Raw genomic sequence first — 46,022 nt, 5'->3', positions numbered from 1 at the left:
ACACCAATGGCTATATACAAGCTTCGCAAATGTCGATCACCGCCAACGGCAACTCGGTTCGGGTGCTGGCGCCGGCGGCCTTGCCGTCCACCGCCAGCCAGACCGGCGTCTTGCCCTGACGGGCCAGGGCCTCGGCCGGGGCCGGATCGGGCCGGATGCCGGCATCTTCCAGGAAGGCCCGGTTGCCGCACAGCACTGCTTGGCCGTCCACGTCGGCGCGCACGCCGCGCCCGGTTTCCGACTGGAAGGAACGGGCCTCGGGCGGGTCGACGCCGTGCGAGCGGGCGAAATCCAGAATCGCCTTGCCGAGGAAGTGCTCCGAGCCGTGTTCCGCCCCCGCCACCAGGCGCAGCAGCACCGCGTCGGCAAGGGCGGACAGGTTGGCGAAGTCGGTCACCACCGGCCGGCCCTCGGTGATGGTGCCGGTCTTGTCGAAGACCAGGGCGGTGATGCGGGACGCGATCTCCAGGCTTTCGCCGTTGCGGATGAAGACGCCGCGCCGCGCCCCCTGCCCGGTGCCGGCCATGATGGCCGTCGGCGTGGCCAGCCCCAGGGAACAGGGGCAGGCGATCAGCAGCACGGCGATGGCGTTCGATACGGCGTTCCGCCACTGGGCGCCGGCCGCCAGCCAGCCCAGCAGGGTGGCCCCCGCCACCGCCATCACGGCGGGCACGAAGACGGCCGAGATGCGGTCCGCCATCTTCTGCACCGGCAGCTTGGATGCCTGGGCATCGTCCACCATGTGCACGATGCCGGCCAGGACGGTGTCGGTACCCACGGCCGTCACCCGCATGCGGAAAGTGCCGGTGCCGTTGACGCAGCCGCCCGTCACCTCATGGCCGGCCTCCTTGATGACCGGCAGGCTTTCGCCGGTCAGCATGGACTCGTCCACCGTCGAGAGACCGGACAGGACGATGCCGTCCAGGGCGATGCGCTCGCCCGGCCGCACCACCAGCGTTTCGCCCACCGCCACGTCGTCGACCGCGACGACGGCTTCCCGGCCGTCGCGCAGCACGCAGGCGGTGGCGGGCTGCAGGTCGATCAGCTTGCGGATGGCGTCGCTGGCCTGGCCCTTGGCCTTTTCCTCCAGGTAGCGCCCCAGCAGCACGAAGGTGACGATGCCGGCGGCGGCCTCGAAATAGAGATGATGGTGATTGGCCAGGAAGGCCGGCAGGCTGTAGCCATAGGCGGCGCCGGCGCCGATGGCGATCAGGCTGTCCATGTTGGCTGTGCGCTGTTTGGCCAAGGCCCAGGCCTTGGTGAAGAACGACCGCCCGGCCCACAGGACCACCGGGGTGGTGAGGACGAATTCCACCGCCTTGAGGGCCCAGGAATGGGGCATGGCCATGCCGATGGTCATCACGGGCAAGGTAAGGGCGGCGGACACCCACAGCCGCCGCTTGGCGTCCTTCAGGCGTTCCCGTTCCCGTTCCACCACCAGGCGGCGCTGGGACAGGGTATCCATGGGGCGGGTCTGGTAGCCCAGGCGGCCGACCATCTCGGCCACGTCGTCTCGCGACAGCGCGCCCTGGATGCAGGCGGTCTCGGAAGCGAAGTTGACGGTCGCCGACGCCACCCGCGGATCGCGGTTCAACTGCAATTCGATGAGCAGCGAGCAGGACGCGCAGGTCATGCCCTCCACCGCCACCGTGACTTCGCGGATTTCCTCGCTCGTCGCCGCCGGCTTGGACTTGCCGGGCCGCTTACCCTGTCCCAGGTTGCCCAGTACTGCGTCCAGTTGGGCCAGCAGCCGGGGACGGGGCAGGGTGCGCGGGTCGAAGTGGATGGCCAAGGAGCCGATCTCCGGCACCGCGCGGACCTTCTTCACGCCCGGATTCTTGCGCAACAGGATTTCCAGCACGTAGGCCCGTTCCGCATCGTCGCGCAGCAGGGGCGAGACGATCCGGACACGGCGCTTCAAGCCATGAGCGATGGCGAAGTGGCGCGGTTCCAAGCGGTCAGCCCTTCGGTTTCGGCAAGGCCTTGGCCTGCCCGGCCTTGCGGTAGCGCACCATCAGGAAGACCAGGTAGAACACGGTCAGCCAGGCGTTGCGGAATTTGAAAGGCTGTTTCAGCCACTGCTGGGTGACCAGGTTCCAGTGGACCTTGATGAGGTAGAAAGCCACCAGGTCGTTCAGGAAGTTGATGGCCAGACCTTCCATGTTGGCCGGCATCTTCACGGGCAAACCGCCGCGTGCCGAGATCACGGCGGCGGCGACGCCGGCCTTCATCTTCAGATCCTCGACCTTGGCCTTGAGGCCATCCAGGCGCAGGAAGGATTCCACCCTCTCCTTGAGCGGGCGCGGGGGCGGTTCGGCCTGGACGGGCGTCGCCGCCACCCTGTCGATCCGGGCGTCCAGGGCGAGCACGACATCGCGCACTCCGCAGACCGTTTCCTGGTAGCGCACCGACAGCTTGCGCGCCCCCCGGTAGACGGTCACCCGGTAGACGCCCTCCACCGCGCGCAGGCCTTCCTCCAGACTGGCGGCGGCCTGGGCCGTCGCCAGTTCCGGAGGAATCTGGAAGCGCAGATGACCCTCGGAGCGGTGGCGCAGCACCACGCGGTCCTGGAGACGGGTACCCGGTTCCTTTTTCTTGCGCGGCATGGCCGGCTACTTCTTGGCCTTGGCGGCCCCCCCCTCTTCGGCTTCCCGCGTCTCCTCGACCATGTCGGAAAGCTTTTCCTTCTGTTCGAGGACGAAGTCGCGGCCCATGTCGGAGGCCTTGGCGACCGCGGCGGCGATTTCCTTGCGGTACTTGAAGCCGTAGTAGCCGACGGCGGCGCCGGCGGCGAACATCACCAAGGGATTGGTCAGTAGACGCTTGAACATGCTCTGCCCCATCATGTAGCCGGCGGTGCCGGCGGTCATCATCATCGTGCCCGTGTGCTGGACGGCCTTGCCGGCGTGTTCGGCGGCCTTCGCCAAATGTTCGGTCATCTTGTCTCTCCTTCCAGGGACGCGTTTTTGCCGTCGTCCGGCGTGCCGGGGACTTCCTCGACCTCGTTCAGCATCCGGTAGATTCCGACACACCCCTCGCAGCAGAAGCGCAGGACGCGCCCCTGAGTCCGGATTTTATACTCCGGACCTGTAATATCCAACCCACATAAATCGCATGCCGGCTCTTCCGCCATTCCTACCCCCCTTGCAGCAGATCGGCGAGCATGCGGTCGAGAACCGCTGCATCGGATTCTCCCAGGATACGCCCCTTCACGGCACCGTCGCGGCCGATCAGGAAGGTGGTCGGCAGGCCGATCACCCGATAGGACCTTGCCACGCCGGAGCCCTCGTCCACCAGGACCGGATAGCTCACGCCGATTTTCTTGGCGAACTTCTCGACGTTGTCGCGGCTCTGGCCGGCGTTGACGGCCAGCACTTCCAAACCCTGGTCCTTGCGCGCCAGGAAGATGGGCTCGATGGCCGTCATCTCCTCGCGGCAGAAGGCGCACCAGTCGGCCCAGAAGCGCACCGCCACCACCTTGCCCGCCACGTCCTGGGGAAAGCGCAAAGGGGTGCCGTCCAGGCGCGTCGCCGTGAAGGCGGGGGCCGCGTCGCCGTTCTTCAAATGCCCACCTTCCTGCTTGCAGGCGCCCAGCAGCAGGGCGAACGCCAGGCTAGCGCCGATCCCGAGAAGACGGATGAGGCTCTCGGGTCTGCCTTTGGCCGCCCGCCCTCCGGGCGGAGCGATGAGCAATTCCGTCAAAGCCGGAATTGCTCTAGCCGCGATCGGGAAACGCATCGCCGTCCTCCGCACCGAAACATCTGTCATGGTCGGAACAGTCCTCGCAGTTGGGCGATTTGCAGATCCTGATATCCTCGCGTTCGCACAGCTGCTTGTACAAGAACTTCTTCCATTTCATGTCCTTGACGTTGAGCAAGGCGAGGCCGGGAAAATGCCGCTGCAACAGGGTGGTCACATCCTTGCGGCTGGAAAACCCGAGATCCTGCCACAGGTGGTCGGAGCGCCGGCAGGCATGGGCTACCAGGGCGGCCATCCATTCCTCGATGGCGTCGCCGCGGGCGCGGTGATCGAGCAGCAGGGTCCGCAAGTCGTCTTCCTCGATGGGGATATCCTCGGGCCGGTCCGAGGTCGCGCAGAAGCCGGTCAGGTCGGCCCCGCCGAAATAGCGGCCCAGGATGGCCTTCAGATCCTCTTCGGCCAGGCCCAGGCGGGCGGCCAGGGTGCCCTGGGGCTCCTCGCAACGGGCGGCGATGGTCGAAGCCAGGCAGTGGGCGTCGAAGGCGTCCAAAGGTCCGCCGGTCACCCGCTTCATCAGCCATGTGTACAAGGAACCGCCCATCGGAAACCTCATTCGAACAGGATCAGGTTGGAAGCGAGCACGGCGTAGGTCGCCACGCCGCCGAACAGCGCCAGCAGCAGGACGGCCGTGGCGGTCAGGCGGCGGGTGACTTCGGGGACCACGGCGGCCAGGCTGGCGACGCCCCCGAAGGGAGCGACGGCGCCTACCCCCAGGCCCAGCACCGTGGCGGCGAAAAGCGGCAGGTAGAGGCCGTAGCCGATGTAGTGGTAGCCGGATTGGATGACGTCGAAGGGGCAGTGGTGGTGGGGGTGTTCGTAGATGTAAAGGGAGATGAAGGAAATCACCGCGGCCAGGGCGGCCAGGAAGTTGATCCCCGCGAGGCCGGCGAAGGCCAGGGCGCCCCGCCGCCAACGCAGGAAGGCGAGGCCGGCGGCCAGGGTGAGCGCCAGGATGGAGTAGAAGCCGGCCATCGCCGGGCCGGGCGGCAGGGCGGCCGTCTCGGCGGCCACCGACTTGGCGTCCGACGAAAACAGGCTGCCGCAGCAAGACGTGATGACGTCGGCCTTGAGGTTGAGGAAATAGGCCGCCTGCACCGACGTCTCGGCGGCAAGCGAAGGGGCGATGAACAGCAGCAGGCCGTACTTGACGCGGATCAGCGGATAGTCGTAGCCGCGGTTGTCCACGTGGTTGAGCACCAGCCAGACGCCGCCCAGCAGGAAGTTGACGATCTTCAACTCGACGGTGGGAAAGCCCCAGGCGTTGGCGTTGAGCGTCCCCACCGCGCACATGGCGCCGACGAACTGGCTGTGCATGCGATCGGCGTTGAAGACGAAGAGCAGCAGTGAGGCGATCTCGACGGCGAAGGCGAAGGCGAGCAGGGTGGAAATCAGGTAGGTGCGCCGCTCCATGCGCAACTGGGCCTCGCTGCCGCTGGCGATGTCCCAGCGCCGCACCACCTGCAACCCGAAAACCGCCGCCGCCCCCACCATGGCCGTGGTGACCAGTGAGGCCAGCAGCAGGGCGATGATGGCCGGCTGGAAGATCACGCCGGGACCTCCACCACCTCGCCGTCGCGCATGGACACCACGCCGTCGACGACGGAAGCCTGGGCCACCATGGGATCGTGGCTGGTCATCAGCACCGTGCGGCCGTCGGCCTTCAGGCCTTCGACGATGCCCAGGAATTCCTTGGACAGGGTGGAATCCAGGTTGGCGGTCGGCTCGTCGGCGATCACCACCTTGGGATCGTTGACCAGGGCGCGGGCGATGGCGACGCGCTGGGCCTCGCCGCCCGACAGCCATTCGGTCTTGGACCGGGCACGGTGGCCCAGCTTGAGGCGTTCCAGAAGGCCCAGGGCGGTCGCCGCCAGTTCGTCGTGCCGCCGGCCCAGGGGATAGGCCGGGATCATGACGTTTTCCAGCACCGTCAGGCCCCTTATCAGGTTGAACTGCTGGAAGACGAAGCCGAAGGTATGCCGGCGCACTTCGGTGAGAAAGCGTTCCGGCAGGCCGGAAATATCGCGCTCGCCCAGCTTCACCCGTCCCGAGGTGGGCCGTGCCAGGCCGCCGATCATGGTGAGCAGGGTGGTCTTGCCCGATCCGCTGGGGCCGCGGAAGACGGTGACCTTGCCGGCTTCCACCCGGAGCGTGATGCCCTTCAGGGCCCAGTATTCGTTGTCCTGGCCCTGGTTGAAGGCCTTTTTGACCTCGTGCAGTTCGATCATGAGCGCATCACCAGATCCGGATCGACGATGGCCGCGCGCCAGACCGGCACGATGGTCGCCACGGTGTAGGGAAAGACGGTCAGCAGGAACAAGGTGAAGACCTGCAGGCCGTCGACGAAGGGCGTCGGGCGGAAGGCGGGGTAGAGCACCGCCCAGCCCTTGAGCACCGGCTCCAGCACCCCCGCGCCGAAATAAAAGACGTGCAGGTAGGCCGCCGCGTAACCCAGCAGGAAGGCGGCCAGCGACAGCAGGGCGCCTTCCCACATCTTCATGCGGATGACGTCCGAGGTTTCCCAGCCCACCGCCTTGAGAATGCCGATCTCGCGCCGTTCTTCCGCGCTCAGGCCCGAGGCCTTGTCCCAGGCGAAGATGACGAAAGCCAGCGTCGCCCCGGCCAGCAGGACCAGCATCATGCCTTCCCGCCAGTCGAACAGGCTGTCGTAGGTGCGCAAGACCTCCTCGCGTAGGATGGGGCGGCTGTCGGGCAGGGCCTTGGCGATCTTTTCCGCCACCGTGCGCACCTCGCGGGCGTTGCGCACCGAAACCGCAACATCGGTATAAAGGCCGGGCGCGACGCCGAAGAAGGTCCGGAAATCCGCTTCCGACACCAGCACCAGATCGGCGCTGACGAGCGCCGATTCGGAATCCAGGGTGCCGGCGACGGCGAACGAGAACAAGGTGCCGTCATAGGCCCGGAAGGCCAGGACGTCGCCCGCCCCGGCGCCCCGCGTGGCGGCGATGCCGGGGCCCACCTTGATGCGGCCGGGCGGCGGGGCGTCGCGGGTCGGCACCATGAAGGTGTAGTTGGCCGCCGCCACGGGATCGAAGTAATAGCCCCAGAGCCGCGCCTCCACCGTCTGGACGCCGCGCAGGCCCTTCAGCTTGTCGACGGCGGCGGCGGGCATCAGGTCGTGGCGGCCGGCCACCATGCGCTGGACCAGGACTTCCGGCGAATCGGCCAGCAACAGCGCCGCCTCGCGCCGCACCGAATGGCTGAACAGCAGCACCGAGGCGAGTGAGAAGACGATGGCCGCATAGACCGCCAAAAGCCCCAGGTTCTTGCCCTTGCGGCGGGCCAGGGATGCCAGGGTGAAGTCGACCAGATGGCGTTGCTTTTCGATCCAGTTCTGCATGGGGCCTCAAAAAGTCCGGCGGGGGGGCACGAGGGAACCGGACGGGAAATGGTCCAGCGACAGGGGATGGTCCTGGAAGGCCGTGTGCAGGTCGGCCTGGGACAGGTGGCGGGTATAACGGGCCTCGGTGAACAGGCAGAGATCGGTGAGCCCCAGCTCGCGCACCATTTCCGCCTTGCGGGCCAAGGCCGGTTCCGCCCGCGCCACGCCCAGGCGGGCGTCGACGGCGCTCGCCAGGACGAAGGCGGAGCCGGCGCCGATCAGGGCAAAAGCGAGGCTGGAAGGGCGCATTCCGTCAGTCCTTCAGGTTCACCGGATAAAGCCGGCTGTGCCAGACCGTGAAGACCAGGAAAGCCACCCCGGCCGCCACATGCAGCGACCGCGGTCCACGGCCCCTCGCCAGTCCGGTCAGTACCAGCGCCGCCAGCGATCCGCTCATGCCGGCCTTGGCGATCTTCCTCTTGCGGCGCAGTCTGGCCCCTCCCGGCGGAATGGGCCGGCCCGTGCTTTCCTGGGTCATGACAGGGCTAGACCTTGTTCGAGGCCTTCATCAGCGCCACCCGCACGGCGCTGGTCAGGCTGGGGCCGACCCCCAACGCCTGCGACAGGGCGGGAATCAGGATCAGGGAGGCCAGGGCGAAACCGGTACCGAGCAGTACCCGCCCGAGGTCCGGGCCGTTGTCCTGGGACAGCTTGAGGGTGTTTTCCATGACGCAATCCTCCGAATGCCTTGCCGTCGGTGCCTTCGGATTCCCTCCCGTGGCGGGAGGAATCCGCGACTCAGACGGTGGCTGGGGGGCCGCGTGGCAGGCGGGGCGTGGAATGCCAGAGATCGGGATGGGAGGCCGTGGCGGCGGCCGGGGATTCGTCCGCGGGGGCCGCCGGAAGCGCCAGGGATGCCGTGGCCGGGTTGCCGATGGCGAGGGAATGAACCAAGCAGAAGACGCAGGTTGCCGCCGCCCGATCGGTCGGGGGGGCCTGGCCTTCGTCGAGGGCTTGCAGGCCGTTGGCGGTGCAGATCTTGTGCAGATCGGCCGACAGGGAGTCCGCCCCATCGGAGGCGGCCCATGCGGCCGCCAGGGGTACCAAGCCATGGACAAGCAAAGCCACGACCGCCAACCAGACGATCCACTTGCGGCCCTTCCTCGGCTGCCGCGCCGAACGCGCCATTCCCGCCCACTCCTCGCCGTGGGGCTTCATGCCCCTTGGGGCGATACTAGCAAAACCCCCTATGTCCGGGAAGGGGATTCGACGGGGCGGGGAGGCGAGGGTGGAGGTTGCGCGTCTCCTTGGCGAGGTTTACCCTGAGCGGGAACGAATACGAGGGAAGGCAGCCGTGCAACGGCCCGTGATCGCCATCGCCGTCGGCATCGTGGCCGTCGGCGCCGCCGTCGGAATCGCGATCTTCCAGGGTCGCGACGACACTCCACCCTTGCCCGCGCCTCCGCCGGTTGTCACGGCGCCCGCTCCGGGCCAGGTATCGCCGAGGCCGGTCCCGTCGCCCCGTTTCGACGTCGTAAGGGTCAATCCCGACGGGGAAGCGGTCTTCGCCGGCCGGGGCGAGCCGGGCAGCCGCATCGTCATTCTGGACGGCAAGGCGGAGATGGGCCATGTCAAGGCCGACGGCAAGGGCGAATGGGTCCATGTCCCGGTCCAGCCGTTGAAGCCCGGCACCCACGAATTGAGCCTGGAGATGCAATTGGAGGGGCGGCCGCCACTGGCTTCCGACAAGGTGGTGGTGATCGTGGTTCCCGAACGTGCCGCCGGCCGGGCCTTGGCTCTGGCCGTGCCTCGCGAAGGCGGTGGCGAGACGGCGCTGCTGCAGAGGCCCGGCGCCGTCACCGCCGAGACGGCGCTGGCCGTCGATACGGTCGATTACGACGAACAGGGCCGGTTGTCCTTGGCCGGGCGGGCGGCGGCCGGATCGCTGGTCCAACTTTATCTGGACCAGCTTTTTCTCGGTCGCGCCGAGGCCGATGAGTCCCATCGCTGGTTACTGAAGCCGACGGTTCCCGTGGCGGCCGGCCTCTATACCCTGCGTGCCGACCAGATCGATGCGGCCGGCAAGGTCTTGGCCCGCATCACGTTACCGTTTTCGCGGGCCGAGCCGTTGCCGCCCGACGCCCATCCGGGCGGCTTCGCGATCGTGCAGCCGGGCAACAGCCTGTGGCGGCTTGCCCGCCGGGTCTACGGCACCGGGCACGCCTTCACCGTGATCTACGAGGCCAACCAGGATCACATCGGCGATCCCGACCTGATCTATCCCGGCCAGATCTTCGCCCTGCCGGTGCCCCAGGAGAACCGCCCATGATCGGACGCCTGAACCATGTCGCCATCGCCGTTCCCGACCTGGAGGCGGCGGCACGGACCTATCGCGGGACCTTGGGCGCCAAGGTTTCCGAGCCCCTGCCGCAGCCCGAGCATGGGGTCACGGTGGTCTTCATCGAACTGCCCAACACCAAGGTGGAACTCGTCCATCCCCTGGGCGACAAATCGCCGCTGACCAATTTCCTGGAAAGGAACCCCGCCGGCGGCATCCACCACATCTGCTACGAAGTCGCCGATATCCGGGCCGCCCGCGACCGCCTGAAGGCGGAAGGGGCCCGCGTTCTGGGCGACGGCGAGCCGAAGATCGGCGCCCATGGCAAGCCGGTGCTCTTTCTCCATCCCAAGGATTTCTTCGGGACCCTGGTCGAACTGGAGCAGGCTTGAAGTGGGGAGTCCGGCTGCGTAGAATTCCGGCCCCTGGGGGGCAGCGGAGGAAACTGGGCACCGTGAATCGCCTCATCCCTATGATTTTGGCGGCTTTCGTCCTGATCCTGGGAGGACGGGACGGGTGCGCCGATGTCCTCGATTCGGCTGATATCGAAAGGCTGCGGGGTGGAATGCGGGCCGTCGACGGCCGCGATTGGAAACGCGTCCGTCGCGCTTCCGAGGAAATGACGAACCCGGTCGCGTCCAAGCTGCTGCTCTGGTTTCTCTACACGCGGGCGGAAGACGAGGCGAGCTTTGCCGAGATCGCCACGTTCATCCGGGACAATCCCGGCTGGCCGCGTCAAGAGACCCTGAAGCGCCGCGCCGAGGAATCCATGACCGTCGCCACTCCGGGCACGGATATCCTCGACTGGTTCAAGGACCGCAAGGCTCTGACGGCGGATGGCAAGGTCATGTTGGGCGAGGCCCTGCTGCGGGCCGGACGGGCGACCGAGGGGCGCGGCCTGTTGCGCGAGTCCTGGGTGAGCGGCAATTTCGGCACCGGCCAGGAACGGGATTTCCTGGCCAAGCACCGCGACATCCTCACCTACGAGGACCACAAGCGGCGCATCGACCGGCTGCTGTGGGACGGCCTGTACGAATCCGCGCGTCGCATGCTGTTCAAGATGAAGGATGCCGACAAGGCCCTTTATGAGGCCCGCCTGATGCTGCGCCACGGCAAGGGCAACGGCGACAAGGCCATCGCCCGGCTGTCCCAGGAACAACGCGCCGATCCGGGCCTGACCTACGAACGGGTCCGCTATCGACGGAAGAAGGGCAAGGAAGGCGACGCCATCGAGTTGCTGCTCGATTTCCAGGGTAAGCCCGGCCGGCCCGATGTTTGGTGGGACGAACGCAACATCCTGGCCCGCAAGGCGCTCAACCAGGGTTCCATCACGGAGGCCTACCGCATCGTGGCGGCACACGGCCTGAAGCCGGGCGGCAGCGACTACGCCGATGCCGAATGGCTGGCCGGCTGGATCAAGCTGCGCTTTCTCAGCGACAAGGAAGACGCCTTGCAGCATTTCCAGAACATGTACCAGTCGGTACGCTATCCGGTCAGCCAGGCCCGCGGGGCCTATTGGGCCGGGCGGGCGGCCGAGGCGCTGGGCCACGAGGAATGGGCCTCGCTGTGGTACCGCGCGGCAGCCCACCATCCGACCACCTTCTACGGCCAGTTGGCATCGAACCGCCTGCGGCCCGGCCAGTCCCTCGAACTGCCGCCCGAGCCCAAGCCCGAAGAGCGCGACGCCGAGGAATTCCTCAGGGATGAGGTCGCCGTTGCCGCCCGCATCCTGGGCGAGGCGGGCGAAACCGAGCGCCTCAAGCCCTTCGTCCGTGCTTTGGCCGAACATAGCGACCTGCCGGCCTGGAAGGTGATGACGGCCACGCTGGCCCGCCGCCTGGGACGCATCGATCTGGCTGTCGATATCGCCAAGCAGGCGGGCCTGGACGGCCGGGTCTACATGGAAGCCGGCTATCCCGCCCCCGACCTGCCCTTGATGCGCAAGGCCCGGAGCAACTCGGTCGAGGAGCCCTTGGTATTGGCGGTGATCCGCCAGGAAAGCCTGTTCGATCCCGATGCGGTCAGTTCGGCCGGTGCGCGCGGCCTGATGCAGTTGATGCCGGCCACGGCCAAGACCATGGCCAAGCGTCTCGGGATGGGAAAGGCCGTCGACCTGCACGATCCGGGGCACAACCTGACGGTGGGCCAAGCCTATCTGGGCGACATGATTCGCGACTTCGGCGGGTCCTACGTGCTGGCGCTGGCGGCCTACAACGCCGGTCCGGCCCGGGCGCGGTCCTGGATGCGTTCCAACGGCGACCCGCGCGACAAGGACGTCGAGGTGGTCGACTGGATCGAGATGATCCCCTTCGCCGAAACCCGCAATTATGTCCAGCGGGTGTTGGAGAACCTCCAGGTCTACCGGACGCGCCTGTCCGACACCCAGGAAGAAGCCGCCCTTGCCCTGGAAAGGGATTTGCGGCGGTAGGGACGGCCTGAACGACTGGCGACCCGGAAACGCTGAAGTCCGTCGGCGACGAGCAGGTTTCGGCGCAGACGGGCAGCACCAGCAGCGAGTATGTGCGCGAACTGATCCGCTACATATGCTTCTCCCAGAGACGCCTGACCATTCGACGGCCCATGGGATACATACGTCATGGATGAGTGCTTCGTCGATCGGCTCCTACGTGTTCTTGAATTCAACAATCAAGACGACACCGTCCCTTCCGTCTGTTGTGCTGCTGCCGGACCCGTAAGCGGACTCATGCCAGCCGGCTTGATCGCCGCCGCCCCAGAACGACGCGCCGCCTCCGCCTCCGGTGCTCGCGTTCCATCCGGTACCGCCGTAGATGTTGATGTCGCCGCCCACCCCGACTCCCGGTCGGCCGCCTACCGACGCGTGGTAGCTGCCTCCAGTCGCCGAGCAATGCGATCCGAATGAACTGCTTCCACCGCCGTTCCCTCCCGCTCCTACTGTTACAGTTTCCGACGCGCCGATGCCTGCTGCAGCAACAAGCTTCATCGCACTTCCGCCGCCGCCCCCGCCGCCACCTGCGCCGTAATTGCTCCCGCCCCCGGTGACAACGACCAGCGCATAAAGCAGCCCAGCCGGCTTGGTATAGGTGCCACTGGAAGTGAAGGTCTGGACCGCAATGGCGAAGCCGCTACCGGGAGTCACCTCCGCCGGCACACCGGCGCCGTCGAAGCCGATGACCTTGCCGGGCGTGCCGTTGGCCAGCTTACCCAATGTCACCGCGCCGGCGGCCAACTGGGCCGTGCCGACCGAATCCAGAGGTGCCAGGGCGCCGAGGCCGAGAGCGGCACGGGCGCCGGGGGCGTCGCCGGCGGCCAGCAGGCCGCGGGCGAAGGCGGTCAGGGTGGCGAGCGATGCCGTTCCGGCTCCGGTGAAGTACGGCAGCTTGTCGGCGGCGCTGGCCAAGGCGGCCAGCGCCGCCAGTTGCGGGTTGGCAGTGTAGTTGCCGGGTACGTTGGTGAGGTTGGCGGCGGAGACTCCGGGCAGGGCGCCACTGCCGTCCAGTTGCACCAGGTTGCCGGCACCCGTGCCTGCATCCAGGGTGGCCGCCGTCCCCAGGCCCAGCGTCGCCCGCGCCGCCGCCGCATCGATGTCGTCCAGAAGGGTTCGGGCGAAGGCGGTGATTTCGGCCAGCGCCGCCGTGCCGCTGCCGGTGAAATAGGGCAGCAGGTTCACCGCGCTGACCAGGCCGGCGATGGCCGCGAGTTGCGGATTGGCCATGTAGGACGGCGGCAGGTTGGTCAGGTTGGCTGCCGACACCGCGGGCAGGGTGCCGCTGCCGTCCAACTGCACCAAGTTGCCGGGCGCCGTGCCGGCGTTCAAGGTGGCCGCCGTCCCCAGGCCCAGGGTGGCGCGGGCCGTCGCCGCGTCGGCGTCGTCCAGCAGGCCGCGGGCGAAGGCGGTGAAGTCAGCCAAGGCCGCCGTTCCCGGCCCGGTGAAGTAGGGAAGCGTGTTGGCGGCGCTGACCAGGGCTGCGAGGGCCGCCAGTTGCGGATTGCCGGCGTAGCCGGTGGGCGGACCGTTCATCTTTTCCCGCCAAGCCGTCCCGTCGCGCACCAGCCACAGCCACTTGGCGGGCGAATCGAGAATCAGGTCGGTGCCGCCGTTCAAAAGGATCTGCCCGGTGCCACCCGCCCCGTTCTTCACCGTGACGATGCGCGAAGCGTCGGCCGACGATAGGAACAGGAAGGAGCCATCGGGAAGGTTGGCGGGATCGACATGGCTCAAGTCGTCCGCCGCCAGATGGCATTCGGTGTCGACGACCTGGGATGCCCGGTCGGGTGTTATGCTGCCGGCCAGGATGTCGATGGCCGTTGCCGGCGCCGCGCCGGCCAGTTGGCGCACGGCATCGTAGAATTGAAGGATTTGGCTATCGCTGGGAAATTCCGTCATGACGCCCCCGCAGGCATGAATGTCTATCAGATGTAAGTGCTATCTTAAATATCTATCGAAGACATGTAATATGTCCATAGATATAGATTTGATGGCGTATGTACGATAGGTGGCGATATCCGGCGCGTCCGGGGATTACGCGTCAGCGGTCCCGGAAGGCTTACCGCCAGGGGCGGTCGTCGGCGCCGGAGGGCAGGGGGGCCCGGGGGGCCAGCATCCAGGCCAGGATGTCGGTCCAGAAGATCTCCGCCGACAGGTCGCGCAACAGCATGTGATGGCCCTCCCAATAGAGGGCGATGCGGTGCGGATGGCCCTCGGGCAGGCGCGACAGCAGGCGCCGGGTGGGCTCGGCCGGGATGATGTCGTCCTTCAGGCCGTAGAGGATCAGGGCCGGCGTCGCGAGCCGCGGGGCGGCGTCCAGGGCCTCGTCCATCAGGTCGGCCAGGCCGTGGACCGCGTCGATGCGGGTATCCTTGATGACCAGCGGGTCGCGGCCCAGGGCGCAGAGCATTTCGTAGTTGTCCGAGGGCTTGCGGTTCAGCCCCCGTCCGCTGACTGTCAGCCACGGTACCGTATAGGCCGACAACTGCAAGGCCAGCACCTGGTACCAGGGCATGGCCTCGCGGCCCCAGACCGCCGGGGCGGAAAGAACCACGCCGTCCACGGCCGGCGGGTCGGGCCGGGTCAGGGCGGCCATGACCACCGCTCCGCCCATGCTCTCGCCCAGCAAGTGGAGCGGCCGGCCGGGATGCCGGCGCCGCACCAGATCGGCCACGGTGCGCAGGTCGGCGGTCAGGGTTTCGGTCCCCGCCCAGAGCCCCCGGTTGGGGGCTTCGCCGAATCCGCGTTGGTCGTAGGCGTAGGCGGCGACTCCCCGTTCGGCCAGCCAGGCGCCCGGCCGGGCGAAGAAGTTGCCGTAGTCGTTAAAGCCGTGCAGGGCGATCACAACCGCCTTCGGTTCCCCGCGGGGCAGCCAGGCCTTGATCGGCAGGCGGGCCCCGTCGGGGGCGATCGCCGCCGGATCGGTCAATTCGGCGACGGCGACGGCAGGGCCGGCCGGTTCCAGGCGCGGCGCGCAGGCCGCGGCCAGCAGCGCCAGGGCGACGGCGAGGTGCCTCACCCTTCCTCCCCGGCCTTGCCGGTCAGGCGGAGGAAGATGTCTTCCAGCGCCGTCTCGCGGGTGCTGAGGTCGACGATGCCCAGTCCCGCCTCCTGCAGCGCGGCCAGGATATCCCCCGCCCTTACCCGGCTGGGGGGATATTGGATGCGCAGCCGGCGCGGCTCTTCGAGGACGGCGGAAAAGCCGGCCAGGTTCGCGGGAACCGCCGCCAGGTCGCGATCCAGGGTGACGGTCATCTCCTTGGCGTCCAGGCGCTTCAGCAGGTCCTGCTTGGCCTCGCAGGCGATCAGGCGGCCCCGGTCGATGATGGCGATACGGTCGCAGAGTTCCTCGGCCTCTTCCAGGTAATGGGTGGTGAGCAGCACCGTGGTGCCGCGCGCATTCAGGTCCTTCACCATGGTCCAGAGTTGGTGGCGCAGTTCCACGTCGACGCCGGCCGTCGGCTCGTCAAGCACCAGTACCGGCGGCTGGTGCACCATGGCCTTGGCGACCAGCAGGCGGCGGCGCATGCCCCCCGACAGGGTGCGGGCGTAGGCATCGGCCTGGGGCATCAGTCCCACCGATTCCAGGATGGATTCGGTGCGGCGCAGGCGTGCCGGCACGCCGTAAAGGCCGGCCTGGACCTCCAGCAACTCGCGCGGGGTGAAGAAGGGGTCGATGTTCAGTTCCTGCGGCACCACGCCGATGGCCCGGCGGGCGGCGCGCATGTCCATTTCGATGTCGAAGCCCCAGACGCGGCCTTCGCCCGAAGTTTTGACCACCAGCCCGGCCAGGATGTTGATGAAGGTCGACTTGCCGGCCCCGTTGGGGCCAAGCAGGCCGAAGAAGGACCCGCGGGGAATGGCCAGGTCGATGCCGTCCAGGGCCTTTTGGGGCGGACGGCGGCCGCCGGCCCGGTAGGTCTTGGCGAGGGCCCGGGTTTCGACGGCGAATTCGGGAGGGTTGGCGGACATGATCGCAATCGCTATCATCCCCGCTCAGGCAAGGTCAACGCCCACGGGGGATACCATGGCAGCCGAAGACACCGTCACCACCGACAGCCGCCACGTGGCCTGCGACGGCGGCGGCGGCCCGCAAGGCCATCCGCGCGTCTTTTTGACCATCGAAGGCGACGAAAAGATCTGCCCCTACTGCTCGCGCCGCTTCGTGCTCGCCGAGGAAGGCCGCAGGCACGGCGGCGGGCATTGAACGCCCCCCGCCACGTCTTTTTGATCGACGGTTCGGGATTCATCTTTCGGGCCTTCCATGCCCTGCCGCCCATGACCCGCGGCGACGGGACGCCGGTGAACGCGGTCTATGGCTTCACCGCCATGCTGATGAAGCTGCTGGACGAGACCGACGCCGATCACATCGCCGTGGTCTTCGATACCGCCCGGCGCACCTTCCGCAACGAGATCTATCCCGACTACAAGGCTCACCGGCCCCCGGCGCCCGAGGACCTGGTGCCCCAGTTCCCCCTGATGCGGGAAGCGGCGAAGGCGCTCAACGTGGCGTCCGTCGAGATGGAAGGCTTCGAGGCCGACGACCTGATCGCTACTTATGCCCGCCTGGCCCGCGGGCAGGGGGCGGAGGTGACCATCGTTTCCTCCGACAAGGACCTGATGCAGTTGGTGGGGCCCGGCGTCACCCTGCTGGACGCCATGAAGAACAAGATCGTCGGGCCGGCGGAAGTGGCTGAAAAATTCGGCGTCGGCCCCGACAAGGTGATCGAGGTCCAGGCTCTGGCCGGCGATTCCTCGGACAACGTGCCGGGCGTCGAAGGCATCGGCCTGAAGACGGCGGCCCAGCTTATCAACGAATACGGCGACCTGGAAACCCTGCTGGCCCATGCGTCCGAAATCCCCCAGCCCAAGCGGCGCGAAAAGCTCCTGGAACAGGCGGACCGCGCCCGCGTCTCCAAGCGTCTGGTGACGCTTCGCGACGACGTGCCGGTGCCGGTGCCCTTGGCCGATTTCCGGGTCAAGCGGCCCGATCCGGCGGCGCTGCTGGACTTCATCAAAGCCCAGTCCTTCCGTTCGCTGATCGCCAAGGCCGAGGCGCGGCTGAAGACGGCCGGCCCCGCTCCCGCCTCGCCACCGCAGACCGAATACGTCCTGGTGCAGGACGTGGAGGCGCTGAAGACCTGGATCGCCGCGGCCAAGGCCAAGGGGGTCGTGGCCTTCGATACCGAGACCACGTCGCTGGATTCCATGCAGGCGGAACTGGTGGGTTTTTCCTTGTGCTGCGAGCCGGGCCGGGCCTGCTACGTGCCCCTCGCCCACAAGGCCCGGGGGGCGCCCCAGGCGGCCTTCGACTTCGGCGACGGCGGCGGGATGGCCGGGGGCGGTGCCTTGGTGGAAGGCCAGATCCGCAAGGAGGCGGCGCTCGCCCTGCTCAAGGACCTGCTGGAAGACGACTCGGTCCTCAAGGTCGGCCACAACATCAAGTACGACATGCAGATCCTGGCCCGGCTTGGGGTGGGCATCCGGCCCATCGATGACACCATGCTGCTGTCCTACGTGCTCGAAGGCGGGCTGCACGGCCACGGCATGGACGAACTGGCGGAGCTTTACCTGGGCCGGCGCACCATCCGCTACAAGGAGGTGGTGGGCAGCGGGCGCGGCCAGACCACCTTCGACTTCGTGCCTTTGGAAAAGGCCCGCGACTATGCGGCCGAGGACGCCGAGGTGACGCTCGCCTTCCATAGGGTGCTCAAGCCCCGTCTGGCGGCGGAGCGCCTGTCCACCGTCTACGAGACCCTGGAACGGCCCCTGGTGCCCATCCTGGAAGCCATGGAACGGGCCGGCATCAAGGTGGACGCCACCCAGTTGCGGGCCTTGAGCGACGATTTCGCCCGCCGCATGGCGGCGCTGGAACGGGAAATCCACGCCCTTGCCGGCCGGCCGTTCAATCTGGCCTCGCCCAAGCAACTGGGCGAGATACTGTTCGACGAAATGGGCCTGCAGGGCGGCAAGAAGGGCAAGACCGGGGCCTATTCCACCGACGCCGGGGTGCTGGAGGAACTGGCCGAACTGGGCCACGACCTGCCGGGCCGCCTGCTGGACTGGCGCCAGATCGCCAAGCTGAAGGGCACCTACACCGACGCCCTGGCCGCGCAGATCGACCCCGCGACGGGCCGGGTGCACACGTCCTTCGCCATGGCGGCGACCTCGACCGGGCGGCTGGCCTCGTCCGATCCCAACCTGCAGAACATCCCGGTGCGGACCGAGGAAGGCCGCAAGATCCGCCGCGCCTTCGTCGCCGAAAAGGGCCACCTGCTGCTGTCGGCCGACTATTCGCAGATCGAACTGCGCCTGCTGGCCCATGTGGCGGGCATCGACGCCCTGAAGGATGCCTTCCGCCGGGGCCTGGACATCCATGCCCTGACGGCTTCCCAGGTCTTCGGGGTGCCGCTGGACGGTATGGACCCGGCCTACCGGCGGCGCGCCAAGGCGATCAATTTCGGCATCGTCTACGGCATTTCCGCCTTCGGCCTGGCCCGCCAACTGGGGATATCCAATGGCGAGGCGGCGCGCTACATCGAGGCCTATTTCGCCCAGTACCCCGGCATCCAGGCCTACATGGAACGCACCAAGGAGGAAGCCCGCAAAGGCGGCTTCGTCACCACCCTGTTCGGGCGGCGCTGCCACATCCAGGGGCTGAACGACCGCAACCCCAACGTCAAGGGCTTCGCCGAACGGGCGGCGATCAACGCTCCCATCCAGGGGGGCGCCGCCGACGTCATCAAGCGCGCCATGGTGCGCCTGCCGGCGGTCCTGGAAAGGGCGGGTCTCAAGGCCCGCATGCTGCTCCAGGTGCACGACGAACTGGTCTTCGAGGTGCCCGAGGCCGAAGCCCGGGATACCGCCGCCCTGGTCAAGGGCGTCATGGAAGGGGCGGCGTCCCTGGACGTTCCTTTGGTGGTCGACACCGGCATCGCCCCGTCCTGGGACGAGGCGCACTGACGTTTCACAAATTGGCGGCTTCCCGCGTCTGTCGAATAACGACCGACGTGAAGGGAAGCCGGTGTGACCGCATTCGCAGAACTCATGGATACCGCTGCCGCCACTTGGCGGTCGGCCAGCGTCTCCGGCCTGCGGCCCTCGGACTCCGTGAAGGACGTCGAGGGCGCCATCAAGGACCTGCGCGCCACCTGCGCCCGCGCCGATACGGACATGGCGGCCGTTTCCAAAGGAAGCCTCAAGGACGTCGCGGCCTATAGCGAGGCCGACGCCGTGGCCGAGATGAGTCTCGCCCAGGGCGGCAGCCTGTCCGCCCTGCTGGACGAGGCACAAGCCGACGACCAGGCGCGCATCGCCAAGGCAGGCGTGCTCGATCAGGCCGGCCTGCGGGACAAGGCGGCCACCCAGGCCAAGGTCGACGCGGCTTTCGCCGACAGCGTCTGGAGTCTCCAGGAATCCATGGTGGCCGCCCTGCAGGCGGCGGCCTGGGGAAAGAAGGGCACCACCCTGGCCCAGGATGTCGACGATCTCGATGCCTCCAGCGGCGAGGATTACTGAGCCATGCCCGACCTCGACGACTTCAAATTGGGTGCCAAGGCCATCCTGGACCAGCGCGACGCCAACGGCACCTTGGCCCTGGCGGCCGATTTCAATGCCGCCGTCAACGAAATCTACCGGGTCTATGTCAACAATCCGGTGGCGGGCCGGAAGGTGCCATTGGCCGACAGTCCCTGGACGCTTCTGTGCTGCATCCATTTCCTGGGCCCCTTGCGCAACGCCATGGTGCGCGTCGGCACGGCCGCCACGGGGGTCAATCTCAGGATCCAGACCAACGTGGGCTTCGTCAACACGGACGGCGACACCTTGGCCGACACCTTCAATACCGTCGAGGATCTGGACTTCGATCCGCCGGACGTGGCCTCGTCCGCCAGCCGGTACATGCACTTCCGCGGCCAGGGCCACGGGGTGGTGAATACCGACTGGCGGGTCGGGATCAATGTCCGGCCGGCCAGCGTCGCCGACGCGGTGGCGGCCTTGCTGCCGCTCACCCTGAACCAGGCGAACCTGCGGTCCATGAAGTTTTTGGGGCCGGGAAACGCGGGGAAGCTGGACACGGTGGTCGTCTACCTCCATCGCGATGGCAACTATGCCAACTTGCGCCAAGCCATCGTGGACGCCGTGACCGACGCCGGCTTGGCGCTGCAGAACCGCAAGCCGCTGATGTGGAACGGCGTCCAGGCCGGAATCTTCGAAGGCGGCGAGCCGCCGGCGGGCGGCGGCAGTTTCGGAAAATATCGTTCGAAGATCGCCATGGCCGCTTATCTGAGGGCGCGGGCGGCCGCCCATCCGGTGACCAACATCGCCTTTTCCAACGAACTGGACGCGGCGCTTACCGCCTTCGGCATCGATCCGGCCAATCCGTGGCAGCAGGTGCCGCCGCCGGGGGGCGGAGCGGTCCTACGCGGGCAGCTCAACGGTTTCTACAACGTCGGGGTTGTGTAGGGAGGCAAGGCGATGGGCATGTTCGTGGACTTGCTGAACGTCTACGTCGGGCGTTTCGGGCAATTGAGCACCTCCCTGCGCTCGGGCGGGCCATCGCCGGATCTGTCGACGGCCATCTCGGGTCTGTCGCAGCTTTGCAACCGGCTGGACACCGACATGGCGGCCCTGATGGCCGGCGGCAGCGATGCCGCCGCCGCCCAGCAGGACGCCGTTTCGGCCGGCGACCTGATCGGCCCCAAGGTGGGAGCCATTGCCGCCGCGCTGGCCAAATCGGAATCGGCCGACCGGGAAAAGGTGGCGAAGGGCGCATCCATCGACCAGCCGGCCCTGCGGGCCCTGGCCGGGCGTCAGGCGGCGGTGGACGGGGGATTCCTGGCCAACGTCCAGGGCCTGGGCGCCCGCCTGGTCGCGGCGGTGGATGCCGCCAAGAGCGCCACGCCGTCCAAGGCGTCCTGAACCCGCGAAGGAAGGCCGGTCACGAAGGCGAATGTCTCCGAAGCCGCCAAGCCCGCCAGCCCAGCAACAGGGCCAGGACGAGGCCGTAAGCGGCGGGCTCCAGGGGCGGTCCCTTGACCATCAGGGTGAAGTGGAGAACCGCGAGGATCGCCGCCGGATACACCAGCCGGTGCAGCTTCTTCCAGCGCGGCCCGCCCAAGCGGCGGACCATGGCGTCGGTCGAGGTGGCGGCCAGGGGCAGCAGCAGGGCCAGGGTTGCCATGCCGATGGTCATGTAGCGGCGCTTCGCCAGATCCCGGCCGATGGCCGCCCAGTCGAAAAACTGGTCCAGCGCCACGTAGCTGGTCATGTGCAGGCCGGCGTAGAAGAAACAGAACAGTCCCAGCATCCGCCGGTAGCGCATCCATCCGGTCCATCCCGTCAGGTGGCGAAGCGGCGTGACGGCCAGGGTCAGCAGCAGGAAGCGCAGGGCCCAATCGCCCAGGAAGCGGGTGCCGGTCTCGATGGGATTGGCCCCCAGGCCGCCGGTCGCCGCCTGAAGGACGAGCCAGGCAAGCGGCAGCAGGCAGGCGGCGAAGGCCAAGCGCTTGTCCCAGGGGCGCATTCAATAATTCTTCTTCAGGTCCATGCCCGAATAAAGCGGGGCGACCTCCTCGGCATAGCCGTTGAAGGGCAGGGTCTTGCGGCGGAAGAAATCGCCGATGCGGCGTTCCTTCGCCTGGCTCCAGCGGGGATGGTCGACGTCGGGGTTGACGTTCGCCCAGAATCCGTACTCGGCCGGTTGCAGGTCGTTCCAGAGGGTAAGGGGGCGTTGCTCCGTCAAGGTGATGCGGACCACCGATTTGATGCTCTTGAAACCGTATTTCCAGGGCACCACCAAGCGGATGGGCGCCCCATTCTGGGGCATCAGTTCCTCGCCGTACATCCCGATCGCCAGGAGGGTCAGGGGATGCAAGGCCTCGTCCAGGCGCAGCCCTTCCCGGTACGGCCAGGGATAAAGCGGAACAGCCTGGCGCGGCAGGCGGTCGGGGTCCATCAGGGATTCGAAGGCGACATAGCGGGCCGATCCCAGGGGCTCGAATCGCTTGAGGACGTCGGCCAAGGGAAAACCCAGCCAGGGGATGACCATGGACCAGGTCTCGACGCAACGCAGGCGGTAGATTCGTTCCTCCAACGGGTGGGGGCGGATCAGATCGTCCAGATCGACGGTGGCCGGCCGACGTACCAAGCCATCGATCGTCACCGTCCAAGGGCGGGTCCGCAGATCTCCGGCGTTGGCCGACGGGCCGGTCTTCCCCCCGCCCAGTTCGATGAAGTTGGTGTAGCTGGTGGCGGATTCCTTCTCGGTTAGCGGCTCGGAGACCGGAGGACGGGTCTTGACCGCGGCTTCCAGTTTCGCCCCCGCTACCGCTGGTCCCGGCCCAAGGATAAGGCCTGCCGCGGCTCCGGCCAGGAAGTGGCGCCGGGAAGCGAAGACGGACGGCGCCGTGATTTCGGACGGGCGAATCAAAGGTACGGCAACAGGCGATTTCGGCATCGATGGGCCTCCTCGGGGCCGGCTACGGGGTTTTCCCTGTAGCATAGATGTCACACCCCCCCACCAAATCGTCGGCATGGAAAGGCCCTAGACCCTCCCGTCTGGGGATAAATAGGGGGCCATCCGGGACGGCATGGTCCCCAAGATATGTGGTATTCCCAATGGTTAGGCAAGTGACGTTGATGTGATTGCCTATTTTTTCTACAGCGGAGCACAAGCTCAAATTTGCTGCAAAATCCTGTTGCGGCCGCAGAAGGCGAGACCTATCGTCGATCCAACATCGTGATCGACAAGGAGAGCGAATCAATGGCTAGCATGAAGACCATCCGCCTCGCGGCCCTCGCCACCACCGCCTTGGCTGGCCTCGGCATGGCAGCCGCCCCGGCCGCCGCATCCGAGAAGATCAAGCTGCAGCTGGGCGGCTTCTTCGGCCAAGTCGTAGGCTACGCCGATCAGGACGACGATTACGAGCGGGCCAGCCTCACCAACTACAAGAATTTCGACCAGAAGTCGGCCTCCGAAATCCACGTCAAGGGCGAGACCAAGCTGGACAACGGCATCGCCGTCGGCATGCGGGTCGAGTTCGAATCCGACAGCTTCAACGGAGACAACGGCACCAACGGCAACCGGGCCTTCGACGAAACATTCATGTACTTGGAATCGGAGATGCTGGGCCGGCTCGAACTGGGCACCACTTCGGGGCCCGCCTGGAACCTGGGCCACCGCGCGCCGAACGCCTCCATCATCGGCTTGAACACGGGCGACATCTGGGTTGGTACGGTCTATTTGGCCCTGCCGGCCAACCACAGCGCCCGCGGCGCCATGGGGGCCACCGGTGCCGACGACAGCAGCATGTACAACCGTGTCAATTACATCACGCCGCGGTTGATGGGCTTGGCTGCCGGTCTGACCTACGTTCCGGATGCGGCCGCCAACAACAATGCGGCCATCAACAAGAATGCCGCGGCTTTCAACGGTTCCTACTGGTCCGGCACCCTGGCCTACGACGAGACCATCATGGGCGTGAAGGTCGGCGTGGACGGCCACTACGCCCGGCGCGGCGTCGATGCGGCCACCAACGTGATCGATGCCAAGACCGAGTGGGTCGGCGGCGGCCTGAACCTTAGCTACGCGGATGTGACCCTGGGCGGCAGTTACGAACGCCAGCTCAGCAAGAACGCGACCCGTTACAACGCGGCCACCACGACGACTTCCATGGACGGCTGGAAATGGGACCTGGGCCTGACCTATGCCCTGGGCCCTCACACCTTCGGCGTGACCTACACCAAGGGCCAGACCCAGGGTGCCATTCTCACCAAGGGTGACGACGAGTATTCGGAATGGGTGGTCGGCTACAACTTCAACCTCGGGCCCGGAGTCGACTTCAACGCGTCGGTCTTCCGCGGCAACTATGAAAACGAAGTCGGCGGCGCCGCCAACGAGAACGACGGCTACGGCGTCCAGGCCGGCGTCCTGCTGACCTTCTAATCCCTTCTACCGACTGCTCTGGTTGCGCCGGGCCCCCTTCCCCAGGGGGCCCGGTCTCGTTTTCGGGCCTCCAGCCGCGTCTCCCACCTCTTGCTTTCTCCGTCGGCCCGGCCGATCCTCCGGCCATGCAGATCGACACCTCGCGCGAGCGCGCCCGCATCACGGCGGTGCTGGGGCCGACCAACACCGGCAAGACCCACTTCGCCATGGAGCGCATGCTCGGGCATGCCTCGGGAATGATCGGCTTTCCGCTACGCCTGCTGGCGCGCGAGAACTACGAACGCGCGGTCAAGATCAAGGGCTCCGGACAGGTGGCGCTGATTACCGGCGAGGAAAAGATCGTTCCCGCCCATCCGCGCTATTTCCTCTGCACCGTCGAGGCCATGCCCGCCGACCGGCCGGTGGCCTTCCTGGCGGTGGATGAAGTCCAGATGTGCGCCGACCCCGACCGCGGCCATGTCTTCACCGAACGGCTTCTGCACGCCCGTGGCCTGCAGGAGACCATGTTCATGGGCGCCGAGACTGTCCGCCCCCTGCTCCGGCGGCTGGTTCCCGATGCCGAGTTCGTCGTCCGCCCGCGCCTGTCGACCCTGTCCTATGCCGGCCAGCGCAAGCTCACCCGCCTGCCGGCGCGTTCCGCCGTGGTCGCCTTTTCCACCACCGACGTCTACACCATCGCCGAACTGGTGCGCCGCCAGCGGGGCGGCACCGCCGTGGTGCTGGGGGCGCTGAGCCCGCGCACCCGCAACGCCCAGGTCGCCATGTACCAGGCCGGAGAGGTGGACTATCTGGTGGCGACCGACGCCATCGGCATGGGCCTGAACATGGATGTCGACCACGTGGCCTTCGCCGCCACCCGCAAGTTCGACGGCCGCCTGGCCCGCGACCTGACGCCGTCCGAACTGGCCCAGATCGCCGGACGCGCCGGACGGCACATGAACGACGGCACCTTCGGCACCACGGCCGAGATCGGCCCCCTGGCCCCCGAGGTGGTCGAACGCATCGAGGGCCACGCCTTCGAGCCCCTGCGCTACCTGTTCTGGCGCAATCCGAGGCTGCGCTTCGGCTCGATCGAGGCCTTGCAGAAGAGCCTGACCCAGCCGCCGCCCGCCCAGGGCCTGGTCAGGGCCCGCGAGGCCGACGACGAACTGGCGCTGAAGATCCTGCTGCGGGACGAAGCGGTGCGGCGCGCCGCCGCCGCGCCGGACAGGGTCCGCCTGCTGTGGGATGTAGCCCGCATCCCCGACTTCGGCAAGGTGCAGCCCGAAGCCCATGCGCGCCTGCTGGCCCGCATCTTCGGCTTCCTGGCTGGCGCCGAGGCCCGTCTGCCCACCGACTGGGTGGCGGCCCAGGTGGCCCGCATCGACCGGACCGACGGCGACATCGAGACCCTGATGCAGCGCATCGCCCATATCCGCACCTGGACCTACGTCTCGCACCGCGCCGACTGGATGAAGGACGCCGGCCACTGGCAGGGCGTCACCCGCCAGATGGAGGATCGTCTATCCGACGCCCTGCATGAGCGGCTCACCCAGCGCTTCGTCGACCGCCGCACCGCCGTCCTGGTCAGCCGGCTTAAGGAGAACAAGAAGCTTCTGGCCGCCGTGGACGCCGAAGGCTGGGTTCTGGTGGAAGGCCTTCCGGTCGGCCGCATGGACGGATTCCGCTTCCACCCCGAGGGGCCGGATGCCGGAACGGCGGCCCGCGCCGTTTCGGCTGCCACCCGCAAGGCCCTGGCCTCCGAGACCGCAAGGCGCATCCATCTGCTGGAAAGCGACGGCGACGAGGCCTTCGCCCTCCAGACCGACCGGTCGCTGGCATGGCGCGGCGCCACGGTGGGACGGCTGGTTCCCGGCGGTACGGACCTGAAGCCTCAGGTCGACGTCCCCGCCTTCGACTTGTTGGCGGGCGACGACCGGGAGCGGATTCGCCGCCGCTTGGCCGCCTTCGTCGAGGCCCAGGTCCGGCGCCGCCTGGCACCCCTGGCCGCCCTGGAATCCGCCGATTTGTCCGGTCCGGCGCGGGGCATCGCCTTTCATCTCATGGAATCCCTGGGGTCCTTTCCGCGCGGCCGGGTGGAAGACCAAGTGGCCGGGCTTGCCAAGGCGGATCGCAAGGCCCTGGCCGCCCTGGGGGTGCGCATCGGCCGGGAAAGCGTCTTTCTGCCCGCGCTGCTGAAGCCGGATGCGCTCGCTCTCCGAGCCCTGCTCTGGAGCGTCGCGGCAGGTCAGGGTCCTTTCCATCCGCCGCCTGCCGGGCGCACCGCCGTGCCCAAGCCCCCCGGCCTGCCCCAGGCCTTCCTGGAAGCGGTGGGCTTCCGGGTGCTGGGGCCCCTGGCGCTCAGGCTCGACATCCTGGAACGGCTGGGCGATGCCCTCTGGGTCCTGAAGCCGCCCTTTTCCCCGCCGGCCGACCTTGCCAACCTGCTGGGCTGCGGGGCGGCGGAACTGGAAGGCGTGCTGCGCGCGTTGGGCTTCAAGGCCAAGCCGAATGCCGCGGGTAAGGCCCTGTTTATCCCGCCGCGCGGGCGAAAGGCGGCCCGGATCGTCCGCGACAAACCGGATTCGCCGTTTGCCATGCTGCGCACCCTGGTACGGCCCGAAAGGGCGACATTCTGATCGCCGCCGCCGTTCCTGCCCGAACCAAGGCCAAACTCAAATCGGCACCTACTTCCAGGACCAACGGACACACTATGCCGCGTAGAAACTTCTTGCTGCCGGGTCAATAACCTGAGTTCGGATACCTGCTGCCCTGCACCGCCCCTTTCCTTTTTTTTCGCTAGGCCTATGATGGCTCCGGGGACCCACCATGGCCAGAATTCGCAAGATAAAAGTCACCGATGGGGTATTTTGGGTGGAGGCACCGGAAGCGGGCCTGCACGTGCTGTGCGGGTGCCCGGCCGATGTGGTCAAGCACCTGATGAAGCGTGGGCTGATCGTTCCCACGGAATCGCAGGGCGTGGCCTTCGAGACCGGCCCCAACGCCATCCTGCTGGGCGACGTCATGTTGCAGAACGGCGTCTTCGCCAACCTGGCCGAATTCCCGGTCCTGCAGATGTTTTATCGCCAGGGGATGATCATTCCCGGCCATCCCGGCAATACCGGGCGCAAGCCGATCCTGATGGGCCTGCGCGAGCAGGTCGAGTCCCAGCTCCAGTACATCTACAGGGGCAACTATGGACTGGTTTCCGAGCAGGAAATCGAGGCGACCGGCGTCGATCCCGCGACCGCGCGCGACATGATGCGGCTCAAACTGCGCTTCGCCTTCGGCCGCATCCACCATCCCGGCGATCTGATCGACACGCTGTTCCTGGGGGGAGAGCCGGTCGAAGTGATGGGCGGGGTGACGGTTCGGCGTACCAGCTTCAACGTCTATACCTTCGCCTTGGGCGAGGAGAGGGTTGCCGTCGACCTCAACCTGGGGCCGTTCGAGACCTACGAATGTCCCTATCCCTTGGGCAACCACGAGGTGCGGCTGGAATACTTCGCCGTCATCCATACGGGCGAGGGCGACGGCTGGGATTTCAACCGACCCTCGATGGGTAGTCTACTGGTCTTCCAGGGCAAGTTCTATCTGGTCGACGCGGGGCCGCACATCCAGGCGTCCCTGCAGGCGTTGGGCATCGGCCTGAACGAGATCGAAGGCATCTTCCACACCCATTCCCACGACGATCATTTCGCCGGCCTGACCGCCCTGATCCGCAGCGACCACCGGGTCAAGTACTACGCCACACCCCTGGTGCGACATTCGGTGGCCAAGAAGTTGGCAGCCCTGCTGGACATCGAGGAAACGACGTTCGGCGACTACTTCGATGTCCACGACTTGGCGATAGACCAGTGGAACGACATCGAAGGGCTGGAAGTGAAGCCGGTTTTCTCGCCTCATCCGGTGGAAACCACGATCTTCCTGTTCCGCACCCTTTGGGTGGGGGGCTACCGGAGCTACGCCCATTTCGCCGACATGGTTTCCCTGGATGTGCTGGAATCCATGGTGACCGACGATCCGTCGGCGCCGGGCCTCGACCGGGCCTGGTTCGAACGCATCCGCGAATCCTACGCCGAGCGATCCGACATCAAGAAGCTGGACATTGGCGGGGGCCTGATCCATGGCGTCGCCAAGGACTTCCGGGATGACCTGTCGGGCAAGATCATCCTTGCCCATACCGCCCGGCGCCTGACCGAGGAGGAACGGCGAATCGGTTCCGGCGCCCCCTTCGGCACCATCGACGTGCTGGTTCCCGGCAATACAGATTTCACCCGCCGCTTGGCCCACGAGGCGTTGGCGGCCTATTTCCCGGACGTGCCGCGCCACGGATTGCGCCTCCTGCTCAATGCGCCGCTGGCGACCTTCAACCCGGAGACCATCCTGATCCGCGAGGGCCAACCTCACGACGACGTCTTCCTGATTCTCGGCGGCAGTGTCGAACGTCTGACGTCCAACCAGCGGGGCATGGGGCTGCTGTTCTTCGGTTCCCTGGCGGGCGAGGGCTCCGCCTTGCGCGAGACCGTCGCCGGGGCCACCTATCGGGCGGTGGGATTTGTCCAGGCCTTGCGTATTCCCGGCGAACTCTATCGCGGATTCGTCGAACGCCACGACCTGCTGGCCGATCTGCTGATGACGCAGGAAAACCGCCTGTTCCTGCGGGGCTCATGGCTGTTCGGCGACGGCGTTTCGGGAGTGGTGCTCAACGGCCTGGTTCATGCGCTGCAAGGACTGTCGGTGGAAGCGGGAGAGGCCATCGATATTGCCGGCAGCGGCAACCTGTTCATGGTGAAGTGCGGCTCGGTGAATCGCCAGTTGGGCGACGAGGTTCTGGAGATCTTGAAGTCCGGCGACTTCTTCGGGGAGGAGCAGGCGGTATTCGGGACGCCGACCATCTTCCATTTCGTCGCCACCGAACGCTCCGACCTGTTCCTGGTGCCCGGCAGCCGCTTGGCGGACATCCCGGCTTTGCGCTGGAAGCTCCTGGAAACACTGAAGCGGCGGACCCGGGCGGTGGTCGACGACAACGGCAGCCGCCGGATCGCTTGGCACCACGAGTACGGAGTCAACATCCAGGCCGTCGACATCCATCACAAGAGGCTGTTCGAGGTCACGGCGGCTCTGGCGGACGCCCTGGCCGCCGGGCAGGATCATGCCAAGGTTCTGGCGACCCTGGATTTCCTGGTCGACTACGCCCATTACCACTTCGAACAGGAAGAAGATCTGATGCGGTGCTACGGCTATCCAGAGGTGGACGACCACCGGGCCTCGCATCGCCGGCTCCTTGGTCAGATGGATGGCCTGCGCGCCCGTTTGATGGGCGGTGCGAATGCGGACGATCCGGAATTCCAGGAGTTTCTCAAGACCTGGATCGCCAATCACATCCAGGCCGAAGACCGCAAATACGCCGGATTCCTCAACGCCAAGGGCGTCTACTGACCGTTCGGTCCCGACGAACGATTTAGGCCTGCCGCGACCGCATGAAAAACGTCGCGGAACATCGCCGGGGTGAGGCGCCTCGTGTTGGTGTTGTAGCGGGAGCAGTGGTAGCTGTCGAACAGCGCCAAGCCACCGTTCAGGGTGTGATGGGCTGCGTGGGCGAAGCGGCGGGTGCTCTTTTTCTCGCCCAGGGCCGCCAGCACCGCGTTGTGGGCAAGGGAACCCAAGGCCACTAGGACCTTCAGGTTGGGCATGGCGGCCAGTTCGGATGCCAGGAAGGACCGACAGGCGGTTTCCTCGGGACCCGTGGGCTTGTTTTCCGGGGGCACGCACCGCACCGCATTGGTGATCCTGCAGTCCTTCAGGGCGAGTCCATCGTCGGCCGCCGCGCCGTAGGTTCCTTCCGCCAGCCCGAATTCCAGCAAGGTGGCATAGAGAAGGTCGCCGGCGTAGTCGCCGGTGAAAGGCCGGCCGGTGCGGTTGGCTCCCTTCAGGCCGGGCGCCAACCCGACGACCAGAAGCCGCGCATCGAGGCTCCCGAAAGAAGGCACCGGAGCATTGTGCCAATCGGGAAAGGCCCGCCGGTTGGCTTGGCGGAAATCCGCCAAGCGCGGGCAGAGGCCGCAGTCCCGCCCCGGCGCCACCGGCCTACAGGTCCACGCTGGCCGGGTTCATGGGCAGGGGCGCGTCCGACCGGTCGCGGATCATCTCGCGCGGTTCGCGCGGACCATGCTCGCGGCCGCCGGCCCGTTCGATACTGGGGCGCAATTCCTCCAGGTCGAGGAACACATCGGCTTGGCGCCGCAGTTCGTCGGCCACCATCGGCGGCTGGGAACGGATGGTGCTCACCACGGTGACCCGCACCCCCTTGCGCTGCACGGCCTCGACCAAGCGGCGGAAGTCGCCGTCGCCCGAGAACAGGACGATATGATCCAGGTGCTCTGCCATCTCCATGACGTCGATGGCCAGCTCGATGTCCATGTTGCCCTTGATCTTGCGCCGTCCGGCGGCGTCGGTGAATTCCTTGGTGGGCTTGGTGACCATGGTGTAGCCGTTATAATCGAGCCAGTCGACCAGCGGCCGTATGGGCGAGTACTCCTGGTCTTCGACCAGGGCGGTGTAGTAGAAGGCACGGATCAGGTGGCCCTTGGCGGCAAAGATCTCCAGTACCCGCTTGTAGTCGATGTCGAAGCCCAAAGCCCGCGCCGCCGCGTAGAGGTTGGCGCCGTCGATGAAAAGGCCGACTCTTTCTTGTGGGTAGAACATCATGGCGGTAAATCCCTTGATAAAAAAATGACGAGGCACCCCAATGCATCCTATTAGGTAGGACGCTTGACGACATCCCGCAAGGCTCTCGTCCAAGATATTGGAAAGGCTTGTGAAACGATGATCCTCGTGGCCCTGGGCGCCAATCTGGACAGCCCGCGCTTCGGTCCGCCGCAAAGGACTCTGGAGGCGGCGTTGGCGGCCCTGGAAGGGGCGGGAGTCCGGGTGGCGGCGCGGTCCCGCTGGTTCCGCAGCGCTCCGGTACCCGCCTCCGATCAGCCCTGGTTCGTCAACGGGGTGGTACGGGTGGAGTCCGGCCTGGAGCCGGTCGACCTGCTCGCCTTGCTGCATGGCATCGAAGCCGATTTCGGCCGGGTGCGGAGCCTGGCCGGCGCGCCCCGTGTTCTAGACCTGGATTTGCTGGATTACGAGGGGCGTGTCATGGTCCAAGGTCTGGTGCTGCCCCATCCCCGCCTGAACGAACGGGCTTTCGTCTTACTGCCTTTGCAGGAAGTGGCCCCGGCTTGGCGCCATCCGTCATCGGGCTTGTCAGTGGACGACCTGATCGCCGCCTTGCCGGCCGGTCAGGAGTGCCAGGCGATCCGCTAGGGCTACCGGAACCGCTTCGGGGCGCGTCGATCCCGCCGCCTCGCCCTGACGGAACAAAAAGAAGCGTCAATCCTTGCGGAAAAATCGGCCCGTGCCGCTCCAGACCAAGGGATCGCTAACCTGGATTCCGTGTCGTGGTATCCAACCCGTCCGGTCCGAGTTCCCGCAGCCGGTCGTCAAGCCTCTGGCGCACCCGCGGTGTGACGAAGGAGCCCACGTCCCCGCCCAGGCGAGCGATCTCCTTGACGAAACGCGATGCGATGAACTGCTGCTTTTCCGAAGCCATGAGGAATACCGTTTCGACGCTGGGGTCGAGCCGGGTATTCATGCCGGCCATCTGGAACTCGTACTCGAAATCGGAAACGGCACGCAAGCCGCGCAGGATGATGCTGGCCTTCACCTCGCGCACGAAATGCATCAGGAGGTTGTCGAAGGCCCGCACCTCGATGCGGTCCGGCCAGCCGTTGGGTAGGCCGGCGACCTCGTCTTCGATCATCGCCACCCGGTCGGCGACCGGAAACAGCGGCCCCTTGCCCACGTTGGCGGCCACGGCGACGATCAGGCGGTCGCAGAGCCGCACGGCCCGGCCGATGATGTCCATGTGGCCGTTGGTCAGCGGATCGAAGGTACCCGGATAGACGCCGATCAGCGGACGAGTCACGGAGCTTCCTCCACGATCCCGTCTTCCGCCAAGTCGTCCACGTCGCCGTCCACGTCGCGGATGCGGCTGACCGAAACCACCCTTTCGCCCTCCGCCACCCGGAACAAGGTGACGCCGCGGGCCCCGCGGCCCACCACGCTGATGTCCCTGACCGGACAGCGGATCAACTGCCCGCCGTCGGTCACCATGACCATCTGGTCGGTCTCCAACACCGGGAAGGAGACCACCACGGTGCTGGTCCCCTGGGCGCGGTCCAGGTCGATGGCGGCGATACCGGAACCGCCCCGCCCGGTGATGCGGTACTCGTAGGAGGACGAGCGCTTGCCGAAGCCGTCGGCGGTGACGGTGAGCAGGATTTCTTCTTCCTCCGCCATCTTGGCGAAAGGTGGTTCCGCCAGACGGGCGGCCAATCCCTCGTCGCGCGCCCTGTCCTCGTCGCGGCCGGTGTAGTCGCCGCCCGCCAGACGGCGGCGAGCGTTGACCGCCTGCAGGTAGGCCTCGCGTTCGGCCACCTCCGCCTTGACGTGACGCAGCACCGACATGCCGATCACCTCGTCGCCTTCCGCCAGCCTGATGCCGCGCACGCCCGTCGAGGTGCGCCCGACGAAAACCCGCACGTCGGGAACGGGGAAGCGCAGGCACTTGCCCTGGCGGGTGGTGATGAGCACATCGTCGGCTTCCGTGCAGGTGCGCACGCGCACCAGATGGTCGCCTTCGTCCAGCTTCATGGCGATCTTGCCGTTGGCGCGCACGTCGACGAAGTCGGACAGGCGGTTGCGGCGGATGTTGCCCGACGCGGTAGCGAACAGCACGTGCAGGTCGCCCCAGGTGGCCTCGTCCTCGGGCAGGGGCATGACGGTGGTGATGGTCTCGCCTTCCGCCAGCGGCAGAACGTTGACGAAAGCCTTGCCGCGCGCTTGCGGCGTCCCCAGGGGCAGACGGAAGACCTTCAGCTTGTAGACCTGCCCGATGGACGAGAAGAACAGCACCGGCACATGGGTGTTGGCGACGAATACCCGGGCGACGAAATCTTCTTCGTGGGTGGACATGCCGGAACGGCCCTTGCCGCCGCGCCGCTGCGCCCGGTAGGTGGACAGCGGCACCCGCTTGACGTAGCCGCCGTTGGTCACGGTGACCACCATGTCCTCGCGCTGGATCAGGTCCTCGATGTCGTGCTCGAACTCGTTCATCTCGAAGGCGGTGCGGCGCGGGTTGGCGAACTGCTCCTTCACCGCGATCAACTCGTCGCGCAGCACGCCCAGCAGCTTCTCGCGCGACGCCAGGATGGACAGGAACTCCTCGATGCGGGCGCAGAGTTCCCGCAGGTCGGCGGCGATCTTGTCGCGCTCCAGCCCGGTCAGGCGGTGCAGGCGCAATTCCAGGATCGCCTTGGCCTGGGTCTCCGACAGCCGGTAGCGGCCCTCCACCACCTTGTAAGTGGGATCGTCCAGCAGCGCGATCATGGGCGCGACGTCCTCGGCCGGCCAGTCGCGGGCCATCAGGGCATCGCGGGCGGTGCCCGGATCGGGCGCCTTGCGGATGAGCGCGATGACGTCGTCCAGGTTGGCCACCGCCACGGCCAGACCGGCCAGGATGTGGGCGCGCTCGCGCGCCTTGCCCAACTCGAAGATGGTGCGCCGGCGGATCACTTCCTCGCGGAAGTTCAGGAATGCGACCAGCAGCTGCTTCAGATTCATCAGCTTGGGCTGGCCGCCGTCCAGGGCCAGCATGTTGACGCCGAAGCTGGTCTGCAGCGGGGTATAGCGGTAGAGCTGGTTCAGCACCACTTCGGGATGGTGGTCGCGCTTGATCTCGACCACCACGCGCACCCCACGGCGGTCGGATTCGTCGCGCAGGTCCGAAATGCCTTCGATCTTCTTGTCGCGCACGGCCTCGGCCATGATCTCGATCATGCGGGCCTTGTTCACCTGGTAGGGCACCTCGGTGATGACGATGGCCATGCGGTCCTTGCGGATTTCCTCGATGTCCACCTTGCCCCGCATCACCACCGAGCCGCGTCCGGTGTGGAAAGCCGAATGGATGCCCTGCTTGCCGAGAATCACGCCGCCGGTGGGAAAATCGGGGCCGGGAATATAGGTCTGGATGATCTCGTCGAGGGTCAGGTCCGGGTTGTCGAGCAGGGCGCAGAGCGCGTCCACCACCTCGCCCAGGTTGTGGGGCGGGATGTTGGTCGCCATGCCGACCGCGATGCCGCCCGCCCCGTTGACCAGCAGGTTGGGGATGCGGGCCGGCAGGACCGTGGGCTCGCGGGTCGAATCGTCGTAGTTGGGCTGGAAGTCGACGGTTTCCTTGTCGATATCGTCGATCAAGGCATGAGCCGAGCGGGCCATGCGCGCCTCGGTGTAGCGCATCGCCGCCGGACGGTCACCGTCCATGGACCCGAAGTTGCCCTGCCCGTCGATGAGCGGCAGGCGCATGGAGAAGTCCTGCGCCATGCGCACCATGGCATCGTAGATGGCGGCGTCGCCATGGGGGTGATACTTACCCATCACGTCGCCGACGATGCGGGCCGATTTTCGGTAGGGCTTGCCGGCCTCGTAGCCGCTCTCCTGCATGGCGTGGATGATGCGCCGGTGCACGGGCTTCAGGCCGTCGCGCACGTCGGGCAGGGCGCGGCTGACGATTACGCTCATGGCGTAATCGAGGTATGAGCGGCGCATTTCCTCTTCGATGGACACCGGCGCGATATCGGAGCCGGAGGGCGGGAGCGCGGCGTTAGGTTCGGACGGCGTGGTCAACGGCGAATATCCCAGCATTTCACAGGAAAAGGGAAACCGGCGGTGCGATCTCCGGAAGAAGGACGAAATCTAGCATGCTTTCGCAGTGCAAACAACAGCGGCAAGGCGCGGGAATCCGCCATTTGAGATAGGGTGAAATCCCGGCTTGTTCCCAGTCCCGGCGGGGCGTAAGGAACTATGGGGAAACTTCGGGAGGTGGCCAGATGGCCTATTTGGAATGGCAGCCGAACCTGAGCGTCGGCGTGACCGAACTTGACGAACACCACAAGCAACTGGTGGCACTGATCAACCAAGTCTACGATTCGCTCGCGGCGGTGGACCAGCAGGAGCGGCTGGCCAGGGTCCTGAACGACTTGGTGGCCTACACGCGCTTCCACTTCGATCGCGAGGAACACTATCTCCGGGTCAACGGCTATCCGGACTACAACAGCCACAGGGCCGCCCATGCCGCGCTGGTACAGCAGGTCATGGAGCTGCAGGACCGGATCAACCGCGACCCGGCCTCGGTCAAGGCCATGGACACCATGGACTTCCTGTCGCGCTGGCTGATCCAGCACATCGTCGGGCAGGATTTGAAGTACAAGTCCTATCTGGCGAAGGAATAGGTACGGTCAGCAGCGCCCGAACACCCGCCGAAAGATCGTGTCCACCTGGCGGGTGTGGTAAGCGATGGGATCGACATCGAAAAGTTCCTTCAGGGCTTTTCCCCCCAGCTTGGCCATGACATCGGCATCCCTGGACAGGAAGAACATCAGGCGGTTGGCGTGCCCGGCGGCCTCGCGATCCTCGGCCGTCAATTCGACCGTGCCGTCCGGCCGGTCGGGATCGATGCCGAAGCTGCCCCAGACCTTCATGGCGTTGCGCTGGACGATCTTATAGGCGTCCTCGCGCGAGACCCCGTTCTGGGTAAGGAACAGCAGAACCCGTTGCGAATCGTGGATGCCGCCGAACTTGTTCAGGTGCTCCATCATGTTGGCCGGATAGACCACCAGCTTGGCGATCATGCCGGTGGCGCGGGCGAGCGCGAAATCCAGGGTCACGGTGGCGTCGGGACCGATCATGCGTTCCGCCGAGGAGTGGGAGATGTCGCGCTCGTGCCAGAGCGCCACGTTCTCCAGCGCCGGCACCACCGCCCCGCGCACCACGCGGGCCAAGCCGGTGATGTTCTCGGTGAGGATGGGGTTGCGCTTGTGGGGCATGGCGGACGAGCCCTTCTGCCCCGGCGCGAAGTATTCCTGGGCCTCGCGCACCTCGGTGCGCTGCAGGTGGCGGACCTCGATGGCCAGGCGCTCCAGGCCGCTGGCGATCACCGCCAGGGTGGCGAAGAACATGGCGTGGCGGTCGCGGGGAATGACCTGGGTGGAGACCGGTTCGGGCGCGAGTCCCAGCTTGGCGGCCACGTATTCCTCGACCCTGGGATCGATGTTGGCGAAGGTGCCGACGGCCCCCGAAATGGCGCAGGTGGCGATTTCCGCCCGGGCGGCCACCATGCGCTCGCGGTCGCGCTTGAACTCGGCGTAGTGGCCGGCCAGCTTGACGCCGAAGGTCGTGGGTTCGGCGTGGATGCCATGGCTGCGGCCCATGCAGGGCGTCGCCTTGAATTCGAAGGCCCGCTTTTCCAGGGCCGCCAGCAGGCCGTCCAGGTCGGCGATCAGGATGTCGGCGGCCTGGGTCATCTGCACGGCCAGGCAGGTGTCGAGGACGTCCGACGAGGTCATGCCTTGGTGGATGAAGCGGGATTCCTCGCCCACGTGCTCGGCCAGTTCGGTCAGGAAGGCGATGACGTCGTGCTGGGTCTCGCGCTCGATGGCGTCGATGCGGGCGATGCGCTCCGGGGTGTAGGGCTTGTCGCCCCGCTCCCACACGGCCTTGGCGGCCTCCTTGGGAATGACTCCCAGCCCGGCCAGGGCGTCGCAGGCATGGGCCTCGATCTGGAACCAGATGCGGAACTTGTTGGCGGGGTCCCAGATGGCGGCCATCTCGGGCCGGCTGTAGCGCGGGATCATCGGCGGCTCCTGATCAAGGGTGGCACAGGGGCGTCCTCTTTAGAGGAAGAGAACTCCGCTGCCAAGGGGGGCTTCCTCACGCCGACTGCGCCGCGAAACGGGCATCAATCCATCCTTTTTCCGCAAGAACCTCTAACGCCAAACGGATTTGATGTTGGTTGAACGGTTTCTTGCGCTCGTTCCAAGCATAGGCCTTGGCAATTACGTCTTCGGCGGTCGCGGCGGCTTGGTGAGCGACAACCCAGTGGACGGTCGAAAGAAGCTCCAAGCCGAATGGCGTTTCGAACCCATCGACCAAGGCGGCGACCCGTTCGAAGCGGGTGCGGGTTTCGTCGTCGCCATGAAGGAAGGCGTTCGCGTCCTTTACCGCGCCCGGCACAAGCTCAAGCTGCTTGTCAGGAGCATCACCACCGTCGGCATAGCCGGAAATAAGGTGTCCCTCGATCTCGCGAAGCACATGGCGGAGGTTTTCCGCATAAGGACCGTAAAGCGCCTGCACATAGCGGAGTCGGAGCGGTTGTCCGGCTTCCTGCATGAAGTACATGAGTTTATGGACCTCCAGCAGGGTCACGAACGGATCGAGCAGCCCCCGAAGGTAGCGGTCGAGGAGCACCACCAGCGCCGCCCGACCAAGTGTCATCTCAGGAATGTTTCGCGAGGCCGCCATTGGGCGAGAATGGGGCGCTTTTCCCGGTTCATAGATAACAACTTCAAGGTCATTAATACCTTGCAACGCTTCTTTGATACGAGGGCGCACGTCAACCCACTTGAGGCCCCCGAGGCCGCTGCCAAGCGGTGGAATAGCGATGGAACGAATGCCCCTGGCGTGGATTTCCTCGACCAGTGCCGCCAAACCTGCCTTGATGTCTTCCATACGGCTCTTGCCGCGCCAGTGCCTCTTGGTGGGAAAATTGATGATGAAGCGCGGGTTGGTCAGGGTTCGGGTTTCGAACACGAACATGCGGCCGGGTTGAACTCCACCCTGTTGGCAGGCTAATTCGTAGGCGTGGAAATTCGCGGGAAACGCATTCTTGAACTGAAGCGCGATTCCTCGGCCCATGATGCCGACGCAATTGACCGTATTGACCAGGGCTTCCACATCCGCAGCAAGGATATCGCCCGTCCTGAACTCGATCATGACCACAACTCCCTGCTCAATAATACCACTCCCGCCGGATTTCGACAGCGGGACGGTGCTCGGCATCCCGAAGGACGTCGGAAACCTGAACGGCGACGGCTTGAGAGTAAACGCCGATGCGAGCAACAAGCGACCAGGGAAACGACTCGTGCATCAGAAACTCGGCCTGTTTCCCTTCCTTGATACCAGGAGGACGAAAATTCCTGGCTTCCACGGCCGGCCATAAATTGTCACGGCCCACAACATGATGTGGATATTTGAAAATATACACCAACCCTGTTGATTGACGCGCCGAGGTTGCGTATTTTAGCCCTGCTTGACGAAAAAGGGAGATGACCGCCAACGGCAGCCATCTCCCCCATTCCGACGGCAAGCGGTTGAAAGCTTCCCGATCCGGTTCGCACCTACAAGGAATCCTTTCGGCCGCTTCATGTCAACCCCGCTCATGAAAGGAGATTCCCATGAGCAAGACGAGCGGCACCCTTCCGCCCGGCAGCAATACCCGCCGGGACGGAGGCATCTACCAGGAAGTCGGCCCGCGTGGCGGTGAGAAGCCCAACTACGCGACCGTACCCGACAACACCCGGCTCCCACCCACTACGACACCAGGTCATGGGTGGAAGCCAATTGACCGCACGCCCGACAGCAAGCGGTAACCGTCTGAGGGCCGCCCATCAGCAATGGTGGGCGGTTTCCCAGAAATGTCGGAAAGGGGGGTGACCCATGGCCTTCACTGCCCAACGCTTTGCCGGAAAGCTCCGAAACCTCCGCGAGTCATTTGGCAATTCCCTGACCGAAGTGGCCTCTGCCACCGGTATTGGGACGCAGGCGCTCCAAGCCCTTGAATCCGGCACCGCGACACCGACCGGGGACGAGGTGCTGATTCTAGCCGACTATTTCAAGCGGGAATTCCCTTGGCTCATCGATGACGATGCTGTCGATCCCGATGAAAACATGACCCTCCTGTTGCGCTCCGAGGGTGGGCGCCTGGCTGCCGCCGACCGTCATGCCATTGCCGAATTCTTGCATTTGTGCAAATCCCAAGCGCTTCTCGAAGAACTCCTTGAAATCCGCCCCGCTGTCGCTGAATTCAAGTTTCTTGTGAAGGGCGGCTATTTTAAGGGCCAGGGAATCGACTGCGCCCAGGCCTTCCGCAAATGGCACCAGTTGCCGGTGAACGGCATTGTCCCCGATATCTTCGATTGGCTTCGTGGTGCGGGCCTTAGGGTATTCCGACGGCCATTGCCGAATTCACCGATTTCCGGGCTGTTCGTTCGCCACCCCGAGGTCGGTAAGTGCATCCTGATCAACGCATCCGAGGACCTATACCGGCAGCGCTTCAGTGCTGCGCACGAGGCCGGGCATGCCTTGCTGGACGCGGATAAGGAATTCAACGTTTCGTCCCAGGCGGATGATGGCAGCATAGACCGAACCGAAATCCGGGCCAATTCTTTTGCCTCGGCGTTTCTAATGCCGCCCGAAATTCTCAAGATGCTCGGCACTCAAGATCAATGGCTACGTCCGGAGAAAATCGTGGATGCCGCCGACCGTCTATCGGTCACCATTCCAGCGCTTCTTTCGGCTCTGGTCCGCGACAAGATCATCGATGAGGCGGCTCGTTTCAATCTGCGCAACATGAGGCTACGCCTGCCGGAGAAGCGTGAGCCAGAACTGGATGGCCTGACTGGGCGGCAATTGGACCGGAAGAAAGCGCTCCTCGCCACGGGCCTGCATTCCAAATACGTTCAACAAGCCTTCGAGGCTCATCGCCAGGGGCTGATTTCTTCGGCGAAGCTCGCGGAGATGCTTCTTGTAGACCCCAGCGAGGTCGTTGAGTTGGCCTCGCTATTCGGGACGAGTCTCCACCATGGTTGATGCTCCTCCAGACCTGGCCGTTCGGTCGTTTCCGGCCGTCTCGGCCATCGATACTTGTGCCGTATGGAACATTCTTTGCAGTCGGACCTTGAACAGCGCCACCAAGGGACAGAACCGTCATTTCGTGTTGGCCGACTACGTACGGTATGAATGCCTGGTCAAACGGAGATCGAACGGGAAATCCGAAATCGAGGCAAGCATGCAGCGCCAGTTGTCTGCGGAACTCGAAGAGGGGCGCAGTTTCAGCGTTCATCAACTCGCTGTCGGTGACCTCTTGGAACTGGTAACAGCCGTCGGCTCTCCCAGGCGCTTTGACAAGGGTGAGTTTGCGGCCTTGGCGCTGGCCCGGAAACTCAACAATGGTTTTTTGACCGATGACCGGGCGGCGAAACGTGTAGGTGAGAGCGTGGTCGGTACCGCCTTGGTCCGGACCACCCCCCATCTTGTTGGCTGGCTGGTCTTTGCCGGCTGTTTGGTGGACGGCGATATCCCAACCATCATCAAGGATAATAAGGTGTTCCGTGGGGACAACGGCCACTTGGGCCAGTTCATCCAGAAATCCTATGAGCATGCCCTGGGGCTGCGTCTTTGTGACCGGTTGGCGCGATAATCAGCCCCCCTATGGCCTTGAGCATCAAGGCCAGGACGCCGCCGAAGGTGGCGCCGACCATCCATTTGACGACGAGCAGATCGCGCTCGATCCGGGCGATGTCGGCCTTGAGGCGTTCCACGAATTTCAGCGTATCGAACGTGATGACCGACATGAGGTCAGTTTGCCGCGATCCTGGATCGTGGTCAACGAACTTCCCCCATCGCTGGCATCGCCGTGGTCCCGGAACGGAAGCCAGGCTTCAACTCGTTGGTCCGTAACGACGATAATGGGGCGGTCGCAAGCGACCGCCCCTTCGTTCATCCCCAAGACCGAAGATCAGGCCGCGAGACGCAGGTCGCGCACTGCAAACAGATGACCGACCCAGGCTTGGTCCTCGATCTTCTTGAGGCCCTTGACGACACCCCAGGTGACGACCGGTTCGCAGGCAACCACCGCCAGGTAGGAGGCGGCGAAAGCCAGCCAGTCGGAGAAAGCCGTCGTCCCCTCGCCCACGAACAGCCAGAAGCCGACCATGGCGGTGACGCCCGCATAGTACTGGGCGTCCAGGGCCACGATGCGCCGCCAAGTCAGGCGCCGCGCCGCATCCCCTTCGAACAGGCGCTTGCCCTGGCTGTAGTGGACGGCGATCAAGGGCACCATCAGGGACAAGGAATTGACCCCCAGGTGGACCAGATCGCCCGGTTCGAACAGCAGGCCCTGCATCAGCAGGCCCAGGCCGAAGCCCAACAGCGTCGGCGCGAAGCCGAAGGTCAGGTAGATCGCCATGGCGCCGACGAAATGCAGCTCGGACGGGCCGACCGGCATGTGGAAGCTCTGCATGAACAGCGAGAAGAACACCGCCGCCGCCACCGTCTTCAGCGGCGCCACCGGCGAACGCATAAGGTCGCGGAGCTGTTCGCGCGCCCCCCAGGCCACCAGGCCCAAGGCTCCCGCGTTGGCGGCCAACACTTTGGCCGGAGCGACGAATCCAGGTTCGATATGCATGTATTTCCGACTCCTATCTGCACCCACCGTGCATCGGTTGAGAAAAGACCGGAGAAGGTTTCTCCTCCGGCCGCACAGGCAGGTCTCCTGGCTCACGGATCGTCGCCGGGCCCGGCCTTCCCGGGAGATATCCTCCCAGTGGCCGAACGGGCCGGCTACCGTTCACAGTTGCGGGGGCAGCCACGGATCGGGCCCCTGTTGGGTCGTCCCTACCGTGTTCCCTTTTGATCCCGCGGGCCTTGGCCCGCCGGAACCCGTGCATCGCCATTCTGTCTCCTGGCGGCGGTGGAAGCAAGGGGCGAGCAGCTAAAGAACGTAACTCCAGGCCAGTCCGACGGCCGCGCAGGCCCCGATCACCCTCATGATGTCGATCTTGTATTTGAACAGGGCGATGAAGGCCCCGGCCGCGACCAGGGCCGCGAAGCCCTCGAAGGTTCCGGAGAACGGCGCCGCCGGAGTAGCCAGCGGCCACAGGACATGCCAAGCGAAGAAGACCGCCAGGTTGACCACCACGCCAACCACGGCCGCCGTGATGCCGGACAGCGGCGCCGTGAACTTCAAGTCGCCGTGGGTGGATTCCACCAAGGGCGCGCCGGCCAGGATGAACAGATAGGACGGCAGGAAGGTGAAGAACGTCGCCACCGCGGCGCCGGCCACCCCGGCCCAGAACAGCATGTCGGGGCCGAAGATCGCCTTGGTCCAGGCGCCGATGTAGCCGACGAAGGCCACCACCATGATGAGCGGTCCCGGCGTCGTCTCGCCAAGCGCCAGGCCGTCGATCATCTGGGCGCCGGTCAGCCAGCCGTAAGTCTCCACGCCCCCCTGGTAGACATAGGGCAGCACCGCATAGGCGCCGCCGAAGGTGACCAGGGCGGCCCGGGTGAAGAAGTCGCCCATGTCCTGCAGCACCGGGTTATCCCAGACCAGGGCCATGCCGGCGGCCCAGATGACGAGGCCGCCGCCGACCTGTAGCGCAAGACGCACCGGACTGAAGACCGTATGGGCGAGGCGCGGCGTGTCGTCGTCGATCAGGGCCGGACCGTAAGTTTTCTTCGAGGCGCCATGTCCGCCGCCGACCTTGAACTTGTCCGGTGCCGCCCGCCCTCCTACGAAGCCGAGGATGCCGGCCGCCAGAACGATGTAAGGAAAGGGCACGTCGAAGACGAAGATGGCGAGGAAGGACAGGGCGGCGAAGCCCCAGAGCACCGCGTTCTTCAAGGCCCGTGACCCGATCCGCCAAGCGGCGAACAGGACGATGGCCACGACGGCGGGTTTGATGCCGGCGAACAGGCCCTGCACGATCTTCACGTCGCCGAAGGCCACGTAGACCCAGGTGAGCCCGATCAGGATCAGGAGCGAGGGCAGAACGAACAAGGTGCCGGCCATGATGCCCCCCCAGGTCCGGTGCAACAGCCAGCCGATGTAGATGCAAAGCTGCTGGGCCTCCGGTCCCGGCAGCAGCATGCAGTAGTTCAGGGCGTGCAGGAAGCGATGCTCGGAAATCCAGCGCCGCTTTTCCACCAGTTCCTGATGCATGACGGAGATTTGTCCGGCCGGACCGCCGAAGCTGATGAAACCCAGCTTCAGCCAGTAGAGAAAGGCCTCCCGGAAGGAGGGATGGGCGGGTCGTTGGGTGTCGCTCATCGGGCGGTTCCTTGTTCGAACGATGCCTGGAGGCCGTCGAAGACGGCAGCCGCCAGATCCAGAAGCCGGTCGTCGTCGGGGGCGGATCGGCGCAGCCCGCCCAGGATGGCCTCGACGCCATGCGCCTCGGCCACCGGCAGGCCGCCCACGTCGAGAAAATGGACGATCTCGCCGATCCGTGCCAAGGCCGCATCGCCGTCCAGGCCGAAGGTGGCCAGCAGCGTCTCGAAGGTGACGCGGTTCCCGGTATGGGTGAAGGCGGCACCGTCGAAGTCGAAGCCCAGCCATTCGGCGCGGCAATCGGCCGGAGAATCCAGCCAGACGAAGCGCGCGTCCGGATCGATGTGTCGGCGGATCAGCCAGGCGCTGGCCATGCGGTCGACCCAGAGGTTCCGGCGCGTCGCCCAGATGCGCCCCCGATAGTCGGCCCGCGCCAGGCGCGCCACGACGGCATCCGGCAACGCGCCGGGTTCGTCGGGGGAAGAATGGCGAACGGCCGCCGCCTTTGCTTCCGCCAACGCGGCCTGGGCCTGCCGTTGCGCCTCGCCGGGAAAGAAATCGATCCCCACGACCTGATCCAGGCGGCGGGACAGGACTTGCAGCCGGCGGGCGGCCTGGCCCGAAGGATTCCTTTCCAGATCCGCGACGAACTGGCGGATCTCCCCCACGAGTCCGACGAATTCGGCCGTCCGGTCGAACAGGGCCCGCAGCCCCGCGTCCTGGATTTCGTCGCGTCCCGCCAGGCGGAAAATCTCCGCCGTCCCGCCGGCCGCCAAGGCCTCCGCCGCCAAGGTCGCCAGGGCCGCCGACTGCGCCGCGCCTTCCGGCAACAGGTAGACCCCGTCGCGCAAGGTGGCGCAGCCCAGCGCCCTTGAAGCCCGCCAGACCCGCATCCGGCCGGTGCCGGACTTGGTCGGAAGGGTGACGAACAGGGCGATGAACGACATGACGACCTCGATATTGAATGATATAGATATAACATGTATGTATGTCATATTACAATGACAATCCAAGGAGAATCCGGATGCCCCCCATCGAGCGCCACGTCGCCATCAGCCTGGAAAGAACCGGCCAGGAATTCCGCGAAGTCCACGAATGGATCGACGCCCCGGAACACAAGCTCGCCCATCACGATCTTTCCCGGGTGGCGGAATTCGCGCGCGAGATCACCGCGCTGTTCGGCCCCGAAGCCGCCGACGAATACACCCGCCACCTGCAGGAGGATGTGAAGATGCGCTTCACCATGATCGCCGGCGACACGGGCGAGAAGCTGGCCGAAACCCTGGCGTTCTTCGGGTGCAAGCCATGAAGTGGATTACCCGTTCCCACGTTCATGTCGACCGGGTGGCCTGTCCCTGGCTGATCGCCCGCTTCATCGATTCCGAAGCTCAGTTTCTGTTCGTGCCGCGCGCCAAGGTCATGGAGGTGGCGAAGACGGAAGGCGCCATCGCCTTCGACACCCGAGGGGCGCCTTACGACCACGAAGGCGACCTTTGCACCTTCGACGTGCTGGTCCGCGACTTCGGTCTCGCCGACAAGGCTCTCTTGCGCCTGGCGAAGGTGGTCAACGCCGCCGACACCGGCCGCCTGGACGCCGACCCGCTGGCCTATGGGCTGGAAGCCCTGGCGGTCGGCTATGCGCTCCGCTATCCCGACGACAAGGCCAATCTGGCCCGTCAATTCGAGATGTACGACGCGCTCTACGCCTGGTGTTCGCTCCAGGTCGCCAAGGGCGCATGAGGGGCGAACGTCTCGCCGCCTTCCTGGGCCTTCGCGCCGGCACCGTCGGATTGCTGGCGATGGTGCTGCTGGTCGGCCTGGGCGAGCGTATGGCCGAACGGTTCCTGCCCATCTACATCCTGGCCATCGGCGGCGGAACGTTGGCCGTCGGGCTCTTGCAGGCGATGGATAATCTGCTGTCGGCCCTTTACTCCTACCCTGGCGGTTGGCTGGCCCAGCGGCTGGGCGCCAAGCGGGCGCTGCTCCTGGTCAACGCCCTCGCCGTCGCCGGCTATGCCCTGGTCATCCTGATGCCGCGCTGGGAAGCGGTGCTGGCGGGCGCCGCGCTGTTCATCGCCTGGAGCGCCGTCTCCCTGCCCGCCACCCTGGGTTTGATCGCCCGGTTGCTGCCCCGGGAAAAGCGCACCATGGGCGTCACCCTGCATTCCCTGGTGCGCCGCATACCCATGGCGCTCGGGCCCTTGCTGGGCGGCGCCGCCATCGCGGCGGCGGGCGAAGAGGCCGGAGTACGGCTGGCCTTCGCCGCCGCCCTGGTCCTGGCCATCGCGGGCGTGGCCCTGCAATGGCGGCTGGTGCCCGACGACCGGGCCTTGGGCGCCGAGGCCCTGCCCCTGGGACTGTCGGGAACCTTCCGGCTGATGCCGCCCGACCTGCGGGGCCTGCTGGCCTCGGACATCCTGATCCGCTTCTGCGAGCAAATCCCCTACGCCTTCGTCGTCATCTGGTGCATGAAGACCATCGCCGAACCAGTATCGGCCTTCCAGTTCGGCATCCTGACCGCCATCGAGATGGCGACCGCCATGGCGGTCTACCTGCCGGTCGCCCATCTGGCCGACCGCCTGGGCAAGCGGCCTTTCGTGCTGGCGACCTTCGTCTTCTTTACCGCCTTTCCCGTTGCCCTCGCCCAGGCGCAGTCCTTCCTTTGGCTGGTGCCGGTCTTCGTCCTGCGCGGCCTGAAGGAATTCGGCGAACCGGCCCGCAAGGCCCTCATCCTCGATCTGGCGCCCGACGGCCACAAGCCGGCGGTCTTCGGCCTCTACTACCTGATCCGCGACGCCTTCGTGGCTGTCGCGGCCCTTGTCGGCGCCTGGCTGTGGAACATCGCCCCCACCGCCAACCTGACGGCTGCCGCCGCCTTCGGCGCGCTGGGAACGCTGTCGTTCCTCATCGCCGGACGCCGGGCGCAGGGTTAGGCCGGGTAGCTCTCCTGGTGCCCGCCGACGACGTCCAGAAAGGCTTTGCCATAGCGTTGCAGCTTGGCCGATCCCACTCCGTTCAGACGACCCAGGTCGTCGAGGCTGCGCGGCCGGGCCGCGGCCATTTCCAGCAGGGTGCTGTCGTGGAAGATGACGTAGGGCGGCACCCCCTGTTCGCGCGCAAGCGCCAGGCGTTTCGCCCGCAGGGCCTCGAACAGGCCGCGGTCCTCCGGCCGGTCCGGCTGCCCCGCCGCCCGCCGGG

The 46,022-nt window shown here is 66.1% G+C and carries 47 protein-coding genes and 1 riboswitch; of the genes, 18 read left to right on the top strand and 29 right to left on the bottom strand.

Annotated features, from left to right (window positions below; all coding sequences use genetic code 11):
• Positions 1 to 10 precede the first annotated feature (10 nt).
• The 12 genes from H7841_07210 to H7841_07155 form a co-directional block, all read right to left on the bottom strand.
• On the bottom strand, positions 11 to 1,954 hold the full coding sequence (locus H7841_07210) for a heavy metal translocating P-type ATPase (GenBank protein MEO5336665.1): 1,944 nt from the start codon (positions 1,952 to 1,954) through the stop codon (positions 11 to 13).
• 4 nt (positions 1,955 to 1,958) lie between these two features.
• Positions 1,959 to 2,606, bottom strand: a complete 648-nt coding sequence (locus tag H7841_07205) for a hypothetical protein (GenBank protein ID MEO5336664.1) — start codon at positions 2,604 to 2,606, stop codon at positions 1,959 to 1,961.
• Between the two features lie 6 nt (positions 2,607 to 2,612).
• Complete coding sequence (locus H7841_07200; GenBank protein MEO5336663.1) at positions 2,613 to 2,939, bottom strand: hypothetical protein; 327 nt, start codon at positions 2,937 to 2,939, stop codon at positions 2,613 to 2,615.
• A gap of 196 nt (positions 2,940 to 3,135) precedes the next feature.
• A complete protein-coding gene (locus H7841_07195; protein MEO5336662.1) occupies positions 3,136 to 3,702 on the bottom strand; it encodes a TlpA family protein disulfide reductase in 567 nt (188 codons plus the stop codon).
• Positions 3,703 to 3,715: 13 nt separating this feature from the next.
• Entirely contained in the window at positions 3,716 to 4,300 is a 585-nt protein-coding gene (locus tag H7841_07190; GenBank protein MEO5336661.1) for a nitrogen fixation protein NifQ, read from the bottom strand.
• An 8-nt stretch (positions 4,301 to 4,308) separates the two neighbouring features.
• A complete protein-coding gene (locus H7841_07185; protein ID MEO5336660.1) occupies positions 4,309 to 5,307 on the bottom strand; it encodes a hypothetical protein in 999 nt (332 codons plus the stop codon).
• Entirely contained in the window at positions 5,304 to 5,984 is a 681-nt protein-coding gene (locus H7841_07180; protein ID MEO5336659.1) for an ABC transporter ATP-binding protein, read from the bottom strand. Before H7841_07180 ends, H7841_07185 begins: the two co-directional genes overlap by 4 nt.
• Entirely contained in the window at positions 5,981 to 7,117 is a 1,137-nt protein-coding gene (locus tag H7841_07175) for an FtsX-like permease family protein (protein MEO5336658.1), read from the bottom strand. Before H7841_07175 ends, H7841_07180 begins: the two co-directional genes overlap by 4 nt.
• 6 nt (positions 7,118 to 7,123) lie before the next feature.
• Positions 7,124 to 7,408 carry a hypothetical protein gene (locus H7841_07170; GenBank protein MEO5336657.1) on the bottom strand — a complete coding sequence of 95 codons (285 nt, stop codon included), beginning with the start codon at positions 7,406 to 7,408 and terminating at the stop codon, positions 7,124 to 7,126.
• Between the two features lie 4 nt (positions 7,409 to 7,412).
• On the bottom strand, positions 7,413 to 7,637 hold the full coding sequence (locus H7841_07165; protein ID MEO5336656.1) for a hypothetical protein: 225 nt from the start codon (positions 7,635 to 7,637) through the stop codon (positions 7,413 to 7,415).
• Positions 7,638 to 7,644: 7 nt separating this feature from the next.
• On the bottom strand, positions 7,645 to 7,827 hold the full coding sequence (locus H7841_07160) for a hypothetical protein (protein MEO5336655.1): 183 nt from the start codon (positions 7,825 to 7,827) through the stop codon (positions 7,645 to 7,647).
• Between the two features lie 70 nt (positions 7,828 to 7,897).
• Positions 7,898 to 8,287, bottom strand: a complete 390-nt coding sequence (locus H7841_07155; protein ID MEO5336654.1) for a DUF2946 family protein — start codon at positions 8,285 to 8,287, stop codon at positions 7,898 to 7,900.
• A 166-nt stretch (positions 8,288 to 8,453) separates the two neighbouring features.
• Here H7841_07155 and H7841_07150 point away from each other — a divergent pair, with 166 nt between their 5' ends.
• From H7841_07150 to H7841_07140, 3 genes are all read left to right on the top strand, one after another.
• Positions 8,454 to 9,428, top strand: coding sequence for a LysM peptidoglycan-binding domain-containing protein (locus H7841_07150; protein MEO5336653.1), 975 nt, complete (start codon positions 8,454 to 8,456; stop codon positions 9,426 to 9,428).
• Positions 9,425 to 9,829: a methylmalonyl-CoA epimerase gene (gene mce, locus H7841_07145; GenBank protein ID MEO5336652.1), complete on the top strand. Its 405-nt coding sequence runs from the start codon at positions 9,425 to 9,427 to the stop codon at positions 9,827 to 9,829. Before H7841_07150 ends, mce begins: the two co-directional genes overlap by 4 nt.
• Positions 9,830 to 9,891: 62 nt before the next feature.
• Positions 9,892 to 11,865 carry a lytic transglycosylase domain-containing protein gene (locus H7841_07140; GenBank protein MEO5336651.1) on the top strand — a complete coding sequence of 658 codons (1,974 nt, stop codon included), beginning with the start codon at positions 9,892 to 9,894 and terminating at the stop codon, positions 11,863 to 11,865.
• Between the two features lie 195 nt (positions 11,866 to 12,060).
• Here the strand turns inward: H7841_07140 and H7841_07135 are convergent, their stop codons facing one another.
• The 3 genes from H7841_07135 to H7841_07125 form a co-directional block, all read right to left on the bottom strand.
• Entirely contained in the window at positions 12,061 to 13,803 is a 1,743-nt protein-coding gene (locus tag H7841_07135) for a hypothetical protein (protein ID MEO5336650.1), read from the bottom strand.
• 160 nt (positions 13,804 to 13,963) lie between these two features.
• Positions 13,964 to 14,923, bottom strand: a complete 960-nt coding sequence (locus H7841_07130; GenBank protein MEO5336649.1) for a lysophospholipase — start codon at positions 14,921 to 14,923, stop codon at positions 13,964 to 13,966.
• On the bottom strand, positions 14,920 to 15,876 hold the full coding sequence (locus H7841_07125; GenBank protein MEO5336648.1) for an ABC transporter ATP-binding protein: 957 nt from the start codon (positions 15,874 to 15,876) through the stop codon (positions 14,920 to 14,922). Before H7841_07125 ends, H7841_07130 begins: the two co-directional genes overlap by 4 nt.
• Before the next feature lie 55 nt (positions 15,877 to 15,931).
• On the opposite strand from H7841_07125, the gene H7841_07120 reads away from it, so the two are divergent.
• The 5 genes from H7841_07120 to H7841_07100 all read left to right on the top strand — a co-directional run bounded on the left by H7841_07120 (position 15,932) and on the right by H7841_07100 (position 20,823).
• A complete protein-coding gene (locus H7841_07120) occupies positions 15,932 to 16,111 on the top strand; it encodes a zinc-finger domain-containing protein (GenBank protein ID MEO5336647.1) in 180 nt (59 codons plus the stop codon).
• Positions 16,108 to 18,867, top strand: a complete 2,760-nt coding sequence (gene polA, locus H7841_07115) for a DNA polymerase I (GenBank protein ID MEO5336646.1) — start codon at positions 16,108 to 16,110, stop codon at positions 18,865 to 18,867. The genes H7841_07120 and polA overlap by 4 nt, the downstream gene beginning before the upstream one ends.
• Before the next feature lie 63 nt (positions 18,868 to 18,930).
• Complete coding sequence (locus H7841_07110; GenBank protein MEO5336645.1) at positions 18,931 to 19,422, top strand: hypothetical protein; 492 nt, start codon at positions 18,931 to 18,933, stop codon at positions 19,420 to 19,422.
• 3 nt (positions 19,423 to 19,425) lie between these two features.
• Positions 19,426 to 20,367 carry a T3SS effector HopA1 family protein gene (locus H7841_07105; GenBank protein MEO5336644.1) on the top strand — a complete coding sequence of 314 codons (942 nt, stop codon included), beginning with the start codon at positions 19,426 to 19,428 and terminating at the stop codon, positions 20,365 to 20,367.
• Between the two features lie 12 nt (positions 20,368 to 20,379).
• Positions 20,380 to 20,823: a hypothetical protein gene (locus H7841_07100; protein ID MEO5336643.1), complete on the top strand. Its 444-nt coding sequence runs from the start codon at positions 20,380 to 20,382 to the stop codon at positions 20,821 to 20,823.
• A gap of 19 nt (positions 20,824 to 20,842) precedes the next feature.
• On the opposite strand, the gene H7841_07095 is transcribed toward H7841_07100, so the two are convergent.
• On the bottom strand, positions 20,843 to 21,427 hold the full coding sequence (locus tag H7841_07095) for a sulfoxide reductase heme-binding subunit YedZ (GenBank protein MEO5336642.1): 585 nt from the start codon (positions 21,425 to 21,427) through the stop codon (positions 20,843 to 20,845).
• The gene (gene msrP / locus H7841_07090; GenBank protein ID MEO5336641.1) at positions 21,428 to 22,360 is read right to left on the bottom strand and encodes a protein-methionine-sulfoxide reductase catalytic subunit MsrP; all 933 of its coding nucleotides are present in this window, start codon (positions 22,358 to 22,360) and stop codon (positions 21,428 to 21,430) included.
• A gap of 306 nt (positions 22,361 to 22,666) precedes the next feature.
• Between msrP and H7841_07085 the strand changes: the two genes are divergently transcribed.
• From H7841_07085 to H7841_07075, 3 genes are all read left to right on the top strand, one after another.
• Complete coding sequence (locus H7841_07085; GenBank protein MEO5336640.1) at positions 22,667 to 23,848, top strand: porin; 1,182 nt, start codon at positions 22,667 to 22,669, stop codon at positions 23,846 to 23,848.
• Between the two features lie 125 nt (positions 23,849 to 23,973).
• Positions 23,974 to 26,466, top strand: a complete 2,493-nt coding sequence (locus H7841_07080; GenBank protein ID MEO5336639.1) for a disulfide oxidoreductase — start codon at positions 23,974 to 23,976, stop codon at positions 26,464 to 26,466.
• A gap of 190 nt (positions 26,467 to 26,656) precedes the next feature.
• Entirely contained in the window at positions 26,657 to 29,269 is a 2,613-nt protein-coding gene (locus tag H7841_07075; protein MEO5336638.1) for a bacteriohemerythrin, read from the top strand.
• Here the strand turns inward: H7841_07075 and H7841_07070 are convergent.
• Together H7841_07070 and H7841_07065 are read right to left on the bottom strand one after the other, a co-directional pair.
• Positions 29,263 to 29,913: a uracil-DNA glycosylase gene (locus H7841_07070; protein ID MEO5336637.1), complete on the bottom strand. Its 651-nt coding sequence runs from the start codon at positions 29,911 to 29,913 to the stop codon at positions 29,263 to 29,265. The genes H7841_07075 and H7841_07070 overlap by 7 nt on opposite strands.
• 4 nt (positions 29,914 to 29,917) lie before the next feature.
• On the bottom strand, positions 29,918 to 30,538 hold the full coding sequence (locus tag H7841_07065) for an NYN domain-containing protein (protein MEO5336636.1): 621 nt from the start codon (positions 30,536 to 30,538) through the stop codon (positions 29,918 to 29,920).
• A 117-nt stretch (positions 30,539 to 30,655) separates the two neighbouring features.
• Here H7841_07065 and folK point away from each other — a divergent pair, with 117 nt between their 5' ends.
• Positions 30,656 to 31,144, top strand: coding sequence for a 2-amino-4-hydroxy-6-hydroxymethyldihydropteridine diphosphokinase (folK, locus tag H7841_07060; protein MEO5336635.1), 489 nt, complete (start codon positions 30,656 to 30,658; stop codon positions 31,142 to 31,144).
• A gap of 115 nt (positions 31,145 to 31,259) precedes the next feature.
• Here folK and coaD read toward each other — a convergent pair whose 3' ends face one another.
• Both coaD and gyrA read right to left on the bottom strand, forming a co-directional pair.
• A complete protein-coding gene (gene coaD, locus H7841_07055; protein ID MEO5336634.1) occupies positions 31,260 to 31,745 on the bottom strand; it encodes a pantetheine-phosphate adenylyltransferase in 486 nt (161 codons plus the stop codon).
• Between the two features lie 56 nt (positions 31,746 to 31,801).
• Positions 31,802 to 34,486 (bottom strand): DNA gyrase subunit A, encoded by a 2,685-nt coding sequence (gyrA, locus tag H7841_07050; protein MEO5336633.1) that lies wholly within the window; start codon positions 34,484 to 34,486, stop codon positions 31,802 to 31,804.
• Between the two features lie 281 nt (positions 34,487 to 34,767).
• On the opposite strand from gyrA, the gene H7841_07045 reads away from it, so the two are divergent.
• Entirely contained in the window at positions 34,768 to 35,169 is a 402-nt protein-coding gene (locus H7841_07045) for a bacteriohemerythrin (GenBank protein ID MEO5336632.1), read from the top strand.
• Between the two features lie 6 nt (positions 35,170 to 35,175).
• Here the strand turns inward: H7841_07045 and purB are convergent, their stop codons facing one another.
• From purB to H7841_07030, 3 genes are all read right to left on the bottom strand, one after another.
• On the bottom strand, positions 35,176 to 36,570 hold the full coding sequence (purB, locus tag H7841_07040; GenBank protein MEO5336631.1) for an adenylosuccinate lyase: 1,395 nt from the start codon (positions 36,568 to 36,570) through the stop codon (positions 35,176 to 35,178).
• A 76-nt stretch (positions 36,571 to 36,646) separates the two neighbouring features.
• Positions 36,647 to 37,708 (bottom strand): macro domain-containing protein, encoded by a 1,062-nt coding sequence (locus tag H7841_07035; protein MEO5336630.1) that lies wholly within the window; start codon positions 37,706 to 37,708, stop codon positions 36,647 to 36,649.
• A gap of 16 nt (positions 37,709 to 37,724) precedes the next feature.
• On the bottom strand, positions 37,725 to 38,051 hold the full coding sequence (locus tag H7841_07030; GenBank protein MEO5336629.1) for a DUF4433 domain-containing protein: 327 nt from the start codon (positions 38,049 to 38,051) through the stop codon (positions 37,725 to 37,727).
• A gap of 380 nt (positions 38,052 to 38,431) precedes the next feature.
• Here H7841_07030 and H7841_07025 point away from each other — a divergent pair, with 380 nt between their 5' ends.
• Positions 38,432 to 39,583, top strand: a complete 1,152-nt coding sequence (locus tag H7841_07025) for an XRE family transcriptional regulator (protein ID MEO5336628.1) — start codon at positions 38,432 to 38,434, stop codon at positions 39,581 to 39,583.
• Positions 39,576 to 40,193, top strand: coding sequence for a hypothetical protein (locus H7841_07020; GenBank protein MEO5336627.1), 618 nt, complete (start codon positions 39,576 to 39,578; stop codon positions 40,191 to 40,193). Before H7841_07025 ends, H7841_07020 begins: the two co-directional genes overlap by 8 nt.
• Here the strand turns inward: H7841_07020 and H7841_07015 are convergent.
• The 4 genes from H7841_07015 to H7841_07000 form a co-directional block, all read right to left on the bottom strand.
• Positions 40,132 to 40,347, bottom strand: coding sequence for a hypothetical protein (locus H7841_07015; protein MEO5336626.1), 216 nt, complete (start codon positions 40,345 to 40,347; stop codon positions 40,132 to 40,134). The two genes, H7841_07020 and H7841_07015, sit on opposite strands and share 62 nt — an antisense overlap.
• Before the next feature lie 164 nt (positions 40,348 to 40,511).
• Positions 40,512 to 41,180 (bottom strand): energy-coupling factor ABC transporter permease, encoded by a 669-nt coding sequence (locus tag H7841_07010; GenBank protein ID MEO5336625.1) that lies wholly within the window; start codon positions 41,178 to 41,180, stop codon positions 40,512 to 40,514.
• A 59-nt stretch (positions 41,181 to 41,239) separates the two neighbouring features.
• Positions 41,240 to 41,453, bottom strand: a riboswitch (cobalamin riboswitch).
• 33 nt (positions 41,454 to 41,486) lie between these two features.
• Positions 41,487 to 42,824, bottom strand: coding sequence for a chromate efflux transporter (gene chrA, locus H7841_07005; GenBank protein ID MEO5336624.1), 1,338 nt, complete (start codon positions 42,822 to 42,824; stop codon positions 41,487 to 41,489).
• Positions 42,821 to 43,771 carry a chromate resistance protein gene (locus tag H7841_07000; protein MEO5336623.1) on the bottom strand — a complete coding sequence of 317 codons (951 nt, stop codon included), beginning with the start codon at positions 43,769 to 43,771 and terminating at the stop codon, positions 42,821 to 42,823. The genes chrA and H7841_07000 overlap by 4 nt, the downstream gene beginning before the upstream one ends.
• A 77-nt stretch (positions 43,772 to 43,848) precedes the next feature.
• Here H7841_07000 and H7841_06995 point away from each other — a divergent pair, with 77 nt between their 5' ends.
• Genes H7841_06995 through H7841_06985 form a run of 3 tightly spaced genes read left to right on the top strand, consistent with a single transcriptional unit; the run spans position 43,849 to position 45,757 of the window.
• Complete coding sequence (locus tag H7841_06995) at positions 43,849 to 44,133, top strand: hypothetical protein (GenBank protein ID MEO5336622.1); 285 nt, start codon at positions 43,849 to 43,851, stop codon at positions 44,131 to 44,133.
• Positions 44,130 to 44,564 (top strand): chromate resistance protein, encoded by a 435-nt coding sequence (locus H7841_06990; GenBank protein ID MEO5336621.1) that lies wholly within the window; start codon positions 44,130 to 44,132, stop codon positions 44,562 to 44,564. The genes H7841_06995 and H7841_06990 overlap by 4 nt, the downstream gene beginning before the upstream one ends.
• The gene (locus H7841_06985; protein ID MEO5336620.1) at positions 44,561 to 45,757 is read left to right on the top strand and encodes an MFS transporter; all 1,197 of its coding nucleotides are present in this window, start codon (positions 44,561 to 44,563) and stop codon (positions 45,755 to 45,757) included. The genes H7841_06990 and H7841_06985 overlap by 4 nt, the downstream gene beginning before the upstream one ends.
• On the opposite strand, the gene H7841_06980 is transcribed toward H7841_06985, so the two are convergent.
• Positions 45,754 to 46,022 (bottom strand): HRDC domain-containing protein (locus tag H7841_06980; protein ID MEO5336619.1); only part of this gene is annotated, 269 nt, incomplete at its 5' end. The two genes, H7841_06985 and H7841_06980, sit on opposite strands and share 4 nt — an antisense overlap.

The organism is Magnetospirillum sp. WYHS-4, assembly GCA_039908345.1.
Lineage (GTDB): Bacteria > Pseudomonadota > Alphaproteobacteria > Rhodospirillales > GLO-3 > JAMOBD01.
The sequence above is the reverse complement of the archived record's forward strand: the minus strand, read 5'-3'. Positions and strand labels throughout refer to the sequence as shown.

Bases quoted from the DNA above. Each gene is read 5' to 3' on its own strand.
- H7841_07205 (MEO5336664.1), bottom strand. From the start codon at position 2,606: ATGCCGCGCAAGAAAAAGGAACCGGGTACCCGTCTCCAGGACCGCGTG.
- H7841_07200 (MEO5336663.1), bottom strand. From the start codon at position 2,939: ATGACCGAACATTTGGCGAAGGCCGCCGAACACGCCGGCAAGGCCGTC.
- H7841_07190 (MEO5336661.1), bottom strand. From the start codon at position 4,300: ATGGGCGGTTCCTTGTACACATGGCTGATGAAGCGGGTGACCGGCGGA.
- H7841_07180 (MEO5336659.1), bottom strand. From the start codon at position 5,984: ATGATCGAACTGCACGAGGTCAAAAAGGCCTTCAACCAGGGCCAGGAC.
- H7841_07175 (MEO5336658.1), bottom strand. From the start codon at position 7,117: ATGCAGAACTGGATCGAAAAGCAACGCCATCTGGTCGACTTCACCCTG.
- H7841_07170 (MEO5336657.1), bottom strand. From the start codon at position 7,408: ATGCGCCCTTCCAGCCTCGCTTTTGCCCTGATCGGCGCCGGCTCCGCC.
- H7841_07165 (MEO5336656.1), bottom strand. From the start codon at position 7,637: ATGACCCAGGAAAGCACGGGCCGGCCCATTCCGCCGGGAGGGGCCAGA.
- H7841_07160 (MEO5336655.1), bottom strand. From the start codon at position 7,827: ATGGAAAACACCCTCAAGCTGTCCCAGGACAACGGCCCGGACCTCGGG.
- H7841_07155 (MEO5336654.1), bottom strand. From the start codon at position 8,287: ATGGCGCGTTCGGCGCGGCAGCCGAGGAAGGGCCGCAAGTGGATCGTC.
- mce (MEO5336652.1), top strand. From the start codon at position 9,425: ATGATCGGACGCCTGAACCATGTCGCCATCGCCGTTCCCGACCTGGAG.
- H7841_07135 (MEO5336650.1), bottom strand. From the start codon at position 13,803: ATGACGGAATTTCCCAGCGATAGCCAAATCCTTCAATTCTACGATGCC.
- H7841_07125 (MEO5336648.1), bottom strand. From the start codon at position 15,876: ATGTCCGCCAACCCTCCCGAATTCGCCGTCGAAACCCGGGCCCTCGCC.
- H7841_07120 (MEO5336647.1), top strand. From the start codon at position 15,932: ATGGCAGCCGAAGACACCGTCACCACCGACAGCCGCCACGTGGCCTGC.
- H7841_07105 (MEO5336644.1), top strand. From the start codon at position 19,426: ATGCCCGACCTCGACGACTTCAAATTGGGTGCCAAGGCCATCCTGGAC.
- H7841_07100 (MEO5336643.1), top strand. From the start codon at position 20,380: ATGGGCATGTTCGTGGACTTGCTGAACGTCTACGTCGGGCGTTTCGGG.
- H7841_07095 (MEO5336642.1), bottom strand. From the start codon at position 21,427: ATGCGCCCCTGGGACAAGCGCTTGGCCTTCGCCGCCTGCCTGCTGCCG.
- msrP (MEO5336641.1), bottom strand. From the start codon at position 22,360: ATGCCGAAATCGCCTGTTGCCGTACCTTTGATTCGCCCGTCCGAAATC.
- H7841_07085 (MEO5336640.1), top strand. From the start codon at position 22,667: ATGGCTAGCATGAAGACCATCCGCCTCGCGGCCCTCGCCACCACCGCC.
- H7841_07080 (MEO5336639.1), top strand. From the start codon at position 23,974: ATGCAGATCGACACCTCGCGCGAGCGCGCCCGCATCACGGCGGTGCTG.
- H7841_07075 (MEO5336638.1), top strand. From the start codon at position 26,657: ATGGCCAGAATTCGCAAGATAAAAGTCACCGATGGGGTATTTTGGGTG.
- H7841_07065 (MEO5336636.1), bottom strand. From the start codon at position 30,538: ATGATGTTCTACCCACAAGAAAGAGTCGGCCTTTTCATCGACGGCGCC.
- folK (MEO5336635.1), top strand. From the start codon at position 30,656: ATGATCCTCGTGGCCCTGGGCGCCAATCTGGACAGCCCGCGCTTCGGT.
- coaD (MEO5336634.1), bottom strand. From the start codon at position 31,745: ATGGACATCATCGGCCGGGCCGTGCGGCTCTGCGACCGCCTGATCGTC.
- gyrA (MEO5336633.1), bottom strand. From the start codon at position 34,486: ATGCGCCGCTCATACCTCGATTACGCCATGAGCGTAATCGTCAGCCGC.
- H7841_07045 (MEO5336632.1), top strand. From the start codon at position 34,768: ATGGCCTATTTGGAATGGCAGCCGAACCTGAGCGTCGGCGTGACCGAA.
- purB (MEO5336631.1), bottom strand. From the start codon at position 36,570: ATGATCCCGCGCTACAGCCGGCCCGAGATGGCCGCCATCTGGGACCCC.
- H7841_07035 (MEO5336630.1), bottom strand. From the start codon at position 37,708: ATGATCGAGTTCAGGACGGGCGATATCCTTGCTGCGGATGTGGAAGCC.
- H7841_07025 (MEO5336628.1), top strand. From the start codon at position 38,432: ATGGCCTTCACTGCCCAACGCTTTGCCGGAAAGCTCCGAAACCTCCGC.
- H7841_07020 (MEO5336627.1), top strand. From the start codon at position 39,576: ATGGTTGATGCTCCTCCAGACCTGGCCGTTCGGTCGTTTCCGGCCGTC.
- H7841_07015 (MEO5336626.1), bottom strand. From the start codon at position 40,347: ATGTCGGTCATCACGTTCGATACGCTGAAATTCGTGGAACGCCTCAAG.
- H7841_07010 (MEO5336625.1), bottom strand. From the start codon at position 41,180: ATGCATATCGAACCTGGATTCGTCGCTCCGGCCAAAGTGTTGGCCGCC.
- chrA (MEO5336624.1), bottom strand. From the start codon at position 42,824: ATGAGCGACACCCAACGACCCGCCCATCCCTCCTTCCGGGAGGCCTTT.
- H7841_07000 (MEO5336623.1), bottom strand. From the start codon at position 43,771: ATGTCGTTCATCGCCCTGTTCGTCACCCTTCCGACCAAGTCCGGCACC.
- H7841_06995 (MEO5336622.1), top strand. From the start codon at position 43,849: ATGCCCCCCATCGAGCGCCACGTCGCCATCAGCCTGGAAAGAACCGGC.
- H7841_06990 (MEO5336621.1), top strand. From the start codon at position 44,130: ATGAAGTGGATTACCCGTTCCCACGTTCATGTCGACCGGGTGGCCTGT.
- H7841_06985 (MEO5336620.1), top strand. From the start codon at position 44,561: ATGAGGGGCGAACGTCTCGCCGCCTTCCTGGGCCTTCGCGCCGGCACC.